56 protein-coding genes, 1 tRNA gene and 2 pseudogenes (2 of these 59 cut by a window edge) are annotated in these 57,671 nt (G+C 50.1%); 45 read left to right on the plus strand and 14 right to left on the minus strand.

From position 1 onward, the window contains the following. Positions 1-621, minus strand: the start of a protein-coding gene (locus U740_RS07995) for a sigma-54-dependent Fis family transcriptional regulator (protein ID WP_051921301.1). It extends 720 nt beyond the left edge of the window; 621 of the gene's 1,341 nt are visible here — the first part of the coding sequence; its start codon is at positions 619-621; its stop codon lies off the left edge, out of view. A gap of 203 nt (positions 622-824) precedes the next feature. Between U740_RS07995 and tilS the strand changes: the two genes are divergently transcribed. From tilS to rpoS, 12 genes are all read left to right on the plus strand, one after another. Beyond that, a complete protein-coding gene (tilS, locus tag U740_RS08000) occupies positions 825-2,156 on the plus strand; it encodes a tRNA lysidine(34) synthetase TilS (RefSeq protein WP_051921302.1) in 1,332 nt (443 codons plus the stop codon). A 184-nt stretch (positions 2,157-2,340) separates the two neighbouring features. Then, entirely contained in the window at positions 2,341-3,966 is a 1,626-nt protein-coding gene (locus U740_RS08005; protein ID WP_036860109.1) for a CTP synthase, read from the plus strand. A 3-nt stretch (positions 3,967-3,969) separates the two neighbouring features. Further along, positions 3,970-4,827 (plus strand): 3-deoxy-8-phosphooctulonate synthase, encoded by an 858-nt coding sequence (kdsA, locus tag U740_RS08010; RefSeq protein ID WP_036860110.1) that lies wholly within the window; start codon positions 3,970-3,972, stop codon positions 4,825-4,827. A 70-nt stretch (positions 4,828-4,897) separates the two neighbouring features. Further along, positions 4,898-6,187, plus strand: coding sequence for a phosphopyruvate hydratase (eno, locus tag U740_RS08015; protein WP_036860111.1), 1,290 nt, complete (start codon positions 4,898-4,900; stop codon positions 6,185-6,187). A 275-nt stretch (positions 6,188-6,462) separates the two neighbouring features. Beyond that, positions 6,463-6,744, plus strand: coding sequence for a cell division protein FtsB (gene ftsB, locus U740_RS08020; protein WP_036860112.1), 282 nt, complete (start codon positions 6,463-6,465; stop codon positions 6,742-6,744). 66 nt (positions 6,745-6,810) lie between these two features. Next, positions 6,811-7,536, plus strand: a complete 726-nt coding sequence (ispD, locus tag U740_RS08025; protein ID WP_036860113.1) for a 2-C-methyl-D-erythritol 4-phosphate cytidylyltransferase — start codon at positions 6,811-6,813, stop codon at positions 7,534-7,536. A 1-nt stretch (position 7,537) separates the two neighbouring features. Then, entirely contained in the window at positions 7,538-8,032 is a 495-nt protein-coding gene (ispF, locus tag U740_RS08030; RefSeq protein ID WP_036860114.1) for a 2-C-methyl-D-erythritol 2,4-cyclodiphosphate synthase, read from the plus strand. 248 nt (positions 8,033-8,280) lie between these two features. Next, entirely contained in the window at positions 8,281-9,300 is a 1,020-nt protein-coding gene (gene truD, locus U740_RS08035) for a tRNA pseudouridine(13) synthase TruD (protein ID WP_036861663.1), read from the plus strand. 74 nt (positions 9,301-9,374) lie between these two features. After that, positions 9,375-10,016 carry a protein-L-isoaspartate(D-aspartate) O-methyltransferase gene (locus U740_RS08040; RefSeq protein ID WP_200877111.1) on the plus strand — a complete coding sequence of 214 codons (642 nt, stop codon included), beginning with the start codon at positions 9,375-9,377 and terminating at the stop codon, positions 10,014-10,016. Between the two features lie 17 nt (positions 10,017-10,033). After that, positions 10,034-10,972, plus strand: coding sequence for a DUF368 domain-containing protein (locus U740_RS08045; RefSeq protein WP_036860116.1), 939 nt, complete (start codon positions 10,034-10,036; stop codon positions 10,970-10,972). 183 nt (positions 10,973-11,155) lie between these two features. Beyond that, on the plus strand, positions 11,156-11,803 hold the full coding sequence (locus U740_RS08050; RefSeq protein WP_152556809.1) for a peptidoglycan DD-metalloendopeptidase family protein: 648 nt from the start codon (positions 11,156-11,158) through the stop codon (positions 11,801-11,803). Between the two features lie 240 nt (positions 11,804-12,043). After that, complete coding sequence (gene rpoS / locus U740_RS08055; protein ID WP_414702927.1) at positions 12,044-12,922, plus strand: RNA polymerase sigma factor RpoS; 879 nt, start codon at positions 12,044-12,046, stop codon at positions 12,920-12,922. A gap of 47 nt (positions 12,923-12,969) precedes the next feature. On the opposite strand, the gene U740_RS08060 is transcribed toward rpoS, so the two are convergent. Further along, complete coding sequence (locus U740_RS08060) at positions 12,970-13,788, minus strand: inositol monophosphatase family protein (protein WP_036860118.1); 819 nt, start codon at positions 13,786-13,788, stop codon at positions 12,970-12,972. Between the two features lie 190 nt (positions 13,789-13,978). Between U740_RS08060 and trmJ the strand changes: the two genes are divergently transcribed. The 15 genes and pseudogenes from trmJ (at position 13,979) to der (ending at position 28,005) form a co-directional block, all read left to right on the plus strand. Next, on the plus strand, positions 13,979-14,746 hold the full coding sequence (trmJ, locus tag U740_RS08065) for a tRNA (cytosine(32)/uridine(32)-2'-O)-methyltransferase TrmJ (protein ID WP_036860119.1): 768 nt from the start codon (positions 13,979-13,981) through the stop codon (positions 14,744-14,746). A 122-nt stretch (positions 14,747-14,868) separates the two neighbouring features. Beyond that, positions 14,869-15,336 carry a Fe-S cluster assembly transcriptional regulator IscR gene (gene iscR, locus U740_RS08070; RefSeq protein ID WP_036860120.1) on the plus strand — a complete coding sequence of 156 codons (468 nt, stop codon included), beginning with the start codon at positions 14,869-14,871 and terminating at the stop codon, positions 15,334-15,336. Between the two features lie 10 nt (positions 15,337-15,346). Next, positions 15,347-16,561 carry an IscS subfamily cysteine desulfurase gene (locus tag U740_RS08075; protein WP_036860121.1) on the plus strand — a complete coding sequence of 405 codons (1,215 nt, stop codon included), beginning with the start codon at positions 15,347-15,349 and terminating at the stop codon, positions 16,559-16,561. Positions 16,562-16,662: 101 nt separating this feature from the next. Further along, positions 16,663-16,830, plus strand: a pseudogene (locus U740_RS12320) (iron-sulfur cluster assembly scaffold protein); the annotation flags it as partial. Between the two features lie 32 nt (positions 16,831-16,862). Next, positions 16,863-16,931 (plus strand): annotated as a pseudogene (locus U740_RS12275) (Fe-S cluster assembly protein IscX); the annotation flags it as partial. Positions 16,932-16,969: 38 nt separating this feature from the next. Further along, the gene (locus U740_RS08085) at positions 16,970-18,805 is read left to right on the plus strand and encodes a sensor domain-containing protein (protein WP_051921304.1); all 1,836 of its coding nucleotides are present in this window, start codon (positions 16,970-16,972) and stop codon (positions 18,803-18,805) included. Between the two features lie 150 nt (positions 18,806-18,955). After that, on the plus strand, positions 18,956-19,381 hold the full coding sequence (gene ndk, locus U740_RS08090) for a nucleoside-diphosphate kinase (RefSeq protein WP_036860122.1): 426 nt from the start codon (positions 18,956-18,958) through the stop codon (positions 19,379-19,381). A gap of 37 nt (positions 19,382-19,418) precedes the next feature. Further along, the gene (gene rlmN / locus U740_RS08095; protein ID WP_200877069.1) at positions 19,419-20,585 is read left to right on the plus strand and encodes a dual-specificity RNA methyltransferase RlmN; all 1,167 of its coding nucleotides are present in this window, start codon (positions 19,419-19,421) and stop codon (positions 20,583-20,585) included. Between the two features lie 34 nt (positions 20,586-20,619). Further along, positions 20,620-21,402, plus strand: coding sequence for a type IV pilus biogenesis/stability protein PilW (gene pilW, locus U740_RS08100; RefSeq protein ID WP_051921306.1), 783 nt, complete (start codon positions 20,620-20,622; stop codon positions 21,400-21,402). Positions 21,403-21,412: 10 nt separating this feature from the next. Beyond that, positions 21,413-22,213 carry a helix-turn-helix domain-containing protein gene (locus U740_RS08105; RefSeq protein WP_160172061.1) on the plus strand — a complete coding sequence of 267 codons (801 nt, stop codon included), beginning with the start codon at positions 21,413-21,415 and terminating at the stop codon, positions 22,211-22,213. 6 nt (positions 22,214-22,219) lie between these two features. Then, positions 22,220-23,332, plus strand: coding sequence for a flavodoxin-dependent (E)-4-hydroxy-3-methylbut-2-enyl-diphosphate synthase (gene ispG, locus U740_RS08110; protein WP_036860125.1), 1,113 nt, complete (start codon positions 22,220-22,222; stop codon positions 23,330-23,332). Continuing rightward, positions 23,332-24,618: a histidine--tRNA ligase gene (gene hisS, locus U740_RS08115; RefSeq protein WP_036860126.1), complete on the plus strand. Its 1,287-nt coding sequence runs from the start codon at positions 23,332-23,334 to the stop codon at positions 24,616-24,618. The genes ispG and hisS overlap by 1 nt, the downstream gene beginning before the upstream one ends. Before the next feature lie 2 nt (positions 24,619-24,620). Then, positions 24,621-25,325, plus strand: coding sequence for a YfgM family protein (locus tag U740_RS08120; protein ID WP_036860127.1), 705 nt, complete (start codon positions 24,621-24,623; stop codon positions 25,323-25,325). Then, positions 25,322-26,482, plus strand: coding sequence for an outer membrane protein assembly factor BamB (bamB, locus tag U740_RS08125; protein WP_036860128.1), 1,161 nt, complete (start codon positions 25,322-25,324; stop codon positions 26,480-26,482). Before U740_RS08120 ends, bamB begins: the two co-directional genes overlap by 4 nt. A gap of 131 nt (positions 26,483-26,613) precedes the next feature. Further along, positions 26,614-28,005 (plus strand): ribosome biogenesis GTPase Der, encoded by a 1,392-nt coding sequence (gene der, locus U740_RS08130; protein ID WP_036860129.1) that lies wholly within the window; start codon positions 26,614-26,616, stop codon positions 28,003-28,005. 32 nt (positions 28,006-28,037) lie between these two features. On the opposite strand, the gene U740_RS08135 is transcribed toward der, so the two are convergent. Further along, a complete protein-coding gene (locus U740_RS08135; RefSeq protein WP_152556811.1) occupies positions 28,038-28,523 on the minus strand; it encodes a hypothetical protein in 486 nt (161 codons plus the stop codon). 324 nt (positions 28,524-28,847) lie between these two features. Here U740_RS08135 and U740_RS08140 point away from each other — a divergent pair, with 324 nt between their 5' ends. Next, positions 28,848-30,233: a class II fumarate hydratase gene (locus U740_RS08140; RefSeq protein WP_036860131.1), complete on the plus strand. Its 1,386-nt coding sequence runs from the start codon at positions 28,848-28,850 to the stop codon at positions 30,231-30,233. A gap of 348 nt (positions 30,234-30,581) precedes the next feature. On the opposite strand, the gene U740_RS08145 is transcribed toward U740_RS08140, so the two are convergent. After that, positions 30,582-30,941, minus strand: a complete 360-nt coding sequence (locus U740_RS08145; protein WP_036860132.1) for a YkvA family protein — start codon at positions 30,939-30,941, stop codon at positions 30,582-30,584. 86 nt (positions 30,942-31,027) lie between these two features. Continuing rightward, the gene (gene argS / locus U740_RS08150; RefSeq protein ID WP_036860133.1) at positions 31,028-32,764 is read right to left on the minus strand and encodes an arginine--tRNA ligase; all 1,737 of its coding nucleotides are present in this window, start codon (positions 32,762-32,764) and stop codon (positions 31,028-31,030) included. A 231-nt stretch (positions 32,765-32,995) separates the two neighbouring features. Here argS and U740_RS08155 point away from each other — a divergent pair, with 231 nt between their 5' ends. From U740_RS08155 to U740_RS08165, 3 genes are all read left to right on the plus strand, one after another. Further along, positions 32,996-33,349, plus strand: coding sequence for a BolA family protein (locus U740_RS08155; RefSeq protein WP_235189841.1), 354 nt, complete (start codon positions 32,996-32,998; stop codon positions 33,347-33,349). 77 nt (positions 33,350-33,426) lie between these two features. Continuing rightward, entirely contained in the window at positions 33,427-33,846 is a 420-nt protein-coding gene (locus U740_RS08160; protein ID WP_036860134.1) for a DUF4399 domain-containing protein, read from the plus strand. A 108-nt stretch (positions 33,847-33,954) separates the two neighbouring features. After that, positions 33,955-34,650 (plus strand): OmpW/AlkL family protein, encoded by a 696-nt coding sequence (locus U740_RS08165; protein WP_036860135.1) that lies wholly within the window; start codon positions 33,955-33,957, stop codon positions 34,648-34,650. Positions 34,651-34,752: 102 nt separating this feature from the next. Here U740_RS08165 and fnr read toward each other — a convergent pair whose 3' ends face one another. The 3 genes from fnr to msrA all read right to left on the minus strand — a co-directional run bounded on the left by fnr (position 34,753) and on the right by msrA (position 37,566). Next, positions 34,753-35,472 carry a fumarate/nitrate reduction transcriptional regulator Fnr gene (gene fnr, locus U740_RS08170; RefSeq protein ID WP_036860136.1) on the minus strand — a complete coding sequence of 240 codons (720 nt, stop codon included), beginning with the start codon at positions 35,470-35,472 and terminating at the stop codon, positions 34,753-34,755. A gap of 50 nt (positions 35,473-35,522) precedes the next feature. Further along, positions 35,523-36,428 carry a hypothetical protein gene (locus U740_RS08175; protein ID WP_152556812.1) on the minus strand — a complete coding sequence of 302 codons (906 nt, stop codon included), beginning with the start codon at positions 36,426-36,428 and terminating at the stop codon, positions 35,523-35,525. A 541-nt stretch (positions 36,429-36,969) separates the two neighbouring features. After that, positions 36,970-37,566 (minus strand): peptide-methionine (S)-S-oxide reductase MsrA, encoded by a 597-nt coding sequence (msrA, locus tag U740_RS08180; protein ID WP_036860138.1) that lies wholly within the window; start codon positions 37,564-37,566, stop codon positions 36,970-36,972. A 160-nt stretch (positions 37,567-37,726) separates the two neighbouring features. Here msrA and U740_RS08185 point away from each other — a divergent pair, with 160 nt between their 5' ends. Both U740_RS08185 and U740_RS08190 read left to right on the plus strand, forming a co-directional pair. Continuing rightward, positions 37,727-38,815, plus strand: coding sequence for a DUF2817 domain-containing protein (locus U740_RS08185; RefSeq protein WP_036860139.1), 1,089 nt, complete (start codon positions 37,727-37,729; stop codon positions 38,813-38,815). Then, positions 38,812-39,945 (plus strand): GNAT family N-acetyltransferase/peptidase C39 family protein, encoded by a 1,134-nt coding sequence (locus tag U740_RS08190; protein WP_051921308.1) that lies wholly within the window; start codon positions 38,812-38,814, stop codon positions 39,943-39,945. The genes U740_RS08185 and U740_RS08190 overlap by 4 nt, the downstream gene beginning before the upstream one ends. A 31-nt stretch (positions 39,946-39,976) precedes the next feature. On the opposite strand, the gene U740_RS08195 is transcribed toward U740_RS08190, so the two are convergent. The 5 genes from U740_RS08195 to rne all read right to left on the minus strand — a co-directional run bounded on the left by U740_RS08195 (position 39,977) and on the right by rne (position 47,424). Further along, positions 39,977-43,252, minus strand: coding sequence for an EAL domain-containing protein (locus U740_RS08195; RefSeq protein ID WP_051921310.1), 3,276 nt, complete (start codon positions 43,250-43,252; stop codon positions 39,977-39,979). A gap of 138 nt (positions 43,253-43,390) precedes the next feature. Next, complete coding sequence (locus U740_RS08200) at positions 43,391-43,756, minus strand: hypothetical protein (RefSeq protein WP_152556813.1); 366 nt, start codon at positions 43,754-43,756, stop codon at positions 43,391-43,393. 233 nt (positions 43,757-43,989) lie between these two features. Next, positions 43,990-44,202, minus strand: coding sequence for a hypothetical protein (locus tag U740_RS08205; protein ID WP_036860141.1), 213 nt, complete (start codon positions 44,200-44,202; stop codon positions 43,990-43,992). A gap of 41 nt (positions 44,203-44,243) precedes the next feature. Next, a tRNA-Ser gene (locus tag U740_RS08210) sits at positions 44,244-44,334 on the minus strand. 138 nt (positions 44,335-44,472) lie between these two features. Next, complete coding sequence (rne, locus tag U740_RS08215) at positions 44,473-47,424, minus strand: ribonuclease E (protein WP_036860142.1); 2,952 nt, start codon at positions 47,422-47,424, stop codon at positions 44,473-44,475. A 675-nt stretch (positions 47,425-48,099) separates the two neighbouring features. Between rne and rluC the strand changes: the two genes are divergently transcribed. Then, the gene (gene rluC, locus U740_RS08220; RefSeq protein ID WP_036860143.1) at positions 48,100-49,047 is read left to right on the plus strand and encodes a 23S rRNA pseudouridine(955/2504/2580) synthase RluC; all 948 of its coding nucleotides are present in this window, start codon (positions 48,100-48,102) and stop codon (positions 49,045-49,047) included. Positions 49,048-49,053: 6 nt separating this feature from the next. Continuing rightward, positions 49,054-49,716 (plus strand): HAD family hydrolase, encoded by a 663-nt coding sequence (locus tag U740_RS08225; protein ID WP_051921312.1) that lies wholly within the window; start codon positions 49,054-49,056, stop codon positions 49,714-49,716. A gap of 15 nt (positions 49,717-49,731) precedes the next feature. On the opposite strand, the gene U740_RS08230 is transcribed toward U740_RS08225, so the two are convergent. Then, complete coding sequence (locus U740_RS08230; protein WP_036860145.1) at positions 49,732-50,301, minus strand: Maf family protein; 570 nt, start codon at positions 50,299-50,301, stop codon at positions 49,732-49,734. Positions 50,302-50,420: 119 nt separating this feature from the next. Between U740_RS08230 and U740_RS08235 the strand changes: the two genes are divergently transcribed. The 10 genes from U740_RS08235 to U740_RS08280 form a co-directional block, all read left to right on the plus strand. Continuing rightward, positions 50,421-50,960: a YceD family protein gene (locus U740_RS08235; RefSeq protein ID WP_036860146.1), complete on the plus strand. Its 540-nt coding sequence runs from the start codon at positions 50,421-50,423 to the stop codon at positions 50,958-50,960. A 26-nt stretch (positions 50,961-50,986) separates the two neighbouring features. After that, complete coding sequence (gene rpmF, locus U740_RS08240) at positions 50,987-51,166, plus strand: 50S ribosomal protein L32 (protein ID WP_036860147.1); 180 nt, start codon at positions 50,987-50,989, stop codon at positions 51,164-51,166. 24 nt (positions 51,167-51,190) lie between these two features. After that, entirely contained in the window at positions 51,191-52,228 is a 1,038-nt protein-coding gene (plsX, locus tag U740_RS08245; protein ID WP_081890961.1) for a phosphate acyltransferase PlsX, read from the plus strand. A 3-nt stretch (positions 52,229-52,231) separates the two neighbouring features. Further along, on the plus strand, positions 52,232-53,167 hold the full coding sequence (gene fabD, locus U740_RS08250) for an ACP S-malonyltransferase (protein WP_036860148.1): 936 nt from the start codon (positions 52,232-52,234) through the stop codon (positions 53,165-53,167). 27 nt (positions 53,168-53,194) lie between these two features. Then, positions 53,195-53,938: a 3-oxoacyl-ACP reductase FabG gene (gene fabG / locus U740_RS08255; RefSeq protein ID WP_036860149.1), complete on the plus strand. Its 744-nt coding sequence runs from the start codon at positions 53,195-53,197 to the stop codon at positions 53,936-53,938. Between the two features lie 174 nt (positions 53,939-54,112). Continuing rightward, a complete protein-coding gene (gene acpP / locus U740_RS08260) occupies positions 54,113-54,349 on the plus strand; it encodes an acyl carrier protein (protein WP_036860150.1) in 237 nt (78 codons plus the stop codon). Positions 54,350-54,444: 95 nt separating this feature from the next. After that, on the plus strand, positions 54,445-55,287 hold the full coding sequence (gene pabC, locus U740_RS08265) for an aminodeoxychorismate lyase (RefSeq protein ID WP_036860151.1): 843 nt from the start codon (positions 54,445-54,447) through the stop codon (positions 55,285-55,287). After that, on the plus strand, positions 55,284-56,306 hold the full coding sequence (gene mltG / locus U740_RS08270; protein ID WP_081890962.1) for an endolytic transglycosylase MltG: 1,023 nt from the start codon (positions 55,284-55,286) through the stop codon (positions 56,304-56,306). The genes pabC and mltG overlap by 4 nt, the downstream gene beginning before the upstream one ends. A gap of 8 nt (positions 56,307-56,314) precedes the next feature. Beyond that, positions 56,315-56,968: a dTMP kinase gene (gene tmk, locus U740_RS08275; RefSeq protein ID WP_235189843.1), complete on the plus strand. Its 654-nt coding sequence runs from the start codon at positions 56,315-56,317 to the stop codon at positions 56,966-56,968. Next, a protein-coding gene (locus tag U740_RS08280; RefSeq protein ID WP_036860153.1) for a DNA polymerase III subunit delta' crosses the window boundary here: on the plus strand, positions 56,968-57,671 show its 5' portion. The gene runs 247 nt beyond the window's last position; only the first 704 of its 951 coding nucleotides appear in the window; its start codon is at positions 56,968-56,970; its stop codon lies off the right edge, out of view. The genes tmk and U740_RS08280 overlap by 1 nt, the downstream gene beginning before the upstream one ends.

The following is a 57,671-nucleotide window of genomic DNA, read 5'->3' on the forward strand; positions in this document are numbered from 1 at the left end:
GGCAGCACGCATGAGATCTGTCTGTAGAAAGCGACGATATTCAAGCACACTATTATCGCCTATCAATGGTGCATGTTGTAACTCCGGATCAATATGTGATTGTTGGCAACGGCGCCAGGAATCCTCGACCACCGGCCTGATAAAATCACTTGGATAAGATTGGTCGACGACAAACTTTTCCCAGACCGACAACAGTTGATTGTGCTGTTCCGGGTTGCTCAGCATCTGTGTGCGATCACGCATTTGTGCGGTGGCCAAGGCGGCCTGCTCTCGGGTATAAAAACGATCCTTCTGGACGAAGCCCGAGATTACGCCGGGTTTCACCGAGTTGACTTTGCCATTTTTCTGGCGGGAGACAATCAGCTCGGCGGGCAGACCGTCCAGAACATGCATGGGTGCTTCGCTGCCGTTGGGAAATTTTGAGGGATGAACCGTGGCAGTTTCCATATCGTAAAACGCCGGTTTGAAACCCCAGATCCGGCTTTCTTCGCTGATGCCCCCGGTACCCCGGAATGCATCGTTTTCATCCCGCAAAGCATCGACGGTTAGTTCGCCTTTGTAGAGTTTTTGCCCTTTTTTCGGGGGCTTGCTCTCTTCTTTTTGTGAATAATTGGCAGACATAGGGAGATACCTCTAACCCAACGTAAACCATATAAAAATTTACGTCTCTGTAAAAGTATAGACTAGCAAGCTCGCTTATCGTTGCCAGTGTTCATCTGCCAGACAGGAATATGGTGAAATTGCCCATAGTGCCATATTCGGTAGCCTTGCCTTGGCTGACGGTAGCCATTAACGTAGGGAACTGACTTCCACAGATCTCAATCATGACCTATATCCCAGACCTCCTTGTTTCCTATTTGCCCAGGCTGCGCGGGGCCAGCCATTGCTATGTAGGTTATAGCGGTGGTCTCGATTCTCATGTTCTACTCGTGTCGCTCGTCAGGCTTTTGGGGGAAAATGCGGTCAGTGCCATTCATGTCAATCATCAGTTATCGGCAAATGCGGAAAGTTGGGAACAGCATTGTCAGAAGGTTTGTGATGGGCTCGGAGTGGCCTTAAGCATCGAGCAGGCTTCTGTCATTGTGAGCGGTCAGGGTGTTGAGGAGGCAGCCCGAACTGCCCGCTATAGGGCTTTTGAAAAACTTCTCCCACAGGATTCCCTGTTGCTGCTGGGTCACCATGCCGATGACCAGGTTGAAACAGTGCTCTATCGGCTGCTGCGAGGCAGTGGGCCGAGAGGCCTGGCCGGAATGCCTGCCTCGCGCCACTTGGGTAATGCAGAGTTATTGAGACCACTGTTACCTTTCTCCCGATCGGACCTGGAGCAATATGCCCTTACTGAAGGATTGGTCTGGATAGAAGATGAGAGCAATGAAGATGTGTCCTTTGACCGCAACTTTCTGCGCCACAAAGTGATCCCGGCTCTGGCTGAGCACTGGCCGGACTATGCCACAAGGGTCGCCCACAGCGCCCGACTGTGTCGTGAGAGTGATCAGTTATCCGATATGCTGGCAGCACAGGATTTGATAGCCGTCTATGAACACAGGGAACGGCTGGGGTGGAGTATCAGTCTCGAGGCATTGATGTCTTTTGATGAGTTGCGCCAGGCAAACCTGTTGCGACACTGGGCGAGCCGACATGATCTGGCACAGCCGGGTCATAAAATCATTGATGCTGTACTTCACGAGTTGTTGCCTGCAAAAGCTGATGCCGAACCGCTGGTAAGCTGGGCGGGCATTCAGTTGCGCCGGTACCAGCGCCGTCTTTTTTTGCTGCCCGGGGACCCCGATATCCCTGACCATTTACCGGTCTCGCTTCAATGGGATGGCAGGGGCACGTTGGACTTGCCAGATAAGAGCACATTGAGTTTTTGCCTGGAGCAGGGACGTGGAATCAGGTTGAAGGCAGATATTGATAACTTTGAAGTGCGTTTTCGCAATGGTAGTGAACGCTGCAAGCCGGTCGGGCGCGGCGCATCCAATACACTCAAGAAGTTGTTTCAGGAGTATGGTCTGGAGCCCTGGTTGCGTGGCCGGGTACCCCTGCTCTATCGCGATGATGTGTTAGTGGCAGTTGGAGATTTGTGGGTTTGCGAGGGCTTTCAGGTGTCCCCGGATGAGCGGGGATGCTCGGTGCAGTGGGACTTCAGATCGTAATATTTCATTGAGCGGTTCAAGGGTTTCTGGTAGTCTGATTCCCCATCTCGAAACCGGTGGGCGTCACTCTGAATCATCTCCTGATTGAATAAAAAATCGCTCTATTTTTCATAAGCATACCTGCTCTGCTTGGTATGAGTTCGGCATTCTTGACGCAGTATCCAAAATGTTCGGAAGGGTCTAAATGACACGTTATATTTTTGTTACCGGCGGTGTTGTATCTTCCTTGGGGAAGGGTATCGCTTCGGCATCACTGGGCTCGATTCTGGAGGCCCATGGCCTCAGTGTCACTATCCTGAAGCTCGATCCCTATCTCAATGTTGATCCCGGCACTATGAGTCCGTTTCAGCACGGCGAGGTTTTTGTCACTGAAGATGGTGCTGAAACAGACCTAGACCTCGGTCACTACGAGCGCTTCCTCTCCTCCAAGATGAACAAGCGCAACAATTTCACGAGCGGCAAAGTCTACGAAACAATTCTGCGTCGCGAACGCCGTGGGGACTTCCTGGGGGGCACTGTTCAGGTTATCCCCCATGTGACGGATGAGATTAAACGCAGGGTGCTGGCCGGTGGCGAAGGTGTCGATGTTGCCATTGTGGAAATTGGTGGCACGGTCGGCGATATCGAATCACAGCCCTTCCTTGAAGCCGTTCGCCAGTTGAAGCTGGAGCTGGGTTCCAGTCGTTCGATCCTTATTCATCTGACACTGGTACCCTATATCGCAACGGCGGGGGAAACAAAAACCAAACCGACCCAGCACTCCGTCAAAGAATTGCGCTCCATAGGTCTGTCACCGGATATTTTACTGTGTCGGTGCGAAGTTGAGCTGGATGAAGGACAGCGCAAAAAGATCTCTCTCTTCACCAATGTGGAAGAGAGAGCTGTGGTGCCGTTGCTGGATGCGCGAACGATTTATGCCATCCCCAGAGATTTACAGCGTCGCGGCCTCGATCAAATCGTGATGGAGAAACTTCATCTGGAATACAGTGAGGCTGATATCAGTTCCTGGGATTGGGTGGTAGAGAATCAGCTCAACCCAAAACATCAGGTGACCATTGCCATGGTTGGCAAATACATGGAGCTTCTGGATGCCTACAAGTCTCTCAATGAGTCGTTGATTCATGCGGGTATCCGTAACCAGACCAAGGTGAATGTTCGTTACATTGACTCCGAGGATCTCGACAATGATCTGGAGTTGCTGACCGGTGTCAATGGCATATTGGTGCCAGGTGGTTTTGGAATCCGTGGTGTTGAGGGCAAAGTCAAGGCCGTCAGGTATGCCCGAGAGCACAAAATTCCCTACCTGGGTATTTGCCTTGGTATGCAGGTGGCCATGATTGAGTTTGCCCGCAATGTCTGCGGTCTGGCCAGAGCAAACAGCACAGAATTTGACCGCGATACGCCTCATCCGGTTATCGGTCTGATCACAGAGTGGATCGACATTGACGGCAAAGTTGAGGTGCGCGATGAAGATTCGGATCTGGGTGGCACCATGCGGCTCGGTGCCCAGAACAGTTATCTCGTGCCAGGCAGCATGGCACAGGAAATTTATGGGGCGGATGTGATATTTGAGCGCCATCGTCATCGCTATGAGGTGAATAACAAATATGTTCAAACACTTCAGGATGCCGGCATGCAGGTCGGTGGCTGGTCTGAAAACAAGACCCTGGTGGAAACGATAGAGATTCCAGAACACCCGTGGTTTTTTGCTTGTCAGTTCCATCCGGAATTTACTTCCACACCTCGTAATGGTCACCCATTGTTCAGTAGTTTTGTGAAAGCGGCATTGACCCATACTGGAGAAAACTGACCTGTGAGTGTATCCAGTGTTTCTCTTGAGGTGGGAGGATTCCCTGTTGCAAACAACCGGCCTTTCGTTCTGTTTGGGGGGATGAATGTACTGGAATCCCGCGATCTCGCTTTGCGTGTCGCAGAGACCTATGTAACCGTTACCCAAAAACTGGGTATCCCCTATGTCTTCAAGGCTTCATTTGACAAGGCGAACCGTTCGTCAATCCATTCCTTTCGTGGTCCCGGGCTCGATGAAGGGTTAAAGATATTTCAGGAAATTAAAGAAACTTTTGGTGTGCCCCTGATTACCGATGTTCACGAGATTACTCAGGCGGGTCCTGTGGCGGAGGTTTGTGACATTCTTCAGTTGCCGGCTTTTCTGGCGCGACAAACGGATCTGGTGAAAGCCATGGCGGTAACGGGCGCCGTGATCAATATCAAGAAACCGCAATTTCTTAGCCCAGGCCAGATGGGCAATATCGTAGAGAAATTCAAGGAGTGCGGCAATCACAAGGTGATGCTTTGTGAGCGAGGCTCCACATTTGGTTACGATAACCTGGTGGTGGATATGCTGGGTTTTCGCACCATGAAAAACGTGGCCAAGGGATTGCCAGTTATTTTTGACGTCACGCACGCCCTGCAGTGTCGTGACCCCATGGGCGCCGCGTCCGGTGGCCGTCGCCATCAGGTTGTCGAACTGGCGCGGGCCGGTATTGCCGTTGGTCTGGCTGGTTTATTTCTGGAAGCACACCCCGATCCGGACCGGGCCCGCTGTGATGGTCCCAGTGCATTGCCGCTGGATGCCCTTGAACCTTTCTTGCAACAAATAAAAGCCATTGATGATCTGATCAAATCACAGCCTGAACTGACTATCGTCTAGTCGCGCCCGGTGTGTTTAATCTCCGTGTGGAACAGGTTGACTACGGTTGTCATCTTTTGAGGAAACAGCTATGACTAAAATTTCTGACATTCGCGCCTATGAAGTACTCGACTCCAGGGGCAACCCTACTATCGAGGCTGATGTCACTCTGGACGATGGCAGTGTTGGCAGTGCCTGTGCACCGTCCGGCGCCTCTACTGGTTCAAGGGAGGCGCTGGAGCTGCGCGATGGCGACAAGTCGCGTTATCTGGGTAAAGGCGTGTTGAAGGCGGTGGAGAATGTTAACGGCCCTATTCGCACTTTGCTGCTGGGCAAAGATGCCAGCCAGCAACGGGAGCTGGACCAATTGATGATTGATGCGGATGGCACCGAGAACAAGTCGACATTCGGTGCAAATGCCATTCTGGCCGTGTCTCTTGCTGCTGCTAAAGCGGCAGCAGTATCCCGTGGTATCCCGCTCTATGCTCATATTGCTGAATTGAATGGTTCGGCTGGATGCTACAGCATGCCTGTGCCGATGATGAACATCCTGAACGGTGGAGAGCATGCCGATAACAATGTAGATATTCAGGAGTTTATGATACAGCCTGTTTCGGCAAAAACATTCACGGAAGCATTACGTGTTGGTGCAGAGATATTTCATTCGCTCAAAAAAGTACTCAGCAGCAAAGGATTGAATACAGCGGTTGGTGATGAAGGTGGTTTTGCGCCTAACCTATCCTCGAACGCGGAAGCACTGGCCGTCATCAAGGAGGCTGTGCAGGCAGCGGGTTACAAACTGGGTGACGATGTCACGTTGGCGCTGGATTGCGCCGCGTCGGAATTCTATCGGGATGGTCAGTACAACCTGTCCGGCGAAGGAAAGGTTTATAGCTCCGAGGGGTTCAGCGATTTTCTGGCGGAGCTCTGTGACCATTATCCGATTATATCCATCGAAGACGGGCAGGATGAATCTGACTGGGATGGCTGGAAATATCAGACTGAAAAGTTGGGCAGCCGTGTGCAACTGGTCGGCGATGATTTGTTCGTGACCAATACCAAAATTCTGAAGAAAGGGATTGAGCTGGGCGTGGCAAATTCCATTTTGATTAAATTCAATCAGATCGGGTCGCTCACCGAAACACTGGACGCCATAAAAATGGCCAAGAATGCTGGATATTCTGCCGTTATTTCTCATCGGTCGGGTGAGACCGAGGATACGACTATTGCCGATCTGGCAGTGGCCACGGCAGCAGGTCAGATCAAAACCGGCTCCTTGTGCCGTTCCGATCGAGTCGCCAAGTATAATCGTTTGTTGCGTATAGAGGCTGAACTGGGCAGTCTGGCCCCCTATCATGGCCGCGCCGAATTCAAAGTCTGACTCGGTCGACAGTGAGCGAAAAGGGGTAGCCTTGTGGCTATCCCTTTTTTATATCTTCAATCCGCGATCTGAGCTTGTCAGTGCACCCCCTGCATGCTCAGCATTATGCCATTTGTCCCACGAAAATAAGACCGGACCGTCAGTAATAGACGGGTTGCACTCTGATGATGTCGATATTTCCTTGCAACTGATTGAGTGGATTGGTTGGCCAGTCGTCATTGGAGAGCGAGCAGCTTTCCGCTGACGCCGTTTATTTTGTTCTGTAGAATCCCGTCATGCGCTGGCTCCTAATTGTTCTCACAGGTCTTCTTGCCGTTCTCCAATATCAATTGTGGTTGGGTGAGGGCGGTTTCTCTAAAAAGTTGATGCTGCAGCGTCAAGTTGAACAACAGCGTCAGGAAAATCAGGGACTGCAACTGAGAAACAGTATTCTGGAAAATGAGGTTGCCAACCTGAAAGACGGTTTTGACAGTATTGAAGAGCGAGCCAGAAAAGATCTTGGCATGATTAAAGAAGGTGAGACGTTTTATATGGTCGTTGAAAAGGAAGATCAGTGATTCATCACCTTTTTTCTTCCCAATGGTTTTGTTGCCAGCCTATGTTCCTGCTGTCGGGGCAGTAAAATGGCCACTAATTGGATTGTGGTGCCAGCGGCAGGGCAGGGTAGACGCTTTGGCGAGATACTCCCAAAACAATACCAGATGCTGGCGGGTCGAACGGTGATCGAACATACCCTTGAACGCCTACTGCAGATTGATCAATCGATTGTCGTTGTAGCAATTCATCCAGCCGATAGTCAGTGGAGGCGATTGCCCGTCTTTTCGCACCCCCGTATCCGCACTGTGCATGGTGGAAAAGAGCGCTCGGATTCCGTCAGGCTGGCACTGGACTGCCTTCAGCGCGAGGCACACGTGGATGACTGGGTGCTGGTGCATGATGTGGCAAGGCCATGTGTCCGTGTCACGGATATCAACAAGTTGATGGCCGCCCTGAAAACGCACACTGTTGGTGGCATATTGGCGGTGCCCGTCAGTGATACGGTAAAACAGGTTGATCAGCAGGCGGGGATAAGTGCGACTGTCAGCCGCGCTGATCTGTGGCTCGCTCAGACGCCGCAAATGTTTCGTTATGGTTTGCTCAGCTGGAGTTTAAACTCGGCCTATCGACAGCAATGGCAGCCGACTGATGAGGCATCTGCAGTTGAGAAACTCGGCCATTGTCCTCTCGCCGTCGAGGGTAGTAGCGACAATATCAAGATTACCCGGCGCGAAGATCTGGCCATAGCTGAGGCCATTATTAAATTTCAGAACGAGTCCTCGAGACAGTCCGGGGGATTGGAGTTGCCATGATATGAGAATAGGTCAGGGTTACGATGTTCACGCCTTTGGCGTGGGCGATCATATTATTATAGGTGGCGTGACCATCCCCTTTGGTCATGGACTGATTGCGCATTCAGATGGTGATGTGCTGATTCACGCATTGTGTGATGCCCTTCTGGGTGCCTCGGCGCTCGGTGATATCGGGCAGCACTTCCCCGACTCTGACTCCCGCTATTGCAATGCGGATAGTCGGGGGTTACTGCGACTGGTTAAATCACTGGTGGCAAAAAAAGGCTATCGTATGATTAACGCCGATATCACCCTTGTTGCCCAGGCCCCAAAAATGTCTCCGCATCTTGAGGCGATGCTTGCCAATCTCGCCCAGGATCTTGATTGTGATCGCAGTCAGTTAAATATCAAAGCCACTACCACGGAAAAACTCGGTTTTGAGGGGCGTGGCGAGGGGATTGGCTGCCAGGCAGTGGTCCTGCTTGACCACATCGTCAGGCCAACCGCTCTAACCTAAAGCGGTGGTCAGACAGCATCTACCCGATGACCTGTATTTAGACGTCGTCCAACCATCATTCATCACCTGTTGCTTCAGCATTTCCGCGAACTGCCAACAATATTGATGCGGGTAAAGCGATTTCCCTATCGGTGCGAATCAGTTTATGCACGCTCTCTCCAGGCACGTGTGAACAGCAGCCATTTATCTTTGTGTTGCCCGGAGTGGGCTGTAAACTTGCCGCCACCCAAACCGTGCCCCGAGATAATATGAACAGCCGACAGTTTTCCCTCGAATTCCCTTATGCTATTGCTCCGCCCTCGGCCAGCGCGCTGTTTCGCAGTGTCCCCGAAGACTTTCAAGTGACGGAGCAACTAGGTTTTGAGTTGTCGGGCGAGGGTGAGCATCTCTGCCTCTATGTAGAAAAACGGGGTCAAAACACACGCTGGGTAGCCGGATTGCTGGCGGAGCATTTTGGTGTTGATGACATGGCTGTGGGTCACTGTGGTATGAAAGACCGGCGCGCTGTGACCCGGCAGTGGTTCAGTGTACATCTACCCGGCAAATTACCGGAAAGTCTCGAGCAACTACCTATACTGGAAGGTTGTCAGGTGCTTGCAAAGTGTCGGCACCCTAAAAAGTTGCGGCGGGGGCAACATGCGGGCAATCGGTTTGTTATCCGGTTGCGGCAAGTTGAAGGGGACATTTCTGCACTGGAGCATTCCCTGCAGCAGGTCGTGAATGGTGTCCCGAATTATTTTGGAGAACAGCGTTTTGGTTGGGCCGCTGGCAATCTTGTCGAAGCCAACCGATTGTTGTCGGTGTGGGGTGATACCCCTTCCAACAAAAAGCAGCACAGTGGCCGCAGAAGGCAGCGATCCTCCATTGACGGGATCTATCTGTCGGCGGCCCGTGCCTACCTGTTTAATCTGGTGTTGGCTGAAAGGGTGAGGTTGGAGCACTGGAAGTCGACAATGGCTGGAGAAACTGTCCCCGAAGGCCCGCTTTGGGGGCGCGGACGGAGTGCAGCGCCTCAATCAGTTCAGTTGCTCGAAGGTCAGGTTCTTTCCTCGTGGGGTGATTGGACGAATTCACTGGAATACAGCGGACTGCAGCAGGAGAGGAGATCCTTGCTACTAACACCTTCCAATATGCAGTTCCGATGGTTGAACCGTGGCGACCACGTTGACCTCGAGTTGTCATTTGAGCTGCCCTCGGGTTGTTTTGCCACTTCGGTATTGCGAGAGCTGGTGACACTTCGACCGATTTGCGGCGATGGCGCCATTTGAGCGCTGTGGTATAGTTCGATTTTATTTTTATCAGGGGTGGAAGGGTGAATTCGATTGAGCTAGGTGGTATTGGTATGACCTCTCAGCGGACTCGCGAACGCCTTATCCAGCGACTCAAGGAGCAGGGTATATCGAATCAGAAAGTCCTGGATGTGATGCGTGTAACCCCCCGTCATTTATTTCTCGACGAAGCACTGTCTCATCGCGCCTACGAAGATACGGCGCTCCCGATAGGTTATGGGCAAACCCTTTCCCAGCCCTACATCGTTGCGCTGATGACAGAATTGCTCTTATCTCTGGGGCCGCGTCGTAAGGTGCTTGAGATTGGCACTGGCTCCGGCTACCAGACAGCGATTCTTGCCCAGCTGGTCGACCAGGTTTACGGTGTTGAGCGAATTAAACCGCTGATTGATAAAGCGCGGGCTCGGTTGCGCCTGCTTGGGCTTAGAAATGTGCGACTATCTCACAGTGACGGTGGTTTTGGCTGGCCCGAAAATGCACCTTACGATGGCATTCTCAGTGCGGCGGCCCCGAACGAAGTGCCCGATGAACTGCTACATCAATTAGCTCCCGATGGTATTCTCGTTATTCCTGTTGGCTCAGGAGAGGTTCAGGAATTACGGGTTATTACTCGGCAAGGGGATAGCATAAATTTTGAAGAGCGAGTAGTTGAGCAGGTGCGGTTTGTGCCCTTGCTCAGTGGCCTCAGCCGTTAATCTTTCCGGGCTTTTCGATGGTTTTATTTAAACGCTGGCTGTTGCTTTTCCTGAAAGGTATGGCGATGGGAGCCGCAGATGTCGTGCCCGGGGTTTCCGGCGGAACGATTGCCTTCATTAGCGGTATTTATGAAGACTTACTGAACTCAATCCGCTCGATTAATCTCCACTCACTGAAGTTGCTGAAAAACGAGGGCCCCACCGCGTTCTGGCGGGCCATTAATGGCAATTTCCTGCTGGCACTATTCAGTGGCATTCTACTGAGCATTGCGTCTTTTGCCTCACTGGTTAGCCATCTTCTGGAGAGTCAGCCAATCCTGGTCTGGTCTTTTTTCTTTGGTCTGATTGTCGCGTCCATTGTTTATATATTTCGTCAGTTGCCCCGTCTACGATGGCCGGAATGGATTTTTTTATGGATGGGAACCTTAATGGCCCTCGGTATTTCGTTGGCTCCCCCGATCCAGGGATCCACCGACTGGCTGATGGTTTTTATGGCGGGAACCATTGCCATTTGTGCGATGATTCTGCCGGGTGTTTCCGGTAGTTTTATCCTGCTGCTGTTGGGTATGTATCCCGTCATGATTGACGCGATCAGCGGTTTTCAATGGCAGATTTTATTGATTTTCATGCTGGGGTGCGTGACAGGCCTGATGGCTTTTTCTCGCTTCCTGTCATGGCTTTTGCGCCATTATCATTCGTGCACCATTGCCCTGTTGACCGGATTCCTTCTTGGCTCGCTGTATATCGTCTGGCCCTGGCGGGAGACACTGGAGGTGATCATTGATAGCCGTGGCCGTGAAACCATCTTATCGTCCCGATTGTTGCTGCCGGCAGAATTTGCCCGTGTGACAGGTTTGGACCCCAAGACGTTGATGGCAACACTCTGGATGGTCGCGGGCTTGCTTTTGGTTCTTGGCCTGGAATATCTTGGTGGCCAGCAGCGCAAAAAACTCTGAATCGAGAGGTGTGACATTAGAAGGGGGAGTGAGCGTTTGATCTATCCGTCTTGCCGAGGTATTAGACTGCGTTTTTTTCTCCTCAGTGTTGGATTTTTCCTGGTATCCTCATGCCATGCCCCGCCACCGGCACCAGTGGACCAGCGTCCGCCACCGCCCAGCCAGAAAATCAACTTTCATGTGGTGTCCAGTGACGAGACGCTATTTGCTATTGCCTGGCGATATGAAAAGGATCTTGAAAAACTTGCTCGCGCCAATGGGCTGTCGCCACCCTATACCATTTACCGTGGTCAGCGTCTAATGTTGGACACCAATCGCCTCCCACCGATTGTCAGAGCCGCTCCTCCGGTAAAAAAACAACCAAAAAAAGCGACTGTTTCTGCCTCGGCAGAAAAAAAAGGTTCTCCGTCGCCAGTTAAAGTGACTAAACCAGCCCCTAAGCTCCCTGAATCGTTACCTTCAGTCTGGCGCTGGCAGTGGCCTACGCAAGGACGGGTGATCCGATACTTCAATAGTACAGAGTTGTTCAAGGGAGTTGATATAGAGAGTCATTCCGGCCAGGCAGTCGTGGCTGCAGCACCCGGTGTGGTCGTTTATTCAGGCAGTGGTCTGCGTGGTTATGGGGAGCTCATTATCGTCAAGCACAGTGAGGAATTTCTCAGTGCTTATGCACATTCCCGGCAAATTTTTGTTAAAGAGGGGCAAATGGTTAAAGGGGGAGAAAAGATTGCAGAAGTGGGTGGAGATCCCGCGAATAGTAAAAGACTTTATTTTGAGATTCGCCAAAAAGGTAAACCGGTCAATCCGCTAAACTTTCTTCCACGGAAGTGATGCTTTAACAAGCACTGATGTACGCTGAATATTTATTGGGGCGCTGTTCAGGGATAAGATGACGTGGCCTAATGAGAGACAACGCGTTAATCTAGCTGTGTTGTTTCTACTTGAATTAGTCCAAGCGGAAACGTAGGTTGCTGCGCTTATTGGATGCCAAGAATTTTCGTTGTATAAGGACGCCGGATTGTGTCAGACGATGATGATTTTCTAGACCCCGAAGAAACCGACCAAGACGCGATTGAGGCTGAAGCAATTCCTGTTCACAGTCAGAACAAAGAAGTGTTGGATGCGGCGAGTCTTTATTTAAAAGAAATTGGCTACGCGCCCCTTCTTTCGGCTGAGGAGGAGGTTTTTTATTCTCGGGCACTCAGGAATGGTGACGACGCTGCCCGTAAAAAAATGATTGAAAGCAATCTGCGTCTGGTGGTGAAGATTGCCCGCCGTTACATCAACCGGGGTTTATCATTACTGGACTTGATCGAAGAGGGCAATCTCGGGCTAATGCGGGCTGTTGAAAAATTTGATCCCGAGCTGGGTTTTCGTTTCTCTACCTATGCCACATGGTGGATTCGTCAGGCCATTGAGCGCGGGTTGATGAATCAGACCCGTACGATTCGTTTGCCAATACATGTGGTAAAAGAGCTCAATGTGTACCTCAAGGCCTCCCGTAAACTTGCACAGGAGCTGGATCATGATCCAACAGCAGAGGAGGTCGCTCGCTCGCTGGATAAAGGTGTCGATGTGGTATCGCGTATACTCAGGCTCAATGAAAAGACCAGCTCTACTGATGTGCCGATGGGTGGTGACGATGGCAGGATGCTGATCGACACACTGAAAGATGAACACCCCAATGATCCCGAAGAGTTAGCTGAAGATGACGATATACATCATGCCCTGACCCTGTGGCTGTCCCAGCTTACCGACAAACAACAGGAGGTGATCGCACGCCGCTTTGGCCTTTTTGGTTACGATTCTGCAACTCTTGAAGAAGTGGGTATTGAGGTAGGGTTAACCCGGGAAAGGGTTCGTCAGATTCAGGTCGAGGCTTTGCGCAGGTTGCGGGAAATCCTCAAAAAACAGGGTATCGATAGTGCTATGTTGTTCGAGGAAAAGTGACGTTGCTCGATGTGTTTCACCGCCTGTGTCCGGATTGCAGTCTGTTGTCAGGCGGTTGTTGTTTTCTCCAGAAATCCAAGATGTTTCTGTACCAGTTGCAGGGTTGGCTTAAACAGTTTCGGTGATGCACAGACAATATTTCCACTCTCCATAAATCCGTCGCCCCCTCTGAAATCGCTGACCAGGCCGCCCGCTTCTTTTACTAGCAATACCCCGGCCGCAATATCCCAAGGCTTCAGGTTCATTTCCCAGAAAGCATCGAAACGGCCAGCAGCCAGATAGGCCAGGTCGAGTGAGGCAACCCCGAGGCGTCTGATACCCGACGACTCTTTAGCCAGATCGGACAAGCAGGCCAGATAGGGTTCCATAAATGCTATTGATGGCCGGTTGAAGGGTATACCAGTAGCAATCACTGCGCCGGCCAGTCCAACCCGACCCGACACCCGAAGACGCTTGCCGTTCAGAAATGCGCCATGGCCACGACTGGCAGTAAACTCCTCAAGGCGCATTGGATCGAAAACGACACCGTGTTCAAGGCGACCTTTGTGTCGGCAGCCAATGGATACCGCAAAATGTGGAATACCGTGAATGAAATTGGTCGTGCCATCAAGTGGATCAATAATCCACTGGTAGTCACTGTCGTTGCCTTCAAGTAGTCCCGACTCTTCTCCTAGGATAGTGTGGTCCGGGAATGCCTTGCGAAGATGGTAGATGATTTCCTTTTCTGCAGCATGGTCAATTTCGGTGACGAAATCGTTGCGGCCCTTTTCGTCGATCCTGATCAGATCTACTCGTTCCGTGGCGCGGGCGATCATTTCCCCGGCCTTACGTGCAGCGCGGAGGGCGATATTGACCATGGGTTCCATCGTAAAAGATTCCAGTCTGGGTAAAGCGCGGCATTGTACCAGAGAGGGATAGGGGGCGGGGAGAGTAAAAGCGGTGAATTCATCTCTTCATTTCTGCTAGAATTCGCGCTTCCGGCAAACAGTTGTCGGGTAATACATTAGTTCGTGAACGACTCGGAAAGTTTTTCGATCTCGCCTGCTGGAACCCCCTATGAGTTATTTTGATAGCGTGCGAATTGTGCTGGTTAATAGCACTCATCCCGGAAATATCGGCGGGGCGGCTCGCGCCATAAAAAATATGGGATTGTCTAGGCTGTATCTGGTTGCGCCCAGAGACTTCCCTGCTGACCGGGCAGTCTGGCGGGCGGCGAATGCTGTCGATGTGCTGGATAACGCGATTGTCGTCGAAAATCTTGATGAGGCTATAGCCGGTTGTGGTCTGGTGGTGGGCACCAGTGCCCGAGGGCGCCGTATTCCCTGGCCGTTATTGAACCCCCGTGAGTGCGGCGAACGCGTCTGGTTGGAGGCGGCACACCACGATGTGGCAATCGTTTTTGGCAGGGAAGACCGAGGGCTCACCAATGAGGAGCTGCAAAAGTGTAACTATCATGTGCACATTCCCTCCAACCCGGAATACAGTTCTTTGAATCTGGCTGCGGCTGTTCAGGTGCTGTGCTACGAAGTGCGTATGGCGTCATTGTCTGCAGCCCAGAGTGAATCGCCCCCATTACCCGACTGGGATTTGCCCCCTGCCAGGGCAGAAGATCTCGAGTTGTATTTTCAGCATTTGGAGCAGGCGTTGGTTGATCTCGGTTTCCATGACCGTGAAAATCCCCGCCAAACCATGACCCGCTTGCGACGCCTGTACGGCCGAATCCGAATGGATGAAATGGAATTGTCGATTCTCCGGGGTGTACTTACGTCAATTCAGAATGCGGTACATCGCATGCAAAGAGTCTTGCAGAAAAAAACCGATTGATAATGTTTCAGTCCGTGATGAAATAACCCACTAAATGAGTATGTTATTTAATTGACTGAAATACTTGGTTTTTACATAATAGCCGCACCTGGATTTTTAATTCGTCATTGCGGGAAAATATTATGCGGCTGACAACTCGTGGTCGATACGCGGTCACAGCCATGCTGGATTTGGCGTTAAATAACGAATGCGGGCCAATTAGTCTGGCGGACATTTCCCATCGGCAGGAAATTTCGCTTTCCTATTTGGAGCAATTGTTTGCCAAATTGCGTCAGAACAATCTGGTGAGTAGTGTTCGTGGCCCCGGTGGCGGCTATTGTCTGGCTCGAAGCAGTGATGCCATCAGTGTTGCCGAAATTATTGATGCTGTGAATGAATCTATTGATGCGACCAGTTGTAGTGGCAAGGGTAATTGCCACAACGGTGATATATGTTTGACCCATCATCTCTGGGACGATCTGAGCCGTCAAATTCATCGTTTCCTCAGTGGTATTTCTCTGGACAGCCTGGTGCATCAACAGGAAGTGCAAATTGTCATGTTGCGCCAAAACGATCAGGACGATGTCAATTCAGGCTGCGCAAAAGTTTAGGAGTCTTTGCATGAAATTGCCTATATATCTCGATTATTCTGCTACCACGCCAGTTGATCCACGGGTGGCTGCCAAGATGTCAGGGTGTCTTACTAATGACGGCATATTTGGCAACCCGGCCTCGCGTTCGCACTCTTTTGGCTGGCAGGCAGAGGCGGCAGTTGAAGAGGCCAGGACTCAAGTGGCGGAGCTTGTTAATGCTGACCCACGGGAAATCATCTGGACATCTGGTGCCACTGAGGCGGATAACCTGGCGATTAAGGGTTGTGCCCACTTCAACCAGAAGAAGGGCAAGCATATTATTACTTCAAAAATCGAGCACAAGGCCGTTTTGGACACTTGTCGACAGTTGGAGCGTGAGGGCTTCGAGGTGACTTATCTCGACCCTGATCCCGACGGTATTATTCAGCCTCAGGTCGTCGCCGACGCCATTCGTGAAGATACAATCTTGGTTTCGCTAATGCATGTCAACAATGAGATTGGCACGATTAACGATATTGCCGCTATCGGTGAGATCTGTCGTGACCGGAGAGTATTTTTTCATGTGGATGCAGCCCAGAGTACCGGCAAACTGCCGATTGATCTGCAGGCAATGAAAGTGGATTTAATGGCATTTTCCGCCCATAAAACCTACGGTCCAAAGGGGATCGGTGCCCTTTATGTCCGGCGTAAACCGCGTGTGCGCATTGAGGCGCAAACCCACGGCGGTGGCCATGAGCGGGGCATGCGCTCCGGTACGCTGCCTACCCACCAGATTGTCGGTATGGGCGAAGCTTTTCGGATAGCCAGGGAAGAAATGGCCGACGAAAACAAACGGGTACTAGCGCTGCGCAATCGTCTTTGGGATGGCATTCGTGACCTGGACGAGGTGCATCTCAACGGGTCCATGCAGCAGCGTATCGCTGGCAATTTAAATGTTAGTTTTGCCTTTGTCGAAGGGGAGTCGTTGATCATGGCGTTGAAGGACCTGGCCGTTTCTTCCGGGTCTGCCTGTTCCTCAGCGAGCCTTGAACCCTCATATGTATTGCGGGCGCTGGGGCTTGACGATGAGCTGGCACACAGCTCTATCCGTTTTTCCATTGGCCGCTTTACCACCGTTGAAGAAATTGATTATGCGATTGCCAAAGTGCGTGAGGCAGTTACCAAGTTGCGTGAGTTATCCCCGCGTTGGGATATGTTTAAAGACGGTGTCGATCTCAGTCAGGTCGAATGGGCTGCACGTTAGCGATAAGAAGCTGAATCATGGCATACAGTGAAAAAGTTCTGGACTATTACGAAAATCCCCGCAACGTTGGCTAGTTAGACGACAAAGCCAGTAATGTCGGGGCCGGCATGGTCGGTGCCCCGGCTGGTGGTGATGTGATGTGCTTGCAGATCCAGGTGAATGATCTCGGCATCATCGAAGATGCCAAATTTAAGACCTACGAATGTGATTCAGCTATGGCCTCTTTGAATACCTCAGTGCTGCCTTGGCGTAGGATGGCAAAGCCCTGATGCGTGACAGGTAGTACCGTTGCCTTGATGATGATCCGGCCCATTGTGGTGAAAAAATCCTTGAAGCCATCCAGATGGCATGGATTGAAGAACTCGATTAGAATGAACCACAGCTTCAATATGCTACCAAGGGGTGTTAATGAGCTCAAAAGAAGAGCTTTATAAAGTACTGGTTGAATCAGTTCCTTACGGCACCCTTTTCTTTGCTTACGGCGTCTGTATCGATGCCAACAAACATGCACTTGCCCTGTTGGGCTGCGACCTCAAGCAGCTGGTGGGCGCTTCAGTGGACAGTATTACCGGTGACGAATCCACGGCGCTTGTCGATCTCAAGTTGCAACTGAAAAAAGCCTTGCGGAACCGTACTGAAAATCTGGACTGGTCATGTCCCGGTCGTACCGAAACTATCGCTGTCAGTATTGTTTATGTGGGTGACGACAATAGAGAACTGGTAGTTATGCTGCACACTCAGGAATTGTCCTGCGATGTTGCTTCACCTTCTGTCAGTGAGCCGGGATTGTCCGTCGCCGGTGCTGAATCACTCGAAAATATCGAAGTTGGCTCCCCTGATGTGATATTGCCCGCCAGCGATATTTATGACGGTGCCGATGTTGTCGTCGATGATGAAGATGTCAGCAATCCAGGCGTCAAGCCCTGGGAGGAGTCTGCCAAGGATCACTATTATGACAGTCTTACGGGTTTGCCCAATCGACAATTGCTGATTCAGTCCATCAGCCGGTATCTGGCCCTCCATGACAATCAACCGATATGTGGTGCCCTGATGATTGTCGACCTTGATCACTTCAAGGATATTAATGATTCCTGGGGCAATGCTGTGGGAGATCAGGTGATCAAGAAGATTGGTCAGACGTTGTCTCGCCTTGCTACTGGGGGTAATGTGCTCGCCCGTATGAGTGGCGATGAGTTTGTGCTTTTTATTCCCCATCTGTCTGATGACTTGTCAAAAGCCGCCTGGAGTGCGCAGTCGTTGGCCGAAAAGTTGGGTGAAATGGTTGCAAGCCCCCTGTTTCTCGATGGCCATGAAGTCATACTGACTGCAAGTGTCGGTATTGCACTTATTTCAGACAGCGACATCAGTGCCGAGCGCGTACTCCAGTTTGCAGATACAGCCATGTACGAGGCGAAGCGCAAGGGCCGCAACAGCATCGCTTTTTTTGATCCCTGTATCTCGGAGAAAGCGCAGCGGCAGATTGGCATGAATACCCGATTGCGCAAGGCAATGGATAACCACGAGTTTGTGCTCTATATCCAGCCGCAAATTTCTGTTGAGACAGGACAGTTGCTGGGTGGTGAGGCGCTATTGCGCTGGATGAATTCGGATAAAATAACCAACATGCCTTCGGAGTTTATTCCGGTACTTGAATCTTCCGGTCTGATCGTAGACGTAGGCCGGTGGGTTATTCGCACCTCTTGTGAGTACATCCGGAATTTTATTGATCAGGGTATCTGGCAAGACCACATGCGGCTCGGCATCAATATCAGCCCACGCCAGTTTCGCGATCCCCAATTGCTGGATATCGTCCAGCACAGCATGAGCAGTTACAACATAGACCCAAGCTTCCTCAATTTCGAAGTCACGGAAAATCTGGTCATTGAAGATGTGGATGAGGCCATTCGCAAGATGGAGGCAATCAAATCGCTGGGTTCCATGTTTTCAATTGATGATTTCGGTATTGGCTACTCTTCCATGATTTACCTGAAGCGTCTGCCGTTTGACCAGCTGAAGATTGATCGTGAGTTTATCCGAAATATTCATCGCGACCCCGAGAGCCGGGGTATTGTGGAAGCTATCATGGCTGTGTCAAAGCAGTATGGTTTGAAAGTTACCGCGGAGGGGGTCGAGACACCGGAAGCCCTTGAGATACTTCGGGAGCTGGGTTGCCATTCCTATCAGGGTGCCCACTTCAGTATGCCTATTTCCTGTGATCGTTTTACCAAACTGCTGGCTGCCTGACTTTCCAGAAGAATCGGAATTTACTTTTGCTCTTTCTTGTAACCCTTTGTACCAAAGCGTAAAATGGCGCCTTTTTAAGCAGACATGTACGGTCGTATTTTGCGACTTTCTTTCGCTTCTTTACCTGCCGCCATCTTTTGGAGACCCTAAATGGCTATAGAACGCACCCTTTCCATCATCAAGCCAGATGCAGTGAGCAAAAATGTTATTGGTCAGATCTATTCACGGTTTGAAAAGGCCGGCCTGAAAGTCGTTGCAGCAAAAATGATGCACCTTTCCGAAGAAAAAGCCGGTGGCTTTTATGCGGAGCACAAAGAACGCCCGTTTTATACCGATTTGGTGGGCTTTATGACCTCTGGCCCTGTCATGATCCAGGTGCTTGAGGGCGAAAATGCTGTGATCGTTAACCGCGATCTTATGGGGGCAACGAATCCAAAAGAAGCGGCAGCTGGCACTATTCGTGCCGACTTTGCCGAATCGATTGACGCCAATGCTGTGCACGGGTCAGATTCACCCGCTTCAGCCGCCCGTGAAATTTCCTATTTCTTTGATGATGGTGAAATTTGCCCACGCTAGTTTCTGTGATTTCCGGTATCACCGTGCAGAATAAGCCATGAGTCTGATTCTTGCCGATGTCAATACCGCCGTTGAGCCCCAGGGGTTGAAAACCAACCTGCTGGGGCTTTCTGCTGAAAAATTGTCAGACTTTTTTGTTAATACGCTGGCAGAAAAACCCTTTCGTGCTTCGCAAATATTGAAGTGGATACACCAGCTGGGTGTGGATGACTTTGATCAGATGACCAATCTGTCAAAGCCCCTGCGTCAGAGGCTCAAGCAGGTTGCTGAGATTCGCGCTCCGGAGGTGGTTTCCCAGCAGGATTCTACAGACGGCACTCGAAAATGGCTGATTCGCGTTGCTGGTGGCAGCTGCATTGAAACAGTGTTCATTCCGGAAAAGGATCGAGGTACGCTCTGTGTCTCATCTCAGGTGGGCTGTTCGCTGGACTGTAGTTTTTGTGCAACCGGGAAACAGGGATTTAACCGAGATCTGACGGCCGCAGAAATTATTGGACAGGTCTGGATAGCTGCCAAATCATTTGATTCCCTGGGTGCCGGAAAAGACCGGGTAGTGAGTAATGTCGTCATGATGGGTATGGGTGAGCCGCTACTCAACTTTGAGAACGTTGTCGATGCCATGGGGCTGATGCTTCATGACAATGCTTATGGACTGTCAAAGCGCCGGGTGACCTTGAGCACATCCGGTGTCGTTCCGGCACTGGATCGACTCGGCGATGTTTCGGATGTCTCGCTGGCTATTTCTCTTCACGCACCCAACGATGCGTTGCGCGATCAGTTGGTGCCGATCAATAAAAAATATCCGATTGCTATGTTGCTTGATTCCGCCCGTCGTTACCTTGACAAGATGCCTGACGTGCGCCGCAAGATTACTATCGAATATACGATGATGGACCGGATAAATGATCGCGATGAGCATGCGCGGGAGTTGGCCATATTGCTGAAAGACATTCCCTGTAAAATCAACCTGATTCCGTTTAATCCGTTTACCGGTTCATCCTACAGGCGAGTTACCAACACTGCGCTGAATCGTTTCAGGGATATCCTGCATCAGGAGGGATATACCGTGACTGTCCGAACGACTCGTGGAGACGATATTGCAGCGGCCTGTGGCCAGCTCGCCGGTACGGTGAATGACAGGACCCGCCGCAGTCAACGCTATCAACAAGAACAGCAAGTAGCGCCCGTGAGGTTTGTGGGTTGATTATAAGGTTGAGTGGGTCACAGGCGGCATGCGTATGAAGCTGAAATTGTCCTCGGTATTTTTTGTTTTCGGGCTGCTGACTGCGTTGCTTTCCGTTGGTTGTGCGACGACAAAAAGTGGTACCGGTGTTGATAAGCAGAGGGTACTGGAAAATCGTCTTGATCTCGCGATGGGGTATTTGACGAGGGGAGATCATGAACGCACCCGTTTCCATCTCAACAAAGCGATGGAAGTAGACAATAGTTCACCCGCTGTGCATGACGCCTGGGCATTGTTATATCAAAAGGAAAAAGAGTTTGAAGAAGCAGAAAGTCATTTTCGTAAGGCACTGAACTACGACCCGGAATTTACCCGGGGACGCAATAACTACGGTATGTTCCTGTTGAACATGGATCGCTTCGAAGATGCCTATGATCAGTTTCTGAAAGGCTCCGAGGACCTCGGTTACCCTAGGCGAGCTGAACTTTTTCTCAAGGTTGGTGTGACGGCGCTACAGCTCAATAAACTGTCAGAGGCTGAATCTGCTTTTGAGAAAGCGCTGGATCTGGATTCGCGAATGTCTCTGGCGCATATCGAGTTGGCGGATCTGGCTTTCAGACGGGGTGACTATCAACTGGCACAGCAACGGTTAAATCAATACAACACTACCAGAAATAGCCCTACTCCCCGGGGTCTTTGGCTGGGAGTCAGGCTTGCGGATAAACTGGGTAATAGTGATGCAGAGGCTAGTCAGGGGCTGGCGTTGAGGAACCTTTATCCTGATTCGCGGGAGAATCAGGAATACAAAAACTGGTTGAATAATGAGCAAAAACCCTAGCGAGGAACCATTGCAGCAACCTGTGCCGGAAAAAACTTCGCCCGGGGAAATCCTGCGTCGGACCAGAAGGGAGCGTGGGCTAAGTATCGAGGATGTCACCGGGGGAATGGGTATAACGAAGGCGACTCTGAATGCGTTGGAAAATGATGATTTTGACCGTTTGCCATCGCCTCTTTTCGTCAAAGGTTACGTCAAAACCTACTGCGCCTTACTGGGTCTCCCCGATCAGGATTTGCTTGTAAACCTCGAACAGTCGATGAGTGATTTGGGTATTCATCAGCGAGAGCCCGCCATAAAATTCCCGCCTGCACCAAATAGAATCGGCCGTTTCTTAAAAAATGTCCTTCCCATGGCGGCGGTGACTATTTTGATTGTGATTGCATTACTGCTGGTCATTCAGGTGGCTGATAGAGTTAAATTACCTTTTTTTGACAGTGGCAAACCGTTGCTGGGTTCAGCCAGATCCACTGTTCTGAGTATGAAACCGGCCATGGCCTCAATGATGGATCAGGAAGTCAAGGAGTCAGGCGATACATTAGATAAGCAGGATAATCCGCAGACGATGACGCTAAATGTCACCCAGCAGAGCTGGGTAGAGGTGTTCGATGCCTCTGGTGATCTTTTGCTTGCTGACCTCCAGCCACCGGGAACACGGCTAGAGGTAACCGGTGATGCACCTTTTAAAGTGAACTTGGGTTATGCGCAGGGCGTGGAAATTCATTACGGCGGTAAAGTGGTGCCGGTATCCAATATCGCTGCAGATAACACGGCTTTTGTTAGCGTCGGTCTTGACTCTGATTTGGAAAATTGAAAGGTTATGCAATCCCTGTCACCCATTGTAAGAAGAAAATCACGTCAGATTATGGTGGGCAATGTGCCAGTGGGTGGTGATGCGCCTATAACCATTCAAAGCATGACCAATACAGAAACTACTGACGTGGCGGCCACGGTCTCACAGATCAATCGGCTGATTGCCGCAGGTGCTGACATTGTTAGGGTATCCGTGCCCTCTATGGAAGCAGCAGAGGCGTTTGGCGCTATCCGCAAACAGGTTGCGGTCCCTTTGGTGGCCGATATTCACTTCGATTATCGTATTGCCCTCAGAGTGGCAGATCTCGGGGTGGACTGCCTACGCATAAATCCGGGCAACATAGGACGTGAAAAACGTGTTCAGGCTGTGGTCGATAAAGCACGTGACCTGAATATTCCGATCCGGATTGGTGTCAATGCTGGCTCGCTGGAAAAAGATCTACAAAAAAAATATGGTGAGCCGACACCGGACGCACTGGTTGAGTCCGCGATGAGGCATGTTGAGATTCTAGACAAGCTCAACTTTCATAACTTCAAGCTGAGCCTGAAAGCCTCAGATATTTTCATGGCCGTGGCTGCGTATCGAAAAATTGCCACTATGATCGATAACCCCTTGCATCTGGGGATCACTGAAGCAGGTGGCTTGCGTGGTGGAACAGTCAAGTCCTCTATTGGTCTCGGTTTGCTTTTGATGGATGGCATCGGTGATACCATTCGCGTATCGCTTGCCGCCGATCCCGTAGAGGAGGTTAAGGTTGGCTGGGACATGCTGAAAAGTCTGAGATTGCGTAGCAAAGGGGTTAACTTTATAGCCTGCCCCAGTTGTTCCCGACAAAATTTTGACGTCATAAAAACCATGAATGAATTGGAGTTACGTCTTGAAGATATTACGACTCCGATAGATGTGGCCGTTATCGGCTGTATTGTCAATGGCCCGGGTGAAGCAAAGGAAGTCGACCTCGGCCTGACTGGAGGTACGCCCAATAACCTAGTTTATATTGATGGCAAGCCAAGCCAGAAGCTTTCCCAGAACAATTTGGTGGATGAGCTCGAAAACTTAATTCGCAACAAAGCTGCCCTCAAAGCGGCACAACAAGAAAATCTCATAGCGAAATCCTGATGAAAAAAATGCAATCCATTCGGGGTATGAATGATCTGCTCCCCGATGAGTCACCTGTTTGGCAATACCTCGAACGCTCTGTAGCGGATTTACTGGCACGATATGGTTACCGGGAAATTCGTTTTCCGGTCATTGAATCGACTGATCTGTTCAAACGTTCGATAGGGGAGGTGACTGACATTGTCGAAAAGGAAATGTATACCTTTAATGATCGCAATGGTGAGAGCCTTACCCTACGTCCTGAAGGTACAGCGGGTTGTGTTCGTGCCTGTGAACAGCACGGCCTGCTTTATAATCAGACTCAACGGCTTTGGTATCAGGGGCCAATGTTTCGTTATGAGCGTCCTCAAAAAGGTCGCCTTCGACAGTTTCACCAGATAGGTGTCGAAGTGTTTGGCCTCAATGGTCCCGATATTGATGCCGAATTGCTGGCAATGACATGGCGACTCTGGCAACAGCTCGGCATTGATCAGCAGGTTATCCTTCAGATCAACTCTCTCGGCACAATGGCATCTAGGGCGCTCTATCGGGATGCGCTGGTCGAATATCTGACGCGACACAAAGACAGTCTGGATGAAGACAGTCAGCGGCGGCTACACAGCAACCCGATGCGTATCCTCGACAGTAAAAATCCGGCAGTTCAAGCCGTTCTAGATGGGGCGCCCGTTCTGGACGATTTCCTGGATGAGGAATCCTTGTCCCATTTCCGGCAATTGCAGGCATTGCTCAATCAGGCCGGTGTGCCCTATCAGATAAATAATCGCCTTGTCAGAGGGCTTGATTATTACGGCAAGACTGTCTTTGAATGGGTTACCGATGCGTTGGGGGCCCAGGGAGCTGTCTGTGCCGGAGGACGTTATGATGGCCTGGTTGAACAGTTAGGAGGCAAACACACCCCTGCCGTTGGTTTTGCCATGGGGCTGGAGCGGTTGGTATTGTTGCTTGACGCGGCTGGTGTGGTGCCGGATAGTATCGCCCGGCAACTGGACGTCTATCTGGTTGCAGTGGGTGACGTACAGGGTAAAGCCATTCAATTGGGTGAAGAGTTGCGGAGCCAGTTTCCACAATTGCGCCTACTTAACCACTGTGGCGGCGGCGGTTTCAAGACACAAATGAAGAGAGCTGACAAGAGTAGTGCTCTGGTGGCCCTGATCCTTGGTGAGGATGAGGTGGCCAACGATTGCGTTACTGTTAAATTTCTGCGCGAAGACAGACCGCAGGAAAGCATTGCCATTGATAGTGCAGTGGTGTTTTTAAAGCGTATTTTTTTGGTTAACGGGAGCTAGTTGTGGCGGAACATCTCAGTGATGAGGAACAGCTTGAAAGTTTTAAACGCTGGTTTAAAGAAAATGGTCTCTCCACGATTGTCGTTGTCGTATTGGCTGCCGGTGGTTATTTCGGGTGGGAATTCTGGAAAGGCTATAGTGAGAAAACGGCGCAGGCCGCATCCGTTATCTATCAGCAAATGATGGACACAGCGCTGGTTGACCCTGGCAAGCGCCTCAATGATAGTCAAAAGGACGAAATCGGTGATCTGGCTGTTCAGTTAAAAAAAGATTATTCAGGAACACAATATGCCCGTTATGCCGCTATGTTATTGGCCAGGCTTGCTGTCGAGGATGGTGAATTTGAAACAGCTGCTGAGCAGCTACACTGGGCAGACAAAGGAGCTGACGAGGGGCTGTCACTTGTAATAGGGTTGAGATTGGCACGTATTGAAGCTGCCCGGGGAAATATAGATGCTGCCATAGAGATGCTGGATATCGAGGATGCAAAAACGATGACCAGTGCCTATTCCGAAGCGCGGGGTGATTTTTATTTGATGAAAGATGATCGGGATTCGGCTCACAGTGCTTACCTGCAGGCTTTGCAGTCTGTTGCGCAAAATGACAACCAGAGCCGCTCCATTATCGAACTCAAGCTGAAGCATGTGGCTCCGATTTCAGAAAACGGGTCTGATTCGATGGGTGCTTCCTCGGAGAACAATGAATGAGAAACCTGTTATGCCTTTTTCTTGCCTCATTACTGGTTTCAGGTTGTGGCCCTTTAAAAAATCTCGGCAGTGGCGGTAATGCGTCAGAAAAAACCGGCCCGGCGGCACTCGTTGCTTTTGAGCAAGAAGTAAACATAAACAAGCTGTGGTCGACCAACACCTTGGGTGAATATGCGTCAATCAACGGCGGGATTCGCCCGGCATTAGCTGCTGGCGTTATCTATGCTGCAGATAGTGGTGGTAATGTTGTTGCAGTTGATGCGGGCACCGGTGAGCAGATTTGGAAAAAAAGCCTCGATTCACCGCTGGCTGGTGGCGTTGGCCTCGGCGGTAACCTGCTGGTTGTGGCGGGCACAGATGGTGATGTCTTTGCGTTGGAAGCCGAAACCGGTGAACAACGATGGAGTGTCCGGGTTACCAGTGAAGTTTTGGCCGCTCCGGCAGTGAATGACGCTGTTGTCGTGGTGCAAAGCCATGATGGAAAGCTGGTGGGCTTGCACGCTTCCAATGGTGAAAGGCGATGGCAGTATGAAATTGACTCCCCTATTTTAACCTTACGAGGCACCAGTCCCCCGATTCTGTCAGACGGTATGCTGATAGCCGGGTTCGCAAATGGCAAACTTGTGGCGTTGGCAGCTGAGTCCGGTTCTCTCCTTTGGGAGAATCGGCTGGCCATTCCTCAGGGCCGAACCGAGCTTGAGCGACTGATCGATATTGATGGACGTGCTGTGCTGGTGGATGAGGTGATCTATGCCTCTTCTTATCAGGGGCGAATTGGTGCCATTGCAAAGGCCACAGGACGCGGTATCTGGTACCAGAATTCTTCTTCAGTTCATGACCTAGCCTATGGTCTTGGGCAGGTGTATTCAGTGCAGAAAGACGATGAAGTACGTGCAATCAGAGGTAATAGCGGACAGACACTCTGGAGTAATGATCAGTTGAGTTTACGCAAGTTAAACAGCCCGGTCACCATTGAAGCCTATCTGGCAGTGGCAGATGCAGAAGGTTACCTTCATCTGCTATCACAAACTGATGGTCGATTTGTTGCACGGGTTAAAGTCGATGGTGATGGTGTTACTGCTCCCATGATTGCTGATGGACAAAAACTTTATGTGCAAGATAACGGTGGCGGGTTGACCGCTTATCAGTTTGACTGAAACCGCCATTGAACAGCTGATCTGTTTGATACTTTGATATCTCTGCATAGGCAGTCCTTGCCTGCCAGTTGTATGCTGGTGTTGCCAATAGCCATTCACCGAGCTAAGAAACCATCAATGGGTATAAATACATGATTCCGGTAATTGCTCTGGTTGGACGGCCCAATGTAGGAAAATCTACGCTTTTTAACCGTCTGACGAAAACCCGCGATGCCCTTGTTGCCAATTACCCGGGATTAACCCGAGACCGTAAATATGGTGAAGGGGAAATGTTCGGCCGCAGATATATGTTAATTGATACTGGCGGCATAACAGGAGAAGAAGAGGGTATTGACACGGCGATGGCGGCACAGTCGATGTTGGCTGTTGATGAAGCAGATGCGGTGTTACTTATTGTGGACAGCCGTGATGGTCTGACTCCCGTTGACCGGCGTTTAGCCACCTATCTTCGTGAAAAAGGTCGCCTGGTCTATCTGGTGGCGAACAAGATTGACGGGGTGAATGCCGACGTCGCCATCGCTGAATTTTACGAACTGGGTTTTTCGGACGTTTTTCCCACCACAGCTACTCATGGGCGCGGTGTCAGGCATCTCATGGAAACAGTGCTGGAGCCTTTTCCCGAGTTAGAGGAGCCGATCCAGGCCGATATAGAGCGGCGCATCAAGATTGCCGTTGTCGGTCGTCCCAATGTGGGTAAATCCACCCTGGTAAACCGCTTGCTCGGTGAGGATCGCGTTATTGTCTTTGATTTGCCTGGCACCACCCGCGACAGCATTTATATCGACTATGAGCGGGATGGAAAATCCTATACGCTGATTGATACTGCGGGTATCCGACGCCGTAAAAATGTTTCCCAGACGGTGGAGAAATTCTCCATCGTAAAGACCCTGCAAGCGATTGAAGATGCCAATGTAGTGGTGTTGCTGATTGATGCCCATGAGGGGCTTGTCGATCAGGACATGCATCTTATGGGCACTGCGATTGAGTCAGGCAGAGCATTAGTGGTGGCGGTAAACAAATGGGATGGTTTGGACGCTGATGCCAAGGCCAGAATCAAAACAGAATTACAACGCCGCCTGAGGTTTGTCGAATTTGCGGATATTCATTTTATATCAGCTTTTCACGGGACTGGTGTCGGGCATCTCTACAAATCCATCGAGAAGGCGTACGCTTCGGCAACTGATAAGTTGGGTACTAACCGCCTAACCCGGATTTTGCAGGATGCTGTGACTGAGCATCAGCCTCCCTTGGTGAGAGGGCGTCGTATCAAACTCCGATATGCACATGCTGGTGGACAGAATCCTCCGTTGATCGTCATACATGGTAACCAGACAGCGGATGTGCCCAGTCACTATGCTCGATACTTGGAAAAAGCGTTTCGCAAGGCCCTCGACCTACAAGGGACACCGATTAAGATTGAGTTTCGTTCGGGAGAAAATCCGTTTGCGGGGAAAAAGAACCAACTAACGACTCGGCAGTTAGCGAAAAAGAGACGGTTAATGAAACACGTCAAGAAGAAATAATCGTATTCCCATCCGTGACCATTGCTTATCAATTAGGCTGCAGCCTGCGGCCTATCTTCAACCAACAATGCATAACTAGTCACGAAATCATCAGGGGAACCTGGATATTTCGGGTGGAAGTGACGTAACCAGTATACTCCCAGCGCTTTGATGTCATGGGCCTCAGGTAGTGCCTGCTCCGAGCGACGATAAATCATCCAGGCAATGGCAGTGGCGTACTTGAGATTTGTAATCAATTCTGCATGGGGATCCTTCAGGAAACTATGCTGGCCCGCCAGTCCACGGATTTCACTGGCCAGGTGCGGGTGACGGATCAAATATTTATCCCAAACTGCCTGATGCCTTGCTGGCGTAATGCGATAGAGACCAACGCGTTTTCCCTGGTGCCATCCACCGAGACCGGATTCCTGTGCGGCGGTACCAACCAGAAGATTTTCTTTGGCGGCGCTCCATTCGTTAAGATAACGGAGTGTTTCTCTGATGACCAAGTAACGTAGGTCTTCTGTCGTAAAAATCATGGTAGCTCCCATTAGAACTATTCGCCTGATTGATATATTAAAAATTATTAGTATTTCTAGCATGTTAAGAGTGAAAACTCAATTTAAAATAACAATATGTGTTTAACTCTTATCGTTTAAAAAGCATGGTGTACAATAATTGATCAGTTTTTGGTGGGCTGGTCAACTCCATGCATACCCTGGTTACGTTCTGATTCCTGTTGGGGATCATCGATATCAGTATTATTACTCTGAGTTACTGCTTGGATTATCAATGCTTAATTTGAAAATATCGCAGTACTTTCGTAATTGGTCCATGCTAGTAAGTGAAAGGGGGGAATTGACATGACATTCAGAACCGAGCGTGATTCTCTGGGAGAGATTCAAATCCCTGAATACGCACTTTGGGGCGCGCAAACGCAACGGGCAATAGTACACTTTCCCAACCTGGGCTACTCAATGCCTCATGGTGTTATTCAGGCACTTGCCCTGATAAAAAAGGCTGCTGCTCTGGCCAATCTGGAACTTGGTGAACTGCAGTCCAAGCAGTCTTCTCTGATTATTGCGGCCTGTGACGAAGTGTTGAGTCACAGGCATGATGAGCAGTTCCCGTTGTCCATCTGGCAAAGCGGCAGTGGCACTCAGAGCAATATGAATATGAATGAGGTGGTTGCCAACCGTGCCAATGAGCTGGCTGGTCACATGCGTGGCGAGAAAACGCCGGTTCATCCAAATGACCATGTGAACCGATCCCAGTCCTCGAATGATGTCTTTCCAACTGCCATGCATTTGGCTGTCCTCTCCGTCTTGGAAGGAAAGTTGTTGCCACATTTGACAAACCTCCGGCATGCACTGGCCAAAAAACAACACGAATTCTCAGCGCAGTGGAAAGTAGGGCGAACCCATCTGATGGATGCAGCACCGATGACATTGGGCCAGGAGTTCAGTGGTTATGTTGCACAGCTGGATTTCAGCCTGAAGCAGCTACAGCAGGCAAAACAGGATTTGCTGCCACTGGCTATTGGCGGTACAGCTGTGGGTACCGGGTTGAATACGCCTGGTGGTTGGCAGGAGGCTGTGATAATGCAGTTGAGGGATTTGACGGGTATGCCTGTCGTGACGGCACCTAATAAGTTTGCTGCCCTGTCGACGCATAATGCCATGTTGCGTGTCAGCAGCGCGTTGCGCCAGATTGCTGCTGATTTTATGGTGATCGGTAACAATTTGCGGATGCTGGCCAGCGGCCCCAGAGCTGGGCTTTCTGAAATACAACTGCCGGCAAATGAACCTGGCAGCTCGATTATGCCCGGCAAGGTAAATCCAACCCAGATTGAGTCGCTGACCATGATTGCGGCTCAGGTGATCGGTAATGATGCGGCCGTTGCCATGGCCTGCTCCCAGGGGCATTTGCAGTTAAATGTATTCAAACCCTTGATTGTCCATAACGTGTTGAGCTCAGTTGAGCTGTTGGGCAGTGGTGCGGATTACTTTAGCCGCTATTGCCTAGCAGGGATGGACTGTAACACCGCTCAGTTGGCAAACAATGTAGAGCGATCTCTGATGATCGTGACAGCATTGGCCCCTGAATTGGGGTACGACAAGGCGGCCGAGATCGCCAAACGTGCCCAGCAACAGGACCAGACTATCCGTGAAGTCCTGATAGAGCAGGACATTCTCAGCGGTGAGGCTTTCGATGCATTAATCAGAGAGCATGTATTGGTCGATCGCTAGGGCCTGTTAATACGCATTAAATCATTGCTGCTGGAGGTCAGCCTTGTCCTCAACAAGGCAGAAGGAGAGAGAATTTAGTGGTTCTATTTGAGCGAGTGAGAGCCTGCCCCATGAACGCAGTGAGTGCTTTCGGCATAACGCAGATGAGGACAAAATTGGCCCCGGCTCTACGGGTTGTTACCCAACAATGTCCACTTGGCGTTGCGCCTCGCTCATTTAGAGCCACCAAATCACGTTCACCGCGCCTAAATTCGGCATTGTTGGGTAAACAACCGCGGCTATTCAATGCGTATTAACAGGCCCCAACTTGGTCATCAGGTACTTTCTGGCAGGTTTGTTGAGCTGCGTTCAATCGAACCAGTGTGCAAGACGTTGTCGCGCGCGATCTTTCACTTGTTGATCAATATAACCGGCAAGGGTGGCAACCGCGCTAGCGATAACCGCAAGGTCATCCACATAGCCTCCGGGGATAAAATCCGGAATGGTGTCTGTAGGTAGAATGAAGTAGGCCAAGGCACTGTATACCGTGGCCTTGGCCCAGGCCGGGGTATCCGGCCGTCTGGCGGCGTAATGGAGCCACAAACACTTCTCAATTAATTCACGGCCAGCTGTCTTTGCTGCATGCCTGACTTTGATCCAGAAGTCAGTGCCGGAATAGCGGAGCTTTTTTTCCACCTTGATAGGTGCTGTGCCTGTTTCTGTCACCATAAATAAAGGCTAGTCGGATTCTGATCGAAGTCAAAAACAGTTTGGAGAACAAAAAGCGATATCCAGTCAATGATTTTCGAAAAGCCTTACATTTGCTCCATTACCTCAATCCCGAGCAGGTTCAGGCCCTTGGCCATCACTCTGGCGGTGAGTTGGGAAATGGCCAGTCGGCTGGATCGGGTGTCTTCTACCACATCTTGCCTGAGGATCGGACAGTGCTCATAGAATGTCATGAAACTGCTGGCTAGTTCGTAAAGATAATTACAAAGAATATGGGGATAGCCATCAAGGGCCAGTTGTTCAAGAGTCGTCCCGAACTGTAGAAGTTTCAGAGCCAGATCTTTTTCCTGTTGTGTCGTGAGAATAATGTTTCCTGTCGAACAATCGAAGTTGATATCAGCTCGGCGGAAAATACTGCGGATCCGGGTATAGGCATATTGTAGATAGGGCGCGGTGTTGCCCTCGAAGCTGAGCATGCTGTCCCAATCAAAAATGTAGTCGTTGGTGCGTGTCTTACTCAAATCTGCGTACTTGATGGCACCAATGCCTACTTTTCGTCCAATGGCGGCAACCTCATCAATGCCGAGTTCGGGGTTCTTTTCTCTCACTAGTGTACAGGCGCGCTCAATACCTTCCTGGAGTAGTTCCGTGAGTTTGACGGTCCCGCCAGTACGGGTTTTGAACGGTTTGCCGTCCTTACCCATCATGGTGCCGAAGGGGAGGTGTTCGAGTGCTATCTCTGTATTCACAAACCCGGCCTTTTTTGCCAGTGTAAATACTTGTTTCATATGAAGTGATTGCCTGGCATCGATAAAGTATAGAATGCGATCCGCCTGTAATGTCATGCTGCGGTGACGCAGTGCAGCAAGATCAGTTGTTGCGTAGAGAAAACCCCCGTCAGATTTCTGCACAATGACGGGGCTGGGCTTTCCTTCTTTATCTGCCAGCTCTTCGAGAAAGACGACCTTGGCGCCCTGGTCTTCAACGAGCAGTCGCTGTTGTTCTAGCGACTCAATAATCCCTGCCAGTTCCTCGTTGTAGGCGCTTTCTGCCTTGATATCACTGTGTTTCAGCGTGACGTTGAGGTTGAGGTAGATGGCCTCACTGTGTGTGATTGAAGTGTCGATAAAACGCTGCCAAAGCTGGCGGCAATGGTGGTCACCTGATTGCAGTTTGACTACGTATTGGCGTGCCTTCTGCGCAAATTTTTCATCTTGGTCAAAGTGTTGTTTGGCCTGTTGATAAAAAATCTCCAGATCCCCCAGAGCCAGTTCAGGTCGCTCCCCTTCACCCAAATGCTCCTCAAGCTCAGCAATCAGCATGCCAAATTGGGTGCCCCAATCCCCCATGTGGTTCTGACGGACCACGTCGTGGCCCAGGAACTCAAGGGTGCGAACTACTGCGTCACCGATAATCGTACTGCGCAGATGCCCTACATGCATCTCCTTGGCCAAATTGGGTCCGGAATAATCAACGACAACTCTCTGTTGATTCGGCACTGGTACACCAAGTTTTTCATCCCCGATCAGTTTTTGTAACTGAGTTGCAATAAATTGGTTTGACAGGTGAATATTGATGAATCCCGGGCCAGCAATCTCGACATGATCAGCAATATCAGTCAAATCGAGATGCTTGATAATCTCGGCGGCCAAATCCCGCGGACGGCTTTTTAGCCGCTTGGCAGCTGCCATGGCACCATTGGCTTGAAAATTGCCAAACTCTGGTCTGGTACTGAGGGCGATATTGGCCGGGCAGTCATCAGGAATGTTTGCTGCTGACATGGCAGCCCGTACACGTTGTTCGATCAGGTTTTTAATACTCATAAGCGGGCAGGATGTGTCTTGTTAAGAGAAAACGGGATTGTAGTACCCCAACTCCAAAAAGCCAGTAGTGGCGGTTGATGGATAAAGGGGCTGCCAGTATAGTCGAAGATCATGTCTATGCCTGACAGTAATCCGGCATTACCTTGGTTTTACGTTGATCAGTGGGTGATTTGAGATCGCTTTTTCGGTAATGGCCTTCTTCGCATGAATATTTTCGAAACAGGCAAGTAGTTGGGACGTTCATTATTAAATGGTTTAGATTTTTTCGAGGTGACATTGCAAGTTCAAAAGATCATTGAAAACAAACTGACAGCGGCATTTACACCGGATTTTCTCCAAGTGCTGAACGAGAGCCACATGCATGCGGTTCCCGTGGATTCAGAAACGCATTTTAAGCTGGTTATCGTCTCTGGTTCATTTGAGGGGATGCGGGCCGTTAAGCGTCACCAGCGAGTGTACCAGCTGCTATCTGATGAGCTGGCTGGTGGCGTTCATGCCCTGGCACTGCATATCTTCACGCCTGACGAATGGCGAGAGCAAAAGTGTGCACCTTCGTCACCAGACTGTATGGGGAAAAACGGCTAGTTCCGGAAGATCTCGCCACCGTTGAGCGGAGTTTGGGACCACTGACAATTATTCACGGATAACAATAGGGGTATTACATGAAAAAAATGCAAGCTTTACTGGTGATGCTGATGATTCTATCCCCGACAATTTATGCTGGTGGAACGACTGATACTGGTTCTGCCAGTGCCTATATTATTTCTCCCAAAGATGGTGAAACCGTGAGCAGTCCGGTGACTGTGCGATTCGGTCTGAATGGTATTGGTGTTGCGCCGGCAGGTGTTGAGCGGGAACATACAGGACATCATCATTTACTGATTAATGTTCAGCAATTGCCTGATAAGGACAAACCCATTCCGGCTGATGATCAACACCGTCACTTTGGTGGTGGCCAGACTGAGGTGAGTCTTGAACTGCCTCCTGGTGAACACAAGCTGCAATTACTCCTCGGAGACCATTTTCATATTCCGCACAACCCTCCAGTACTTTCTGAGCCAATAATCATTAAGGTGTATTGATCTAGCGCAAGTCGATGATTCTGTTTACTTAATCCAGATCAAATGGTGGTAGTGAAGCGCTTGGTTTAATGGCCTTGTCTTTTAGTGCTACCTTTCTGGAGAAAGTAAATGTTCAAGCAAAAAGCATTGTCGCTGGCAATTCATATGACCCTGGCCGGGAGTCTTTTGGCCGGAACCACAGGTGTTATGGCCTACGAGGCGGGAGATGTTATTGTCCGCGCAGGTGCCGCAACAGTTGAACCTAACGATGACAGCAGCCGTCTTACACTTAATGGTGGCGGGTTGCCGAACAGCAAGGCCTATGTCGATTCCGACACTCAGCTCGGTCTTACCCTGACCTATATGTTGACGGATCACCTGGGTTTAGGCCTGTTGGCAGCCACGCCCTTTAAACACGATATTAAAGCCAAAAATTTGCTGGTTCCCGGAAAGATTGATGCGGGTTCGACCAAACATTTACCACCTACCCTGACGCTGCAATATTTTCCGATGAAAGCTGAGTCCCGGTTCCAGCCCTATGCCGGGGTCGGTATTAACTACACAAAATTTTTCGAAGAGGATGTTGCCAGTGAACTTGAGGGGATTGTCGGTGCAGGCGGCAAGTTAAAACTTGATGACTCCTGGGGTGTGGCGTTTGAACTGGGTATGGATTACGCATTGTCCGATCGTTGGGTAGTCAATGCCGCAGTGTGGTATATCGATATCGATACCGATGCGAAATTCAATTTCCCGGGTGCTGAGGTGAAGACCAAGGTGGATATTGATCCACTGGTCTATATGGTGGGTATAGGCTACAAGTTTTAACTAAGAACTTGGTTAGCTAATTGCACAAAAGCCGGTTTCATAAACCGGCTTTTTTGTTTCTGTATCAATCAAAAATCAAAACAAGGGATTAATTGAAAAATCCTAGTTGGCCAACTCGCGTAGTTTGTCCAGATTGAGCAGCTCTACTTCCTTTTTGTCGACCTTCAGCAATGCCTGTTTTTGAAAGCGGCTTAATACCCGGCTGACAGTCTCAACAGTAAGGCCCAGATAATTGCCGATATCTGCACGTGACATCGGTAACCTGAATCGTGTGGCAGAGAGTTTAAGTCGGAAATTGCGGTTTGAAATACTCATCAACAGTGTTGCCACCCGCTCTTCGGCTGTATTTTTGCTGAGTAGGCTAAGAAGTTGTTGATCCCCAGTGATTTCCAGGCTCATCAACTGGAAAAAATGGCGTTGCAGTGTAGGGATTGCAATGCTCAGTTCCTGAAGACGGTTGAAGGGAATTTCACAGACGGAAGAGGTCTCCATGGCAACTGCAGAGTTGGTGTAACGATTCTGGCCTATACCATCCATACCGAATATCTCCCCCGGGAGGTGAAATCCAGTCACCTGTTCCTGGCCACTATTGCTAATTGTATAGCTTTTGATCGAGCCACTGCGAACCGCAAAGACAGAATCGAATTCTTCTCCAGCATGGTAGATATGGTGATCCTTTTGAAGAGGTTTGCCTCGCTGAATGATTTCATCCAGGCGTTCTACTTCCTTGGTTTGCAGTGCAAGCGGGAGACAGAGTGCATTCATACGGCAGTCACCGCAGTGGAATGTATTATTGTGGGGGCAGACCGAATCCATCGACATCTCTCTGAACCTCTTATGTCTCATTATAGCGGCGATCATGATAACGGTCATTAACGACCGTTACATCGACACGCCTGGAGACTATCGCAGAAATAGCGGAGATGGTCGAGACCCTGAATGGACAGCACCAGATAATCAGATTCTCTGGTGAGCCAGCCCAGAGACAGGGCATGTTGGAAAAGTTTGGCGAGTTCCGGGCATAACTTGATTGTCAGATCACAACTGGTTAGATGCACCCGATGAAAGCAGAGCAACTGATTGACCAGTTGCCAGGGTGGGAGATTCTGCGGTTGATGATCTGGAAATAGCCCCGTGCAATGCACAGGGAGGTGCTTTTCATCAAGGGCCTGTCGGTAGTCGTGAATGGAGTCGGTATTCTGATAGTAGCCATCACCCAATTTACCCAGTGCACCAAGGCCAATACCAACCCAGTCTATCAGGCTGTCTCTAGCCATTCCCCAGGGGGTATATTGAAGGGTCTTGCTCTGGCGAAGTTGCAGAAGTTTATGCCCTTGAATGACAAAAAAACGGTCCGCCATAAGTTGATAGTGCTGACTGCTCATTCTCCGCGAGAGTTGGCTCAGGGTTGCTGCACCCTCCATTGTCTGCAGCCCCTGTAACTCAATAATTGCCGGTTGATAGCGGATTAACTCAGTAAGCCAGTGGTCCAATGTGTCCGGGTCGGCCTGATTGACCTGTAGGCAGCAGTACCACTCTCCAAAGTGAAAGTCACTGGCAGTTGTCAGGATCGATGTAAATTGTTGTTTGTGGGGCGGTATTGCGGCATTAATGGTTAGTCGGAAGCAATCAAAATGAAGTCCCTTCATTAAGGCCAGTTTTTCGGTGGTTATATCTGTAAGCGTGCATTCAAAACCGTATTCACACGCTTTCTTGTTTCGGGGGTTGAAATAACTGTTGGATAAAAAAACCAGTTCTGTTAGTTCACCCCTGTTCATGCCTTTTAAAGGCCTGTTTCTGAGCCAGAATTTCACCAAAGGCTGGTATCTGAAGACTGGCTGAATAAGCTCGATCTCCCTGCTGACGAGTCCGGGATAAGTGCTATTGGCATTGCTCGGAATATAAATATTCAGCGCAATCGGCGAGATTGACGTGCGCCGCTTCCTCAGTTGTTCCTTGGGACAACTGACCAGGGATTTGAAAAATTCTGCCTCAATATCAGAGTGAGGGCAGAACAGATTGTTGGTTGTTGTCGCAACTTGCATTTGCCGGCTGACTCACAGGTGACAATTGGAATAGCTGCTGAGGTTAAGCGGAATTAATGAATCTCCCCATGATATGGGTCAAATTTATGATGTTAGGATGTATGATCCCAATCATGAAATAGATGGAAAAAAGGCATGATTGCCGTCATCAGATCCGGTTAACGACCTTTACTACCTACTCAGGATGCCGGGCTCAATGTTCTCAGGTTCTCAGGTTCTCAGGTTCTCAGGTTCTCAGGTTCTCAGGTTCTCAGGTTCTCAGGTTCTCAGGTTCTCAGAAGGGAAGCTCCACGTTATTCCAGAGACGCTTTAGTCGCGTATCGCGGCCACATCCATTTCGGTAATAACGATAACGTGCAGGATTTTTCAGATAGTAGTTCTGGTGATACTCCTCGGCGGGGTAAAATTTACTGGCCGGTAGAATTCGGGTGGCAATCGGATCGTTCAGAATGTTGCTGTCGATTAATGCGCTTATACTGTTCCGGGCGGCGGCCCTTTGTTCGTCATTCAGGTAGAAGATAGCACTGAGATACTGGCTTCCCCGGTCACAAAACTGACCCTTACCATTCTCCGGGTCAATATTTGTCCAGAAGATTTTCAGCAACGTCTCATAGCTGACCGTTTTTGGGTCGTAGGTGACTTCAACCACCTCGAAATGACCGGTTTTCCCACTTGTGACCTCCTCGTAGGTGGGGTTCTCGGTTTCCCCCCCCGCATAACCCGAGACGGTGCTGATCACACCATCCAGTTTGTCGAAGGGTGGCTCCATGCACCAGAAGCAGCCACCCGCAAAGAGGGCCTTTTCCGTATCGGCGTAGGTTGCGGGGAGCACTCCAGCCAATAAAACCAGAAGAATAATTTTTTGTATCATGGGGTTTGCCCGTTGATTTGTTTGGCTAAGCTGGTTTGACCCGTGAGGGTGGTCAGGGTTCAGAAGAAACTGGACGATGTTTATTTTAGCTAAAAGGGGCCGAGTGACTTACCCATAATATGGATTGAGGCTATGATCGAGATCCGTTCCAGGTACTATTATGCCGTTTCAATCCACCCTCCAATACTTTTCGCTGCAAAGCTTCCCCGATCATTACCGTCAGGGGTGCGAGCTGTGGGAGAGGGCGCTTTTATCCCAGACGCTGCCGTTCACACGGCTCGATTTCACACTCTCTCCACAGGATAACCTACTGTGTCAAACCGGGTGGATTGGTGATCTGGATGCCAAAGCTGTGTTGGTTGTCATCGGTGGTACACACGGTATCGAAGGTTTTACCGGGACTGCAGTACAGGTTGACTGGATGCAAATGGTTGCCAATGGCCTCATAGCGCTTCCGGATCATACGGCGATGTTGATGATAAATGCGCTTAACCCGTGGGGGTATGCCAATAATCGTCGTTGTGACGATCAGGGCATTGATGTGAATCGGAATTTTATTGATTTCAGTCAGCCGCTTCCGATAAATACGGGGTATGAGGAGCTACAGCCTCTGTTTGGTATTCGCGATAGAGACGCCAGAGTCGAGGCCCTACAGGACTATTGTCTGCGGGTGGGCCAGCGCCCCTACGAAATTGCGCTCAGTGGTGGCCAGTTTAATGACCCTGCCGGGCCATTTTACGGCGGACAACGTCCCGGATTTAGTCGGGGGGTGATTGAATCCCTGATTCGACGTTATTTGCTTGCCAACCGTCGTTTGGCCGTTGTCGATGTGCATACTGGTCTGGGCCCCTATGGTTACGGTGAGGTTATCTGTGACCACCCACTGGGCACTGATGGCTTAATGACAGCGATTGAATGGTTTGGCCCCGGTTGTGGCCTGCCCGAGATAGGCAAGTCCAGCTCCGTGCCAAAACTGGGTCTGCTCGATTATGCCTGGCATCAGGTTATGGGGTCGAAGAGCTGCTTTGTGACGTTGGAGTTTGGCACACTGGGCACTGCTGCACTCTTTGATACACTCATTGACGAAGCCAGTATCTGGTCCAGCTCTGAATGTGTCTCCTGCCACTCAAAGGAGATAGTGGCTACGCATATGAAAGCACATTTTTATCCCCTGGATGCCTACTGGCGTGAGGCCGTAATTTTTCGGGCGAGGCAGGTGCTTCATCAAGCGCTTGTGGGAGTTTCATGAATCAGTTGCCACTGTCAATACGCACTGTCTCCCAGGAGGATCTCGGTGCCTTGCTGCGTCTGGAAAATAAATGCTTCACTACTGACCAGTTAAGCCGCCGGAGCTTCCGGCATTGGATACAGGCAGAAAACTGCGCATTTATCGTTGCGGAATACGGCGATGTTATTGTCGGTTACAGCCTGATTATTTTCTTTAAAGGCACAACGCTGGCACGACTCTATTCAATTGCTACTGATCCTGAATATCGCGGGAAAGGTATTGCCAGGACATTGATGGAGGCCGGTGAACAGATTAGCAAGGATGCCGGGAGGGTATTCTTGCGCCTGGAAGTGAGCGTGGATAATACAGCCGGAATCGCCCTCTACGAGTCCATGGGGTACCAACCCTTTGGTATTTATCGTCATTACTACGAAAATAGCAATGATGCATTGCGTATGCAAAAGTGTATTCGCACAGTGCCGCCGGTTGCCGAAAACCGTGCCATTCCCTGGATACAACAAACAACGACGTTTACCTGTGGGCCGGCGGCATTGATGATGGCCATGAGAGGGCTGTCAAAAAAATATCAACCTACCCAGCATGAAGAACTGCAAATCTGGCGCGAAGCTACCACAATTTTCATGACATCTGGTCATGGTGGTTGTCATCCGATCGGTCTGGCTTTGGCCGCTACTCACCGGAATTATCCAGTGGAGGTCTGGATTAATAAGGAAACTACTTTGTTTGTTGATGGGGTGAGAGGAGAAAATAAAAAACGGGTATTGGAGCTTGTCCACCAGGATTTTGTTCTGCAGGCAAAAAAGGAAAAAATAAAAGTCCGCTATAGAGACTTCCATCACTCTCATCTGATCAGTGAATTCAAGAAAGGCAACATACCGATTATTCTGATCAGCACCTATCGCCTCGACGGTAGAAAGGCCCCTCATTGGGTGACCATGAGTGGGTATGATGAGGATTGTTTATATGTGCATGATTCCGATCCGGATCCCGATGAACAGAGTGCCAGTGGCCTAGACAGTCAACACCTGCCTATTGCCCATGAAGATTTCCTGAAAATGTCCCGGTTTGGCAGAAACCCGATTCGCACAGCGGTCATTGTCAGGAAGCGCACGAGTAAACGGCTTTGGTAGAAATCAGTAGCCACATCTCCTTGATAACCATTTATTTTAAAGTGGATGTGAGCAACGCGGGAATAAATTCTGCTGCTACGGGTTTACTGAAAAAGTAGCCCTGATATTCATCGCAACCGTGATCCTTCAGAAATTTCCACTGTTCTTTTGTCTCCACTCCCTCGGCCACGGTTTTAAAGCCCAATCCTTTTGCGATGCCGATAATGGCTACCACAATGGCCTGATCCTCTGCGTTATTGCCCAGTCCGTCAACAAACGATTTATCAATTTTGAGTTTTTTTACCGGATAGCTTTTCAGATAACTGAGTGATGAATAACCCGTGCCGAAGTCATCAATGGAAAGCGTGATGCCCAGAGCCTGTAACTGATGCAGAGTGATCAAGGTCCTGCTTGAGTGCTCCATTGCGATGCGCTCCGTTAACTCGAGCTCCAACATTGCGTGAGGCAGTTGATATTTCTCAAGTATGCTATCTACCGTTTGAGAGAAGTCATCCTTGTAGATTTGTATTGCTGAAAGGTTGACCGCAATCGACGTGAGCGGTAACCCTTCAGATAACCAGGCCGCCTGTTGCCTGACGGCGGTTTCTAATACCCAGTTACCGATATCAACAATCAGACCACTTTCCTCTGCTATAGGGATAAAGCGACCGGGATAGATCATGCCCATCTCAGGGTGCTCCCATCTGACCAGGGCTTCGACGCCAAAGATTTTGCCGGATTGCATATCAACCTGAGGTTGATAGTGGAGAGCCAGTTGTTGTTTGCCAATGGCTTCCCGTAACTCATTTTCAATCAATAGTGTTTCGTCGGCGTCACTACGCATGACTTCGTTGAATATCTGATAGTTATTGCAGCCTTTTTGTTTAGCCTGGGCAAGTGCGGCATCAGCGGATTGGATTAGTCGTTCAATATTACTGCCGTGATCAGGAAAAAAAGCAATACCTATACTGGCGGTAAGGGTAAGACGACGTTCTTTGATATCCACTGGGTAGGTAATGATATCCAGTAACTCTTGAGCAATTCTCTTGACCTGACTGGTATCGACACCCGGCAATAGCAAACAGAACTCATCGCCTCCTGCTCTACTGAGAGTCGCACTCAGATTCAACTCTGCGGTAAGTCGCTGGGAAAGTTGCTTCAGAACCTCATCGCCAACACTGTGGCCAAGGGAATCATTGATGATACTGAAACGATCGAGATCAATAAAAAGCAGCGATACCTGCGTGCCGGACGCTTTTGCCGCTGCCAGAGCCACACGAGCTTTCTCATTCAGCAGTGTGCGGTTTGGCAGGCCAGTCAATGCGTCGTAATTACTTAGATAGCGTATTTTCTCCTCTTTTATACGGTGTTCGGTAACATCTGTTGATATGCCACACAGGGCATAGATCTGGCCGTTGATATCCCGCAAGGGGAGCTTGATTGACCAGAATATTCGGGTCACACCACTGGTTTTAACGGTATCGGTCTCTTCGCATTGTATGATTTCCCCGTGCTCAAAGACCCTTCTATCATTTGCCTGTATACGCTTTACTGTGTGTGGGTCAAAAAATTTATCATCTCCAAATCCGATGACTTCTGATTTCTCAACTCTCCACAACTCAAGTATCTGTTGATTCACGAAGGTATAGTGCCCCTTGGTATCCTTGAGATAGATGCAGGCGCCAATATTTTCCATTATGGTTTTCATGGTAGCCTCGTTTTTAGCGAGGGCTGTCTCCATGGCCGTTCTTTGAGTTTCCCGGTCAAAATTATCCAATGCAAAACTGATATCACTGCTCATTTCCATGAGTAGGTTGATGGCATCTTCATCAAAGGCTGCAGGTTTGCCGTGATAGACGTTAAGCACAGCAAAGGGCTTGCCCTGTCGTTGTATGGGGAAAGCGGCCGCTGATTTCCAGCCAAACTGTCTGGCCCGTTCATGCCAGGACCTGGTACCTGGATCAGTTAGATAGTGATTAATGACAACAGGGTGGTTTTCGCGCATGGCCGTGCCAGTGGGGCCTTGTCCCTCCGGTACATCCTTGCAAATCGAGGCGCGAAGGGTATCAATGTAATCGGCCTCGCTACCGTAGCTGGTGAGGGGGATGATATCCGCGGTGTTTTCATCCAACAGGCCGATCCAGGCCATTTTCATCCCACCAAACTTGACTGCCATCTGGCACACAAGGGGAAATAGTTTATCCTCAGAATCCATTCTGACAATGGCCTGATTGACCTGGCTCAGTGCGTGATAGAGATGGCCAAGACGTAAAGCTCGACGTTGATTCTGATTTCGGCTTTGGCTGAGTATCAGTACCAACAGTGCCAATAGGAGGCTGAGTGTGCCACCGGTTGTGCTAATCACCCATGGACGATTGGAAAATATGGCCTTTTCTCGAAATGCTGGTGTACTGCTCAGTAACAATGTCCATTTTCTGTGGCCGATATTAATTTCCTGCTGATACTGCCATTCGCCCAATACTGTTCGCTGCTGATGGGGAATGGCATCACCATGAAAGAGGAGGGTGTGGCTATTGCGGGCCGAGAAGTCGTGGATTTCAATGTCGATATCCGGATTCATCTGATGTTCAAGGCCCGTTAGCAGATCTTGTACCCGAAATGGCACATCTACCCAACCCAGTAGGGCTGCCCGACGTTCCTCAGGAGTTGCCAGTTTATGATCATGCTTGTACACCGGCAGGTACATAACGAAGCCTGGACCATCCTGCTTTGACTGATCCTGAGCCAGTGTCAACGGACTGGTGATAACGATAGTACCCGTGTCTCTGGCCATTTCGGCTGCTTCACGAGCTAATGGATTGCTTAGAATATCAAACCCCAAGGCGGCAAGGTTATCACCCTCCAATGGTTCAATATAGATAATGGGGGCCAATTCATCTCGATTTCCGGCAGGAGGCGTTATTTGGTAATTTATTGGAAGCTCTCCGCGTACGGTTGCGAGGTGTGTCACCAGGTTCTTCCGTGTCACTAGGGCAGCAAAGCCTATGCCATGAACCCCCCTCAAATCCCTGGTGATATCCAGCGAATCAATGTAGCGTGAAAATTCAGGGTAGGTGATTTGTTCAGAACCCTGGAAAAATCCCTGTACACCGCGCATTACCACCTGATAGCTGTTGAGTTGTTGCGAAATAGTGGCTGCCAGCCGCTCAGACTCTGCCTGGAAATTCAGATTGACAGCTTGGTGTTGTTGTTTTTCAAAGTGGTGCCAGTAAGCCAAAGTGGCAGTGCCGCCAATCAGAAGAGTGAGTCCCGACAGCAGCCATGGCAAACATTGGTTGTAAAATTTGCGCGGTGGGTTGATGTTCATGGCTGGAGACTGTATTCCTTTTACATGACCCAGAAAGTCGATCAGTCTCCATATAACCACCGTTTGGAAAACATGACAATCATGATGGCGCAGGCCTTAATAAGCCAAATTACGCCAGTCGGCTTTTAGAGCCTGGGCTTACAATCTGTCGATAACATATTGGCAGACTTGCTCGTGACCACGATTAACGACACTTTTGACAGTGGTATCCGCTGCAGTTGTTACCTGAAAAATACAGGTTGCCTGTACAGACCGTTTGTAATTGGAGTAGGAAGCAGTTTCAACTGTTTCTGCTCGGGTCCAACGATAGATTTCCCCGCCTCCCGATAGCTCTGTTACAGAGTCCGGTGTTGGCAGTTTTTCTGCCAAATCACCGATAAAAAGGCCATGCCACTCTCCCGGTTGTGTTGAGCTGACGCTGGTGTCAGTGGATGAAGTTGTGCAGCTGGCGACAAATATACAGGCAGTGAAAATTACCAGGTGCAAGTAGGTGGTAGAGTTCATTTTTCTGGCAGCCAGTATCATTTCTGTGTATCACAGATTACTAAAAGTGGTCGGATCTTGTTAGACGATAGCAGAAGTTGACCCGGAAACAGAGATCCATGATCTCTGACTCGGGGATTGCAGGGGAGGTGGAGGAATACGAACAATGGGCGGAGAGAAGGGCGATGAACTGGATTGACCGGTCACGAGGAGTTTTCAGTGGAAACTAAGCTCAAAAGAAGCGATTCTCTATCTTACACAACCTGCCAGTATGTCTCAGCCCAAATTGCGCTGGCTTTCATAGTCTTGAAACTGCCTTGGTGGTAGCCAACAAAGAGCGAACCGTCTTCACGGACTTTATAGACGAGCGCTTCAACACCTTCTGTTTCTTCAGATAGTTTGAGAATAATCCAGTCGCCGCGATTGATATCGGGTCTTTCCATCACCATAACCTTTTGTTTATTCATGTTTCAAAAAAAAGCCCCTGCAGACAAGGGCATTATAAAATTGGCGGAGGGACAGGGATTCGAACCCTGGGTAGGCTATTAACCTACGCCGGTTTTCAAGACCGGTGCTTTCAACCGCTCAGCCATCCCTCCTGTGATTGTTCTTGTGGCTTGGTGCCCGGGAAGCAACAAAGTCAACTTGACCCAAGCCACAAAATAGCGGCAGATTATACAGCGGATTCAACCGCAGACAAGGCCAAACTGCACTCGTCGACAGCTATTCCACCACTTTTAAACGGTTTCAGTTTTCGATGCCCCCACTGCTTTTTCAATGGCTGTCGTTTCTGAGGATCCGGTTTCCTTGTCCCTGTTTTGTGATCGGGGATCATTGATTGCCCGTGGAATATTAACCGGGCTAACAGTAACGGGAGAAGGTTGTGATGTGTCCAGTGGCTGTGGAAGTGGCTTGTTACGTGAGTCAGTAGCTATGTCTATTTTTACTACGGGTCGAGGTGCAACTCTCGGGTCATTGCTGGCCCGAGCAGGTTGCTTCTGAGCATTGTCAATGAGCTCAGGTGCAGATTCATCCGTAAGTTCAGGTGCAGATTCCTCCGTGGTTTCAGAAACAGCCTCATCTACGGTGTCAGGAATAACAGCATCGTGCAAGGGGGTGAGGGGTTCTTCACTGGTGGCGGCTCCCATGTCGGCAGCAGAGGAGGATGGCTCTGCTTTTGCAAGGGGCTCGTTGACATCGGGGGCTTCGGTATTTTTTCTGGACTGTTCTGCCTCCCCGTCTTTCTCTTCCTCTGTGTTTGTCTCAGCAGGCTGACCAGGTTTGTCGATTGCTCCAATGTCCGTTGTCTCATCTGCCTGTTCGTCGACCTCAGTGGTGACTTCTGACGTGGGCATTTCAGCATTTTCGTGATTTGCAGTGTTGTCAGAATCCACTGATAGATTTAATGGCCCCTGGTTGTTAGCTTCTGCCTGATCCGACACCATTGTTGTGTCATTAGCAACCGTTGGCTCGGCCAAATCTTTATCTGACTGCCTAGATGGTTTGTCAGTATCGCTGGACAAAGGGCTTTTTTCCGTGTGAGTCGCGGTTTTTGTCAGGTCGGTTAATGGTTCCGCCTGCAGTGTTTCACCGACCGGAGCCTCAACAGCTGCGAGTAGTTCCGCTGGAACTTCCTGGCGTTGACGACGTTGGCGAGGAGCGCGTCGTTTGTCGCCCTCCCGGCGGGGTGGTCGGGTGCTGTTTGTGTTTGTGGTCTCCTCTTCCCGATCAGTCTTTACGGTATCCACCTCAGGTTGTTTTTCCTGCTGAGGTTTGCGGTTCTGCCGGGGCTGACGGGTTTTCCTTTCACCGTTCTCGGGCGTATTGGCGCTATCGCGCTGATCGGTCTTTTGGCCGCCTGGTTTGTTGCGATTGCGGTTGTTGCGGCGAGCATCAGGGCGACGGTTGCGTCCTTGAGAGCGGCCATCGTTTTTGTCGCGTTCTTTTGAACCTGGCTGTTTGTCGTGTTCAACTGGCTTTTCAGTTTTACCGAAGAGGAGGGTGGCCAGACGGCGCAAGAGTCCGGGCTTGCCAGTTTTTTCGACAATTTTTGTGATTTTTTCTAGAGGTACAGGCGCCGGTTGAGAGGGCGTTGGCGTTTTGACCGCCGGTTGTAAAGCCGGGGGGACGGGTTGGACATGGTCATTCTCCGGAGCGGCAAAATCCTCGGATAATGTATTGGTAAGACGATAGCTATACTCGCTGGCAAGACCGTCTTGTTCCCGAATACGTTGCACTTCGAAGTGTGGTGTTTCAAGGTTCTCGTTGGGAAGGATAATGATTTTCGAGCCGTGACGTTTCTCGATCTCAAAAATTTCTTTACGCTTTTCATTCAGCAGAAAGGTCGCCACTGAAACTGGGGTTATTGCCCGGATTTCTGCACTGAACTCTTTTTGAGCCTCTTCTTCAACAAGGCGAAGAATAGACAGGGCAAGTGAGCGGGTACCCCGGATTGTTCCCTGGCCAAGGCAGCGTGGGCAGACTTTCGAGGTGGTCTCTTCCAATGATGGCCGCAACCGCTGACGGGACATTTCAAGCAAGCCAAAACGAGAAATTTTACCCACTTGTACCCGTGCACGGTCCAGTTCAAGGGCGTCGCGCATACGATTTTCCACATCGCGCTGGTTTTTGGTGGACCCCATGTCGATAAAGTCAATAACCACCAGGCCGCCAATATCGCGAAGTCGCAGTTGACGAGTAATCTCATCGGCGGCTTCAAGGTTGGTGCGGAGCGCGGTTTCTTCGATATCACTGCCGCGCGTTGCCCTGGAGGAGTTGATATCAATAGATACCAGCGCTTCGGTGATATCAATCACAATAGAGCCGCCGGAGGGTAGCTTTACTTCTCGCTCAAAGGCAGTTTCTATCTGATTTTCAATTTGGTAACGATTGAATAGGGGTAGTGGATCTTCGTAGTATTTCACCCGGCTCTGAAAGTTGGGCATAACCTGTTTGATAAATGCCGAAGCCAGCTCGTAGGCTTCCCGGTTATCCACGATGACTTCGCCGATATCCTGTCGCAAATAGTCGCGAACTGCACGAATAATGACGTTGCTTTCCTGAAATAGAAAGTGAGGGGCCTTGCAATTGCTGGCCTCGACCTGAATGGTTTCCCAAAGTTGCAGCAGATAGTCAAGATCCCATTGCAGCTCCTCGGCTGAACGCCCGATTCCAGCTGTGCGGACAATAACGCCTACCCCGCTTGGAATTTGCAAGTCTCGCATCGCGGATTTCAGTTCTGAGCGTTCTTCCCCTTCTATGCGTCGCGAAATCCCACCAGCTCTGGGGTTGTTCGGCATAAGGACCATATATCGACCTGCGAGGCTGATAAACGTGGTTAATGCCGCCCCTTTATTGCCGCGTTCTTCCTTTTCAACCTGGATGACGACTTCAGTACCTTCCTTGATAACATCCTGAATCTTGATGCGACCATCGGCGTCTGATGATTTTCTGGAAAAGTATTCACGTGAGATTTCTTTCAGAGGAAGAAAGCCGTGGCGTTCTGCGCCATAATCCACGAAGGCGGCCTCAAGGCTGGGTTCAACCCGGGTTATTCTGCCTTTGTAGATATTTGCTTTACGTTGTTCTCTGGTACGGTTTTCCAGGTCGAGGTCATAGAGACGTTGTCCATCGACCAGTGCTACCCGAAGCTCTTCTGGCTGGGAAGCGTTGATAAGCATGCGTTTCATTGAAGAATCCTACTGTCTTGCGCCGTCAAGAGCAGCAGAAGCACCACTATAAAATGAGCAATATAACTGGATAAATAGCAAAGCAGTGTATACCACCTACACTTAGGAAGGCGATAGAAATAAGGTCATAACCCTTTGTTTTTAAACACTTTAGTTTTATCAATCACTGATTCTGTCCGGTTTTCCCATCGAGTGTTCAACTTGATTGCTATGGTGCCACTTATTCGTTCGAAGAGGCAAAAGCCGAGCGGTAAAGTTTGCTAATGTAACCGGCAACTGGCAGGCGAAAATAGCACATGTCTGGCTGGCAATGCCTGGTGAACGATATATCGATCAAAAAATCCTGTGGTAACCTCTGCGCATTCAGCGCGGTTTTCTGTGGCAGCTGTCCTCGCTGGTTTGCGGAACAACTGGCGTAATAAATCAAAAGGGCTTTCGCCGCGTTGAGTGGGGCTACCCTGCCAATATCGACTTGGTGAGGGCGGTCGTCTTTGCCGAACTAATTTCGGGCCCGATTCAACGCGGAGTTAATATATCAGTAATTGTCTTTCTCTTCAATTTGCAGTCCTGTGAAAATTGGGTTAATTGCATGATTATCAGTGATTTTTTCTTCTTCATGGATGCTCCTGCCAGGGCTAACTGCTAGAATTCATCTCCTTTTCCTGGGCTCACCCTATGACTGAAATACAAAATGGCTCTTTAGGGGTCCACTTCGTTAAAATTGACGAGAACCATGACGGTCAGCGAATAGATAATTTTCTGTTGGGCAGATTGAAAGGTGTGCCGAAATCGCGAGTCTACAGAATCCTTCGCAAAGGTGAAGTGCGCGTGAACGGTTCCCGGGTCAAGGCAGAGTATCGTCTGCAGGTCGGTGATGCGGTGCGAATTCCACCTGTTCGGGTAGCGGAGCGCGATGTGCCAGCAGGTCCCAGCCCAAAGTTGCAGCAGTTACTTGAGCAGAATATTGTCTACGAAGATACCGCGTTCCTGGTGGTCAATAAACCAGCTGGGTTGGCGGTTCATGGTGGCAGTGGTGTCAGTCTGGGCCTGATTGAATCGTTGAGAGCTACTCGGCCTTCTGCGCCGTTTCTGGAGCTGGTTCATCGTCTGGATCGGGAGACATCCGGTTGCCTGATGATCGCGAAGAAGCGATCCATGTTGCGTCACCTTCAGGATGAAATGCGTGCCGGCCGTGTAGTTAAGGTCTATCAGGCGTTGTGCTGTGGCAGTTGGCCGAAAGGGATGAAACGGATCAGCGCGCCATTGCGTAAGAATGAGCTGAAGTCGGGCGAGCGGGTTGTCAAGGTGGACCCGGACGGTAAGGCGTCAGTTACGCATTTTCAGGTTTTACATCGCTATCGAGGCGCGACTTTGCTCGAAGTGGCTCTGGAAACAGGGCGTACCCATCAAATTCGTGTCCATTGCCAGTTCGCAGGTTGCCCGCTGGCGGGGGACGAAAAGTATGCTGATGTTGAGTGTAATCGCCAAATGCGGGAGAAAGGCCTGAGGCGTATGTTTCTGCATGCGGGGCAGTTGGAAGTCAGTTTGCCCGATGGTCAGCTTGTTGACATTCGATCGCCGTTACCCGGTGATCTGGCCGCCTTATTAACTAACCTGGAGTAACTGTCGGTGCCCAAGCTTTTGATCTTCGACTGGGACGGCACACTCTGTGATTCGTTATCCCGTATTGTTTATTGTCTTCGTTGTGCCGCGGAGTCGGTCGGTTTGCCTCCCCCTTCCGAGCTGGATGCCCGCAATATAGTGGGGCTGGGGATGGTAGATGCATTGACCACCTTGTTTCCCGGCATGGCGCGTGAGCAGATTGACGCCATGCGGGACAGCTATTCCCGCCATTTTGTCGAAGCAGATCGTGAGCCATCACCTTTTTTTAGTGGGGTTTCTGAAACCCTGTGTCGTCTCAAGGACCAGGGCTACCTGCTCACTGTTGCAACCGGTAAAAGTCGTCGTGGTCTAGACAGGGTATTGCAGGCCCGCCAGCTGGACCGGTTTTTTGACGGCACCCGTTGCGCCGATGAAACGGCAGGCAAGCCCCATCCTTTGATGCTGATTGAGTTGATGAAAGAGTTTGAGTGTTCTCCCGAGGAGTCAATCATGATCGGCGACACAGAATATGACTTGGCGATGGCTGTCAATGCCGGAATGTCAAGTATAGGAGTAAGCTACGGCGCCCATGATTCGAGACGATTGAGTCAGTATCGGCCGCTGGCGTGTCTGGATAAATTTTCAGATGTTGAGCTGATTGTAAAAAATATAAAAAACAATAAGTTGTAATTATTTATTTAAGTATTACATTAATTTTCTCATCAGCATTTTATTCAGGCTGATCAGAGGTAATCCAATCAAGGCGGTGGGGTCGCTACTGTAGACAGCATCAAACAGCGTGATACCCAGTCCTTCACTGCGGAAGCTGCCAGCACAGTTATACGGGGTATCATTTACAAGGTATTCAGTGATCTCCGTGTCACTTAACTGGCGAAAGATAACCTCTGTTATCACCATGTCTACCTGACTTTGTTGGGTAGCGCTATCCAGCAATGCCAAGCCGGTCAGGAAATGAACCTTTTTGCCGGACTCTGAGCGAAGCTGCTTAAAGGCGTTGTCAAAATTGCCCGGTTTTGTCAGCAGTTTTCCTTCGTTAACTGCGATCTGATCTGAGCCAATAATCAGGTGGTTATCAAAACGGTGGGCGATAGCCATGGCCTTTTCCAGCGAGAGGCGTTTGACCAGCGCTTCAGGTGGTTCTGCCGGTTGAGGCTGCTCGTCAATGTCGGGCGAAATAATTTCAAATGGTATACGCAAGCGCTGCAGCAGCTCTCGCCGATAGGGTGATGAAGATGCCAGCACAAGGTTTTTCATGATAAAACTCCAAATGATCTTTTAATGTTCCAGGGGGTATAATCAGGACTATAAACTGGTGATATTGGACCCAGTTTTTCTTTGACAGATCAAGGTCATATCACTATTATGGCGCGCCTATGTCAATGCCCCCCATGAGAAGCTTCCTGCCGCGGATGTTAGAGTCCCGCCGTCTTGCACATCAGGGTGTGGCGATTTCCGGGGAGCTGGATCAGGCTTTCTGTGACAGGTTGGCAGAGGCAGTAATTGATATTGTCGAACCCATTGACGTCGAATTGAGGTTTGATACAGCCGAACAGGGTCGCAGGGTAATGACAGGAACAGTTTCAACCTCTGTATTGATTCCTTGCCAGCGATGCCTGGAGGCGATGCCGGTAGCGCTGTCTGCAGAGTTCAGATTGGGTATAGTCTGGTCAGAAGAAGAGGCCGCCGCGTTACCTAAAGACCTGGATCCATGGCTTGTCGACAATGAAGCCGCAGATGTGGCTGAAGTGCTTGAGGATGAATTACTTTTAACATTGCCGTTTGTATCCTATCACCCCAAGGATCAATGCAATGATGTGGCCGGTTACTCTACGGGAGAGCATCCTGCTGAAGAATCCGCTAAAAACCCTTTTGGTATTTTGAAGCAACTGAAGAACAGTGGCTCCGATAATTAACAAGTAGTATTTTCAGGAGAAAGAAAATGGCCGTTCAAAAAAGTCGTAAAACCCGATCCAAGCGTGGTATGCGTCGTGCTCACGATGCCCTGACGGGCCCCACCCTTTCTACAGATCCCGTTAGTGGTGAAAAGCACCTTCGGCATCAGGTTACTGCTGACGGCTTCTACCGCGGAAAGAAAGTGGTTTCTTCTGCTGAAGACTGATCCACTGGGTTAGATTTGTTATTTTTGGCTGGCTCATACTGTCTTGCCATTGACGCCATGGGCGGGGACTTCGGTCCTCGCGTAACTGTCCCTGCGACCCTCGATATTCTTCGCCAGCAGCCCAATCTACGGGTTGTTCTTTTCGGTGATGCAGAACAAATCCAGCAACAACTCCGCCTTGCTGCTGATCATTTTCCTGAACGTCTTCAAGTCCGTCATTGCTCTCAGTTTGTCTCTATGGATGACAAGCCGTCATTTGCCCTCCGCAATAAAAGGGATTCCTCCATGTGGCTTGCTGTAGAGCAAGTTGCAAATAAACAGGCGGCGGCTTGCGTCAGTGCGGGCAATACCGGTGCGCTCATGGCCATGTCATTGTTTCAGTTGGGGTCCTTGCCCGGTATTAGTCGCCCAGCGATCGGGGCCCGGATTCCAACTGCTCGTGGATTTACCTATTTGCTGGATATGGGTGCCAATTTAGAGTGCACCGCAGAGCAGCTGTACCAGTTTGGACTGATCGCATCTTTGGTCGCTGCGGAGGTAGATGGCAATGCCAGCCCTTCAGTGGGGTTGCTGAATATCGGGGTGGAATCACTTAAAGGGAAACAGGAAATCCTCGATGCCGCAGCTTTGTTTAATACTAACCCCGATATTCATTACATCGGATTTGTTGAGGCCGACTCACTCTTTAACGGAGAAGCCGATATCGTGGTTTGTGATGGTTTCAGCGGCAATATTGCTCTGAAAGCTGGCGAGGGTGTGGCAAAACTACTTCAGAGGCAGATCAGGGATGCCTTGGGAGAAACTGTATTGGCCCGGTTTGGTGCATTGTTTCTGAAACCAGCACTCGGACGGTTACTTAAACGTGTTGACCCGGCACGGTATAATGGCGCCAGTTTTCTTGGCTTGCAGGGTGTCGTTATTAAAAGTCACGGTAGTGCTGATCAATGGGGTTTCGCCAGAGCAATTGAGGTGGCCCTCAATGAAGCAGAGCGGGACCTTCCAACATTGATTGAAAAGCGACTGTCCGAGAATAATCAATCAGCTGTTGTAATACAGAGGTAATCAATGAAAAATAATCTGGCATTTGTCTTTCCGGGCCAGGGATCCCAGAAAATTGGCATGCTCTCTGAGTTGTCTGGGAAGTACGCAATGGTGCAGGATACTTTTGCCGAGGCTTCGGATGTGCTCCATTATGATCTGTGGGACATGGTGCAAAAGGGTAGTCAGGAAGATATTACACTGACAGAGCGCACCCAACCCTTGCTCTTGACCGCCAGTGTTGCAGTCTGGCGAATATGGCAGCAGGAAGGGGGTGCCCGTCCGGCCCTGATGGCGGGCCACAGCCTGGGCGAATGGTCTGCCCTGGTCTGTTCTGGCGTAGTGGCCTTTGAAGATGCCGTGCGCCTGGTCCGTAATCGTGGGGCCTACATGCAGGAGGCTGTACCCAGGGGCGAAGGCGCTATGGCTGCCATACTCGGTCTGGACGACGATTTGATTAAAGAAATCTGTGCGAAGGCCTGTGAGGGACAAGAGGTGTCTGCGGTCAACTTCAACTCCCCCGGCCAAGTGGTTATAGCGGGGAATTCAGCGGCCGTTGAGCGCGCGATTGAAGGTTGCAGGGCGGCCGGCGCCAAACGTGCCATGCCCCTGCCCGTAAGTGCGCCATTCCATACTGGTTTGATGAAGCCCGCTGCGGATCGTCTGGCCACCGAAATTCTGGCCACCCAGTTTTCCGCACCGGAAGTATTAATAGTTCACAACGTCAATGCAAAAACCGAGTCTGATCCGGATCGTATCAAGCACTTGATGATTGAGCAGATTTTTAAGCCGGTACAGTGGGTGGAATGCGTCAATACTCTCGTTTCTGCAGGTGTTGATACCGTGGTTGAGTGTGGTGCCGGCAAGGTGTTGGGAGGCTTATGCAAGCGTATCGCTCCCTCATTGATGACATATGCCACAGAAGACAGTGATAATTTGACCAAATCACTGGCAGGGTTGTAACTGCCTGCCAGTAGTAAAGGAGTAGTGATGAGTGTTATAGATAAAGTGGCTCTGGTTACCGGTGCTACCCGGGGGATTGGTGCCGCGATTGCCGATGGCCTGGGTGCTCAAGGTGCAATTGTTGTAGGTACGGCAACTTCCACATCCGGAGCAGAGCAGATTTCTGCCAGATTTCGCGAAAAAAACATCAGGGGAGTTGGCATGGTGCTTGATGTCGCCAGTCAAGAGTCGGTTGACGGAGTGCTGACAGCTATAATCGAATCCTATGGTGCGCCGTTGATTTTGGTTAACAATGCGGGTATCACCAAAGACAACCTCCTGATGCGGATGAAGGATGAGGAGTGGTTTGATGTGATTGACACGAATCTCAACTCACTCTATCGCTTATCCAAGGCCTGTCTCCGTGGCATGAGCAAGGCCCGTTGGGGCAGGATCGTCAATATCAGTTCTGTGGTCGGTTCCATGGGTAATGCCGGACAAACTAACTACTGTGCTACCAAAGCGGGTGTCGGTGGTTTTACCCGCTCTTTAGCTAAAGAGCTTGGGCCACGCAATATTACGGTAAATGCCGTCTCCCCGGGTTTTATTGATACTGACATGACAAAGGAGTTGCCCGAAGCCAGCAAGCAGGCAATATTGTCACAGGTACCACTGAATCGTCTGGGTTCAGCTGAAGAGATTGCCGCAGTCGTGAATTTCTTGGTTGGTGATGGCGGCAACTACATTACCGGCGAGAATATACACGTAAACGGTGGCATGTACATGTCTTAACTTTTTGAAATATAAAATAAAAACAGGATTTTCCTGAAACCGGTTACACACCGGGGTTTTTACAGGTAAAATGCGCGCCAGATGTGCCGTTAATTACAGATTTCTTGTTGTTGGTTAAATCTACACGCCAAGCAACAGACTAGCCTATAAGATTTAAAGGAGAGAATAAATATCATGAGCAGCATCGAAGAACGTGTCGCGAAAATGGTCGCAGAGCAATTGGGCGTCAAAGAAGCAGATGTAAAACCTGAGTCTTCCTTTGTTGAAGATCTGGGTGCTGACTCCCTGGATACCGTTGAGCTGATCATGGCTCTCGAAGAAGAGTTTGATACTGAAATTCCCGATGAAGAAGCTGAAAAAATTGCTACAGTTCAGAATGCGATTGATTACATCAACGCGAATCTCGGGTAACAAAATTTACTAATATTGATTGCAAAAAAACCGCTCTCACTGAGCGGTTTTTTTATACCTGTCTTTTGCACGTTTATCTGTTTTAATTTCCACCCATGAATAATCACTCTCCCATCACCCAGATAAATGGTGAAGACACCAACTGCGTCAATGCGTTTGATCGTGGTCTTTACTACGGACACGGTCTGTTTGAAACAACAAGGCTGTCCGGTGGCGCTATTCCTCTTTGGCCATTACATTGTAAGCGGTTGGCTGCAGGCGCCAGCCGCTTGGGGATACCCTGTGACGAGAGAAAGCTGGTGGAATATCGGGATACCCTGTTAGCACAGTGCCCGGATAACGGTATTGTTAAAATTGTCCTGACGGCAGGGGTCGGTGGTTCAGGTTATCGGCCACCGGAGTCCGTTTCTCCCAGCTATCTGTTCCAGTGGTTTCCGTTTCCCAAGTACAGCTGTGACTGGTTCTCCACCGGAATACCCCTTTTTTTATGCAAGCACAAACTGGCGATTTCATCTTCGCTGGCCGGAATGAAACACCTCAACCGACTCGAACAGGTGTTGGCCAGAGCCGAGTGGGGAGATGAGTACCCCGAGGGATTGTTGCTTGATCAGCAGGGGCTTGTGATTGAAGGGGTGAGCAGTAATCTTTTTTGTTTTCGTGAAAATCAATGGTTTACTCCGATCCTTGCGGACTGCGGTGTTGCCGGGGTGATGCGTGAATACCTGATGTCGGTGCTTCTACCGGCACTGTCTGTTCCAGTGACAGAATCACGAATAACACTGGAAAAGCTGGTCTCTTCCGAAGAGGTATTCCTGTGCAACTCCGTCGTAGGTATATGGCCCGTGGTTTCACTCGCTGACAGGTATCATTGGCCATTGGGTGAGCATGTCAAATCCATTCAACATCGACTCCAGGACGTTTTACCGTGTTACGGGTGATACATCGTTACTTATTGCTTGCGACATTCACGTTTATACTAGCTGCCATCGCTGTTTTCCTGGTTATCAGCTGGCACCTGGATACTCCGATGCAGGTGGGTGAGGACGAATTTGTCTTCACTGTTCCTTCGGGTTCCTCGCTAACCCTGTTATCTCTCAGTCTGGCAGATAAAGGCATGTTGAAGTGGCCCGATGTACTGATTCTCTGGAGTAGAATGACTGGGCAAAGCACGATCAAGGCTGGAGAGTACAAACTACAGCCGGGTGATACGCCCAGAGAATTGCTCAATATGTTGACGGAAGGCAGGGTTGTCCAGCATCAAATTACCTTTCCCGAGGGGTTGCGTTTTGCTGAATGGCTGCATTTGCTGAATCAGCAACCGGGGTTGGTTAAATTGTTGCCTGGATTGAGCGGTGATGAGGTTATCAAAACCCTGTCGCTGGAGATTGAACACCCCGAGGGTTGGTTTTTTCCTGATACATACAGTTATAGTTATGGCGACAGTGATCGTGATATTTTGTCGCAGGCCCACCAACGAATGCAGGCGGTGTTGGCTGAGGAATGGCAACAACGGACGTCGGACCTACCCTTTAACTCGCCCTATGAGGCCTTAATTCTGGCATCGATTGTGGAAAAAGAGACGGGAGTAACCAGTGAGCGGGGTGAGATAGCTGGTGTTTTTGTGCGACGACTTAAGCGTGGTATGAAGCTGCAGACAGATCCCACCATCATTTATGGATTGGGGGATGACTATCAGGGGTATATCAAGCGCCGGCATTTGCAAAAAGCGACGCCCTATAACACGTATATTATCGATGGACTGCCACCCACGCCAATTGCGATGCCAGGACGCGGCGCGATTCACGCTGTGTTAAATCCGCAAGAGGGTGACAGCCTTTTTTTTGTGGCAAAGGGCGATGGCAGTCACTACTTTTCCGCCAGTTATGAAGAACATTTGAAAGCCGTCCAAAAATTCCAGTTGCAGCGGCGCTCCGATTACCGCTCAACCCCCCGCTAGCGAGCATAATGAATATCAATGAGATGAAGCCTGAAAGTGCCATGTTTATCACCGTGGAAGGAGGCGAGGGTGTAGGTAAAAGCACCAATATGGCCTTTATCGGTGAATGGCTTGAGCGCCACAATATCCCATATATTGCCACCCGGGAGCCGGGAGGGACCCCTCTGGCTGAAGAGATTCGAGCGTTACTGGTGAAACCTAGAGCGGAGCCTGTGGCGGAGAATACCGAGTTGTTACTTATGTTTGCTGCCCGCGCTCAGCATATAGCAGAAGTGATTATGCCGGCCTTGCGCCGCGGCCAGTGGGTTCTCTGTGATCGTTTTACCGATGCTACCTATGCCTATCAGGGGGGCGGGCGGGGGATAGACAGAGCAAAAATCGCGCAGCTGGAAAACCTGGTACAGGGAGCGTTGCACCCTGATATGACATTGTTGTTGGACATTCCAGTCAAACAGGGGCTGGCTCGGGCAAGGGAACGTGGTGAGCCGGATCGTTTCGAACGGGAAGAGCTGTTTTTTTTCAACGCTGTTCGCGATTGTTATCTGCAACGTGCCAGTGAAGAACCGCATCGATATCGCATTGTTGACGCATCGCTGCCGCTTGTCGATGTGCAGAGCTCTCTGGCCATGCATCTCAAGCAGTTTTTGGAAAGTAGCGCGTGATGTTGCCCATAACCGAGCCATATCCCTGGCAACAAAATCAGTGGATGCAGCTCAACAGGCTGATTAGCCAGGAAAAGTTGCCGCATGCTCTGGTTCTTTGTGGACCTCGACATCTCGGTAAAGAACAATTTGGCTACGCCCTGGCGCAAAGGCTTCTTTGTGACAATCAACAAGGGCAGGTGGCATGTGGTGTCTGTAAACAATGTTCGTTGTTTACTTCGCAAAATCATCCGGATGTTTTGCGGATAGTACCGGAGGAAGAGGGTAAGGCCATCCGGATTGACCGCATTCGTCAGTTGAGTGAATTCACTGAAAAGACAGCACAGCAGAGCGGTTGGAAGATTGTGATTATTTCCCCCGCAGATGCGATGAACATTAACGCGGCTAATGCCCTGTTGAAAACACTTGAGGAGCCAGCCAGAAAAACACTGTTGATACTGGTCTGTCATCGGCTCTCAAGGTTATCGGCGACCGTGCGGAGCCGTTGCCAGAAAGTTGTTTTTCCCGTTCCGGCACCGGCTGAAGTTCATGCTTGGTTGTCATCGAAGATAGCGGATTCCGATAGCAGTGAAGCTGAGCTATTGCAGTATGCCGAAGGTCGACCCCTGTTGGCGCTGGAGTTTCTTCAGACTGACCTGCTGGAGATACGCCGTACCTTCGATAAAATGCTCGATGAGCTGGCTTCTGGACAGTTGAGTGCTAT

Origin of the sequence: Porticoccus hydrocarbonoclasticus MCTG13d, assembly GCF_000744735.1 — a bacterium.
GTDB lineage: Bacteria > Pseudomonadota > Gammaproteobacteria > Pseudomonadales > Porticoccaceae > Porticoccus > Porticoccus hydrocarbonoclasticus.

What these genes read in the sequence shown, in the direction of transcription:
- tilS (WP_051921302.1), top strand. Translation starts at nt 825, where the DNA reads ATGACCTATATCCCAGACCTCCTTGTTTCCTATTTGCCCAGGCTGCGC.
- U740_RS08005 (WP_036860109.1), top strand. Translation starts at nt 2,341, where the DNA reads ATGACACGTTATATTTTTGTTACCGGCGGTGTTGTATCTTCCTTGGGG.
- eno (WP_036860111.1), top strand. Translation starts at nt 4,898, where the DNA reads ATGACTAAAATTTCTGACATTCGCGCCTATGAAGTACTCGACTCCAGG.
- ftsB (WP_036860112.1), top strand. Translation starts at nt 6,463, where the DNA reads ATGCGCTGGCTCCTAATTGTTCTCACAGGTCTTCTTGCCGTTCTCCAA.
- ispD (WP_036860113.1), top strand. Translation starts at nt 6,811, where the DNA reads ATGGCCACTAATTGGATTGTGGTGCCAGCGGCAGGGCAGGGTAGACGC.
- ispF (WP_036860114.1), top strand. Translation starts at nt 7,538, where the DNA reads ATGAGAATAGGTCAGGGTTACGATGTTCACGCCTTTGGCGTGGGCGAT.
- truD (WP_036861663.1), top strand. Translation starts at nt 8,281, where the DNA reads ATGAACAGCCGACAGTTTTCCCTCGAATTCCCTTATGCTATTGCTCCG.
- U740_RS08040 (WP_200877111.1), top strand. Translation starts at nt 9,375, where the DNA reads ATGACCTCTCAGCGGACTCGCGAACGCCTTATCCAGCGACTCAAGGAG.
- U740_RS08045 (WP_036860116.1), top strand. Translation starts at nt 10,034, where the DNA reads ATGGTTTTATTTAAACGCTGGCTGTTGCTTTTCCTGAAAGGTATGGCG.
- U740_RS08060 (WP_036860118.1), bottom strand. Translation starts at nt 13,788, where the DNA reads ATGGAACCCATGGTCAATATCGCCCTCCGCGCTGCACGTAAGGCCGGG.
- trmJ (WP_036860119.1), top strand. Translation starts at nt 13,979, where the DNA reads ATGAGTTATTTTGATAGCGTGCGAATTGTGCTGGTTAATAGCACTCAT.
- iscR (WP_036860120.1), top strand. Translation starts at nt 14,869, where the DNA reads ATGCGGCTGACAACTCGTGGTCGATACGCGGTCACAGCCATGCTGGAT.
- U740_RS08075 (WP_036860121.1), top strand. Translation starts at nt 15,347, where the DNA reads ATGAAATTGCCTATATATCTCGATTATTCTGCTACCACGCCAGTTGAT.
- U740_RS08085 (WP_051921304.1), top strand. Translation starts at nt 16,970, where the DNA reads ATGAGCTCAAAAGAAGAGCTTTATAAAGTACTGGTTGAATCAGTTCCT.
- ndk (WP_036860122.1), top strand. Translation starts at nt 18,956, where the DNA reads ATGGCTATAGAACGCACCCTTTCCATCATCAAGCCAGATGCAGTGAGC.
- rlmN (WP_200877069.1), top strand. Translation starts at nt 19,419, where the DNA reads ATGAGTCTGATTCTTGCCGATGTCAATACCGCCGTTGAGCCCCAGGGG.
- pilW (WP_051921306.1), top strand. Translation starts at nt 20,620, where the DNA reads ATGAAGCTGAAATTGTCCTCGGTATTTTTTGTTTTCGGGCTGCTGACT.
- ispG (WP_036860125.1), top strand. Translation starts at nt 22,220, where the DNA reads ATGCAATCCCTGTCACCCATTGTAAGAAGAAAATCACGTCAGATTATG.
- hisS (WP_036860126.1), top strand. Translation starts at nt 23,332, where the DNA reads ATGAAAAAAATGCAATCCATTCGGGGTATGAATGATCTGCTCCCCGAT.
- bamB (WP_036860128.1), top strand. Translation starts at nt 25,322, where the DNA reads ATGAGAAACCTGTTATGCCTTTTTCTTGCCTCATTACTGGTTTCAGGT.
- der (WP_036860129.1), top strand. Translation starts at nt 26,614, where the DNA reads ATGATTCCGGTAATTGCTCTGGTTGGACGGCCCAATGTAGGAAAATCT.
- U740_RS08135 (WP_152556811.1), bottom strand. Translation starts at nt 28,523, where the DNA reads ATGATTTTTACGACAGAAGACCTACGTTACTTGGTCATCAGAGAAACA.
- U740_RS08140 (WP_036860131.1), top strand. Translation starts at nt 28,848, where the DNA reads ATGACATTCAGAACCGAGCGTGATTCTCTGGGAGAGATTCAAATCCCT.
- U740_RS08145 (WP_036860132.1), bottom strand. Translation starts at nt 30,941, where the DNA reads ATGGTGACAGAAACAGGCACAGCACCTATCAAGGTGGAAAAAAAGCTC.
- argS (WP_036860133.1), bottom strand. Translation starts at nt 32,764, where the DNA reads ATGAGTATTAAAAACCTGATCGAACAACGTGTACGGGCTGCCATGTCA.
- U740_RS08160 (WP_036860134.1), top strand. Translation starts at nt 33,427, where the DNA reads ATGAAAAAAATGCAAGCTTTACTGGTGATGCTGATGATTCTATCCCCG.
- U740_RS08165 (WP_036860135.1), top strand. Translation starts at nt 33,955, where the DNA reads ATGTTCAAGCAAAAAGCATTGTCGCTGGCAATTCATATGACCCTGGCC.
- fnr (WP_036860136.1), bottom strand. Translation starts at nt 35,472, where the DNA reads ATGTCGATGGATTCGGTCTGCCCCCACAATAATACATTCCACTGCGGT.
- U740_RS08175 (WP_152556812.1), bottom strand. Translation starts at nt 36,428, where the DNA reads ATGAACAGGGGTGAACTAACAGAACTGGTTTTTTTATCCAACAGTTAT.
- msrA (WP_036860138.1), bottom strand. Translation starts at nt 37,566, where the DNA reads ATGATACAAAAAATTATTCTTCTGGTTTTATTGGCTGGAGTGCTCCCC.
- U740_RS08185 (WP_036860139.1), top strand. Translation starts at nt 37,727, where the DNA reads ATGCCGTTTCAATCCACCCTCCAATACTTTTCGCTGCAAAGCTTCCCC.
- U740_RS08190 (WP_051921308.1), top strand. Translation starts at nt 38,812, where the DNA reads ATGAATCAGTTGCCACTGTCAATACGCACTGTCTCCCAGGAGGATCTC.
- U740_RS08195 (WP_051921310.1), bottom strand. Translation starts at nt 43,252, where the DNA reads ATGAACATCAACCCACCGCGCAAATTTTACAACCAATGTTTGCCATGG.
- U740_RS08200 (WP_152556813.1), bottom strand. Translation starts at nt 43,756, where the DNA reads ATGAACTCTACCACCTACTTGCACCTGGTAATTTTCACTGCCTGTATA.
- U740_RS08205 (WP_036860141.1), bottom strand. Translation starts at nt 44,202, where the DNA reads ATGAATAAACAAAAGGTTATGGTGATGGAAAGACCCGATATCAATCGC.
- rne (WP_036860142.1), bottom strand. Translation starts at nt 47,424, where the DNA reads ATGAAACGCATGCTTATCAACGCTTCCCAGCCAGAAGAGCTTCGGGTA.
- rluC (WP_036860143.1), top strand. Translation starts at nt 48,100, where the DNA reads ATGACTGAAATACAAAATGGCTCTTTAGGGGTCCACTTCGTTAAAATT.
- U740_RS08230 (WP_036860145.1), bottom strand. Translation starts at nt 50,301, where the DNA reads ATGAAAAACCTTGTGCTGGCATCTTCATCACCCTATCGGCGAGAGCTG.
- U740_RS08235 (WP_036860146.1), top strand. Translation starts at nt 50,421, where the DNA reads ATGTCAATGCCCCCCATGAGAAGCTTCCTGCCGCGGATGTTAGAGTCC.
- rpmF (WP_036860147.1), top strand. Translation starts at nt 50,987, where the DNA reads ATGGCCGTTCAAAAAAGTCGTAAAACCCGATCCAAGCGTGGTATGCGT.
- fabD (WP_036860148.1), top strand. Translation starts at nt 52,232, where the DNA reads ATGAAAAATAATCTGGCATTTGTCTTTCCGGGCCAGGGATCCCAGAAA.
- fabG (WP_036860149.1), top strand. Translation starts at nt 53,195, where the DNA reads ATGAGTGTTATAGATAAAGTGGCTCTGGTTACCGGTGCTACCCGGGGG.
- acpP (WP_036860150.1), top strand. Translation starts at nt 54,113, where the DNA reads ATGAGCAGCATCGAAGAACGTGTCGCGAAAATGGTCGCAGAGCAATTG.
- pabC (WP_036860151.1), top strand. Translation starts at nt 54,445, where the DNA reads ATGAATAATCACTCTCCCATCACCCAGATAAATGGTGAAGACACCAAC.
- tmk (WP_235189843.1), top strand. Translation starts at nt 56,315, where the DNA reads ATGAATATCAATGAGATGAAGCCTGAAAGTGCCATGTTTATCACCGTG.